This is a genomic window from Candidatus Magnetaquiglobus sp., assembly GCF_058402785.1.
Map to the genome: position 1 here is coordinate 100,783 of NZ_JBZVFG010000002.1, position 57,671 is coordinate 158,453.

At 63.1% G+C, this 57,671-nt stretch carries 48 protein-coding genes, 2 pseudogenes and 1 riboswitch (1 of these 51 running past the window's edge); of the genes and pseudogenes, 31 read left to right on the top strand and 19 right to left on the bottom strand.

Annotated features, from left to right (window positions below; genetic code table 11):
* Nucleotides 1-27: 27 nt before the first annotated feature.
* Nucleotides 28-1,593 carry a methyl-accepting chemotaxis protein gene (locus tag ACV4UY_RS01170; protein ID WP_491605839.1) on the bottom strand — a complete coding sequence of 522 codons (1,566 nt, stop codon included), beginning with the start codon at nt 1,591-1,593 and terminating at the stop codon, nt 28-30.
* A gap of 163 nt (nt 1,594-1,756) precedes the next feature.
* Entirely contained in the window at nt 1,757-2,437 is a 681-nt protein-coding gene (locus ACV4UY_RS01175; RefSeq protein ID WP_491605840.1) for an ABC transporter ATP-binding protein, read from the bottom strand.
* Between the two features lie 52 nt (nt 2,438-2,489).
* On the opposite strand from ACV4UY_RS01175, the gene ACV4UY_RS01180 reads away from it, so the two are divergent.
* Nucleotides 2,490-3,080 carry an arylesterase gene (locus ACV4UY_RS01180; RefSeq protein ID WP_491605841.1) on the top strand — a complete coding sequence of 197 codons (591 nt, stop codon included), beginning with the start codon at nt 2,490-2,492 and terminating at the stop codon, nt 3,078-3,080.
* Here the strand turns inward: ACV4UY_RS01180 and ACV4UY_RS01185 are convergent.
* A complete protein-coding gene (locus ACV4UY_RS01185) occupies nt 3,041-3,397 on the bottom strand; it encodes a hypothetical protein (protein WP_491605842.1) in 357 nt (118 codons plus the stop codon). The genes ACV4UY_RS01180 and ACV4UY_RS01185 overlap by 40 nt on opposite strands.
* A gap of 229 nt (nt 3,398-3,626) precedes the next feature.
* Between ACV4UY_RS01185 and ACV4UY_RS01190 the strand changes: the two genes are divergently transcribed.
* The 4 genes from ACV4UY_RS01190 to ACV4UY_RS01205 all read left to right on the top strand — a co-directional run bounded on the left by ACV4UY_RS01190 (nt 3,627) and on the right by ACV4UY_RS01205 (nt 9,760).
* A complete protein-coding gene (locus tag ACV4UY_RS01190) occupies nt 3,627-3,872 on the top strand; it encodes an acyl carrier protein (RefSeq protein ID WP_491605843.1) in 246 nt (81 codons plus the stop codon).
* 98 nt (nt 3,873-3,970) lie between these two features.
* Nucleotides 3,971-5,308: a hypothetical protein gene (locus ACV4UY_RS01195; RefSeq protein WP_491605844.1), complete on the top strand. Its 1,338-nt coding sequence runs from the start codon at nt 3,971-3,973 to the stop codon at nt 5,306-5,308.
* A gap of 32 nt (nt 5,309-5,340) precedes the next feature.
* The gene (locus ACV4UY_RS01200) at nt 5,341-6,957 is read left to right on the top strand and encodes an AMP-binding protein (RefSeq protein ID WP_491605845.1); all 1,617 of its coding nucleotides are present in this window, start codon (nt 5,341-5,343) and stop codon (nt 6,955-6,957) included.
* Nucleotides 6,958-7,438: 481 nt separating this feature from the next.
* A riboswitch (cobalamin riboswitch) is annotated at nt 7,439-7,666 on the top strand.
* A gap of 159 nt (nt 7,667-7,825) precedes the next feature.
* A complete protein-coding gene (locus ACV4UY_RS01205) occupies nt 7,826-9,760 on the top strand; it encodes a TonB-dependent receptor (protein ID WP_491605846.1) in 1,935 nt (644 codons plus the stop codon).
* Nucleotides 9,761-9,764: 4 nt separating this feature from the next.
* On the opposite strand, the gene ACV4UY_RS01210 is transcribed toward ACV4UY_RS01205, so the two are convergent.
* Nucleotides 9,765-10,637 carry a cobalamin-binding protein gene (locus ACV4UY_RS01210; protein WP_491605847.1) on the bottom strand — a complete coding sequence of 291 codons (873 nt, stop codon included), beginning with the start codon at nt 10,635-10,637 and terminating at the stop codon, nt 9,765-9,767.
* A complete protein-coding gene (locus ACV4UY_RS01215; protein WP_491605848.1) occupies nt 10,624-12,849 on the bottom strand; it encodes an ATP-binding protein in 2,226 nt (741 codons plus the stop codon). Before ACV4UY_RS01215 ends, ACV4UY_RS01210 begins: the two co-directional genes overlap by 14 nt.
* Before the next feature lie 167 nt (nt 12,850-13,016).
* Here ACV4UY_RS01215 and cobU point away from each other — a divergent pair, with 167 nt between their 5' ends.
* The 5 genes from cobU (at nt 13,017) to dcd (ending at nt 17,155) form a co-directional block, all read left to right on the top strand.
* Nucleotides 13,017-13,535 (top strand): bifunctional adenosylcobinamide kinase/adenosylcobinamide-phosphate guanylyltransferase, encoded by a 519-nt coding sequence (gene cobU / locus ACV4UY_RS01220; protein WP_491605920.1) that lies wholly within the window; start codon nt 13,017-13,019, stop codon nt 13,533-13,535.
* Nucleotides 13,532-14,584 carry a nicotinate-nucleotide--dimethylbenzimidazole phosphoribosyltransferase gene (gene cobT / locus ACV4UY_RS01225; protein WP_491605849.1) on the top strand — a complete coding sequence of 351 codons (1,053 nt, stop codon included), beginning with the start codon at nt 13,532-13,534 and terminating at the stop codon, nt 14,582-14,584. The genes cobU and cobT overlap by 4 nt, the downstream gene beginning before the upstream one ends.
* A 586-nt stretch (nt 14,585-15,170) precedes the next feature.
* Nucleotides 15,171-15,848, top strand: coding sequence for an HAD family hydrolase (locus ACV4UY_RS01230; protein WP_491605850.1), 678 nt, complete (start codon nt 15,171-15,173; stop codon nt 15,846-15,848).
* A gap of 47 nt (nt 15,849-15,895) precedes the next feature.
* Complete coding sequence (locus ACV4UY_RS01235; RefSeq protein ID WP_491605851.1) at nt 15,896-16,540, top strand: hypothetical protein; 645 nt, start codon at nt 15,896-15,898, stop codon at nt 16,538-16,540.
* A gap of 33 nt (nt 16,541-16,573) precedes the next feature.
* Nucleotides 16,574-17,155, top strand: a complete 582-nt coding sequence (dcd, locus tag ACV4UY_RS01240) for a dCTP deaminase (protein ID WP_491605852.1) — start codon at nt 16,574-16,576, stop codon at nt 17,153-17,155.
* A gap of 258 nt (nt 17,156-17,413) precedes the next feature.
* Here dcd and ACV4UY_RS01245 read toward each other — a convergent pair whose 3' ends face one another.
* Nucleotides 17,414-18,781 (bottom strand): tRNA nucleotidyltransferase/poly(A) polymerase family protein, encoded by a 1,368-nt coding sequence (locus tag ACV4UY_RS01245; protein ID WP_491605853.1) that lies wholly within the window; start codon nt 18,779-18,781, stop codon nt 17,414-17,416.
* Between the two features lie 73 nt (nt 18,782-18,854).
* Between ACV4UY_RS01245 and mtaB the strand changes: the two genes are divergently transcribed.
* The 4 genes from mtaB to ACV4UY_RS01265 all read left to right on the top strand — a co-directional run bounded on the left by mtaB (nt 18,855) and on the right by ACV4UY_RS01265 (nt 22,579).
* Nucleotides 18,855-20,216, top strand: coding sequence for a tRNA (N(6)-L-threonylcarbamoyladenosine(37)-C(2))-methylthiotransferase MtaB (gene mtaB, locus ACV4UY_RS01250; protein ID WP_491605854.1), 1,362 nt, complete (start codon nt 18,855-18,857; stop codon nt 20,214-20,216).
* A complete protein-coding gene (locus ACV4UY_RS01255) occupies nt 20,189-20,497 on the top strand; it encodes a hypothetical protein (RefSeq protein ID WP_491605855.1) in 309 nt (102 codons plus the stop codon). The genes mtaB and ACV4UY_RS01255 overlap by 28 nt, the downstream gene beginning before the upstream one ends.
* 215 nt (nt 20,498-20,712) lie before the next feature.
* A complete protein-coding gene (locus tag ACV4UY_RS01260) occupies nt 20,713-21,933 on the top strand; it encodes a DNA cytosine methyltransferase (protein ID WP_491605921.1) in 1,221 nt (406 codons plus the stop codon).
* 4 nt (nt 21,934-21,937) lie between these two features.
* Complete coding sequence (locus ACV4UY_RS01265; RefSeq protein WP_491605856.1) at nt 21,938-22,579, top strand: Eco29kI family restriction endonuclease; 642 nt, start codon at nt 21,938-21,940, stop codon at nt 22,577-22,579.
* Nucleotides 22,580-22,806: 227 nt separating this feature from the next.
* On the opposite strand, the gene ACV4UY_RS01270 is transcribed toward ACV4UY_RS01265, so the two are convergent.
* Nucleotides 22,807-23,313 (bottom strand): hypothetical protein, encoded by a 507-nt coding sequence (locus ACV4UY_RS01270; protein WP_491605857.1) that lies wholly within the window; start codon nt 23,311-23,313, stop codon nt 22,807-22,809.
* 256 nt (nt 23,314-23,569) lie between these two features.
* Nucleotides 23,570-24,496 carry a response regulator gene (locus tag ACV4UY_RS01275; protein WP_491605858.1) on the bottom strand — a complete coding sequence of 309 codons (927 nt, stop codon included), beginning with the start codon at nt 24,494-24,496 and terminating at the stop codon, nt 23,570-23,572.
* A 200-nt stretch (nt 24,497-24,696) separates the two neighbouring features.
* Here ACV4UY_RS01275 and ACV4UY_RS01280 point away from each other — a divergent pair, with 200 nt between their 5' ends.
* From ACV4UY_RS01280 to ACV4UY_RS01290, 3 genes are all read left to right on the top strand, one after another.
* Nucleotides 24,697-25,917 carry an aldo/keto reductase gene (locus tag ACV4UY_RS01280; RefSeq protein WP_491605859.1) on the top strand — a complete coding sequence of 407 codons (1,221 nt, stop codon included), beginning with the start codon at nt 24,697-24,699 and terminating at the stop codon, nt 25,915-25,917.
* A gap of 72 nt (nt 25,918-25,989) precedes the next feature.
* Entirely contained in the window at nt 25,990-26,718 is a 729-nt protein-coding gene (locus tag ACV4UY_RS01285) for an adenosylcobinamide-GDP ribazoletransferase (protein WP_491605860.1), read from the top strand.
* A 38-nt stretch (nt 26,719-26,756) separates the two neighbouring features.
* A complete protein-coding gene (locus ACV4UY_RS01290) occupies nt 26,757-28,391 on the top strand; it encodes a DUF8614 domain-containing protein (RefSeq protein ID WP_491605861.1) in 1,635 nt (544 codons plus the stop codon).
* A gap of 87 nt (nt 28,392-28,478) precedes the next feature.
* Here the strand turns inward: ACV4UY_RS01290 and ACV4UY_RS01295 are convergent, their stop codons facing one another.
* Nucleotides 28,479-29,288, bottom strand: a complete 810-nt coding sequence (locus ACV4UY_RS01295; RefSeq protein WP_491605862.1) for a hypothetical protein — start codon at nt 29,286-29,288, stop codon at nt 28,479-28,481.
* 204 nt (nt 29,289-29,492) lie between these two features.
* Here ACV4UY_RS01295 and ACV4UY_RS01300 point away from each other — a divergent pair, with 204 nt between their 5' ends.
* The 6 genes from ACV4UY_RS01300 (at nt 29,493) to ACV4UY_RS01325 (ending at nt 35,135) form a co-directional block, all read left to right on the top strand.
* On the top strand, nt 29,493-30,536 hold the full coding sequence (locus ACV4UY_RS01300) for an AAA family ATPase (protein ID WP_491605863.1): 1,044 nt from the start codon (nt 29,493-29,495) through the stop codon (nt 30,534-30,536).
* Entirely contained in the window at nt 30,533-31,495 is a 963-nt protein-coding gene (locus ACV4UY_RS01305) for a DUF58 domain-containing protein (RefSeq protein WP_491605864.1), read from the top strand. The genes ACV4UY_RS01300 and ACV4UY_RS01305 overlap by 4 nt, the downstream gene beginning before the upstream one ends.
* Complete coding sequence (locus ACV4UY_RS01310) at nt 31,492-32,001, top strand: DUF4381 domain-containing protein (RefSeq protein WP_491605865.1); 510 nt, start codon at nt 31,492-31,494, stop codon at nt 31,999-32,001. The genes ACV4UY_RS01305 and ACV4UY_RS01310 overlap by 4 nt, the downstream gene beginning before the upstream one ends.
* Nucleotides 31,998-32,648: an NUDIX hydrolase gene (locus ACV4UY_RS01315; protein WP_491605866.1), complete on the top strand. Its 651-nt coding sequence runs from the start codon at nt 31,998-32,000 to the stop codon at nt 32,646-32,648. Before ACV4UY_RS01310 ends, ACV4UY_RS01315 begins: the two co-directional genes overlap by 4 nt.
* 34 nt (nt 32,649-32,682) lie before the next feature.
* A complete protein-coding gene (locus ACV4UY_RS01320; RefSeq protein ID WP_491605867.1) occupies nt 32,683-33,162 on the top strand; it encodes a hypothetical protein in 480 nt (159 codons plus the stop codon).
* Between the two features lie 242 nt (nt 33,163-33,404).
* The gene (locus ACV4UY_RS01325; protein WP_491605868.1) at nt 33,405-35,135 is read left to right on the top strand and encodes a putative bifunctional diguanylate cyclase/phosphodiesterase; all 1,731 of its coding nucleotides are present in this window, start codon (nt 33,405-33,407) and stop codon (nt 35,133-35,135) included.
* Nucleotides 35,136-35,249: 114 nt separating this feature from the next.
* Here ACV4UY_RS01325 and ACV4UY_RS01330 read toward each other — a convergent pair whose 3' ends face one another.
* Nucleotides 35,250-35,888, bottom strand: coding sequence for a response regulator (locus tag ACV4UY_RS01330; protein WP_491605869.1), 639 nt, complete (start codon nt 35,886-35,888; stop codon nt 35,250-35,252).
* Between the two features lie 45 nt (nt 35,889-35,933).
* Between ACV4UY_RS01330 and ACV4UY_RS01335 the strand changes: the two genes are divergently transcribed.
* Entirely contained in the window at nt 35,934-36,110 is a 177-nt protein-coding gene (locus ACV4UY_RS01335; protein ID WP_491605870.1) for a hypothetical protein, read from the top strand.
* A gap of 198 nt (nt 36,111-36,308) precedes the next feature.
* Here ACV4UY_RS01335 and ACV4UY_RS01340 read toward each other — a convergent pair whose 3' ends face one another.
* The 5 genes and pseudogenes from ACV4UY_RS01340 to ACV4UY_RS01360 all read right to left on the bottom strand — a co-directional run.
* The gene (locus ACV4UY_RS01340; protein ID WP_491605871.1) at nt 36,309-37,397 is read right to left on the bottom strand and encodes a CmpA/NrtA family ABC transporter substrate-binding protein; all 1,089 of its coding nucleotides are present in this window, start codon (nt 37,395-37,397) and stop codon (nt 36,309-36,311) included.
* Nucleotides 37,398-37,420: 23 nt separating this feature from the next.
* Nucleotides 37,421-38,017 carry an ANTAR domain-containing response regulator gene (locus ACV4UY_RS01345; RefSeq protein ID WP_491605872.1) on the bottom strand — a complete coding sequence of 199 codons (597 nt, stop codon included), beginning with the start codon at nt 38,015-38,017 and terminating at the stop codon, nt 37,421-37,423.
* Nucleotides 38,014-39,681, bottom strand: a complete 1,668-nt coding sequence (locus ACV4UY_RS01350; RefSeq protein ID WP_491605873.1) for an ABC transporter ATP-binding protein — start codon at nt 39,679-39,681, stop codon at nt 38,014-38,016. Before ACV4UY_RS01350 ends, ACV4UY_RS01345 begins: the two co-directional genes overlap by 4 nt.
* Before the next feature lie 41 nt (nt 39,682-39,722).
* On the bottom strand, nt 39,723-40,727 hold the full coding sequence (locus ACV4UY_RS01355; RefSeq protein ID WP_491605922.1) for an ABC transporter permease: 1,005 nt from the start codon (nt 40,725-40,727) through the stop codon (nt 39,723-39,725).
* A 140-nt stretch (nt 40,728-40,867) separates the two neighbouring features.
* A pseudogene (locus ACV4UY_RS01360) lies at nt 40,868-41,371 on the bottom strand (nitrate ABC transporter substrate-binding protein); the annotation flags it as partial.
* A gap of 397 nt (nt 41,372-41,768) precedes the next feature.
* On the opposite strand from ACV4UY_RS01360, the gene ACV4UY_RS01365 reads away from it, so the two are divergent.
* Nucleotides 41,769-41,921, top strand: coding sequence for a (2Fe-2S)-binding protein (locus ACV4UY_RS01365; RefSeq protein ID WP_491605923.1), 153 nt, complete (start codon nt 41,769-41,771; stop codon nt 41,919-41,921).
* An 89-nt stretch (nt 41,922-42,010) separates the two neighbouring features.
* On the opposite strand, the gene ACV4UY_RS01370 is transcribed toward ACV4UY_RS01365, so the two are convergent.
* Nucleotides 42,011-42,715 carry a glutamine amidotransferase gene (locus ACV4UY_RS01370; protein WP_491605874.1) on the bottom strand — a complete coding sequence of 235 codons (705 nt, stop codon included), beginning with the start codon at nt 42,713-42,715 and terminating at the stop codon, nt 42,011-42,013.
* Nucleotides 42,716-43,280: 565 nt separating this feature from the next.
* Here ACV4UY_RS01370 and ACV4UY_RS01375 point away from each other — a divergent pair.
* The 4 genes and pseudogenes from ACV4UY_RS01375 to ACV4UY_RS01390 form a co-directional block, all read left to right on the top strand.
* Nucleotides 43,281-43,484, top strand: a pseudogene (locus ACV4UY_RS01375) (5'-nucleotidase); the annotation flags it as partial.
* Nucleotides 43,485-43,939: 455 nt separating this feature from the next.
* Complete coding sequence (locus ACV4UY_RS01380) at nt 43,940-44,845, top strand: 5'-nucleotidase (protein WP_491605875.1); 906 nt, start codon at nt 43,940-43,942, stop codon at nt 44,843-44,845.
* 16 nt (nt 44,846-44,861) lie between these two features.
* The gene (locus ACV4UY_RS01385) at nt 44,862-46,103 is read left to right on the top strand and encodes an exonuclease SbcCD subunit D C-terminal domain-containing protein (protein ID WP_491605876.1); all 1,242 of its coding nucleotides are present in this window, start codon (nt 44,862-44,864) and stop codon (nt 46,101-46,103) included.
* 7 nt (nt 46,104-46,110) lie between these two features.
* Complete coding sequence (locus ACV4UY_RS01390; RefSeq protein ID WP_491605877.1) at nt 46,111-49,782, top strand: AAA family ATPase; 3,672 nt, start codon at nt 46,111-46,113, stop codon at nt 49,780-49,782.
* A gap of 24 nt (nt 49,783-49,806) precedes the next feature.
* Here the strand turns inward: ACV4UY_RS01390 and ACV4UY_RS01395 are convergent, their stop codons facing one another.
* Complete coding sequence (locus ACV4UY_RS01395) at nt 49,807-54,027, bottom strand: DEAD/DEAH box helicase (RefSeq protein ID WP_491605878.1); 4,221 nt, start codon at nt 54,025-54,027, stop codon at nt 49,807-49,809.
* A gap of 5 nt (nt 54,028-54,032) precedes the next feature.
* Nucleotides 54,033-54,659, bottom strand: coding sequence for an endonuclease III (gene nth / locus ACV4UY_RS01400; protein WP_491605879.1), 627 nt, complete (start codon nt 54,657-54,659; stop codon nt 54,033-54,035).
* Nucleotides 54,660-54,706: 47 nt separating this feature from the next.
* Here nth and ACV4UY_RS01405 point away from each other — a divergent pair, with 47 nt between their 5' ends.
* Nucleotides 54,707-56,725, top strand: a complete 2,019-nt coding sequence (locus ACV4UY_RS01405) for a molybdopterin-dependent oxidoreductase (protein ID WP_491605880.1) — start codon at nt 54,707-54,709, stop codon at nt 56,723-56,725.
* A gap of 55 nt (nt 56,726-56,780) precedes the next feature.
* Here ACV4UY_RS01405 and ACV4UY_RS01410 read toward each other — a convergent pair whose 3' ends face one another.
* Complete coding sequence (locus ACV4UY_RS01410; RefSeq protein ID WP_491605881.1) at nt 56,781-57,233, bottom strand: VanZ family protein; 453 nt, start codon at nt 57,231-57,233, stop codon at nt 56,781-56,783.
* Between the two features lie 95 nt (nt 57,234-57,328).
* On the opposite strand from ACV4UY_RS01410, the gene nagZ reads away from it, so the two are divergent.
* On the top strand, nt 57,329-57,671 hold the 5' portion of the coding sequence (gene nagZ / locus ACV4UY_RS01415; protein WP_491605882.1) for a beta-N-acetylhexosaminidase. The gene runs 773 nt beyond the window's last position; only the first 343 of its 1,116 coding nucleotides appear in the window; it begins with the start codon at nt 57,329-57,331; its stop codon lies beyond the right edge, outside the window.

Consider the following 57,671-nt stretch of genomic DNA (forward strand, 5'->3'; position numbering starts at 1 on the left):
GTCAGGGCTGGCGGGCACTCCCCCGCATCATCCCGGAATTCCCTCTCCGCGCTCATCCATCCCATCCGCCTGTAGCTTGAACACCGCGATGGCCTGTTCCAGCTCCGAGGAGGCGGTCAGCAACTCGCCGGCGATGTCGCTCACCCGACCGGAGGTGATCACGCTGTCCCGCACCACCTGATCCAGCCGGCTCACCGCCTCGGAGATGTGTACCGCACCATCGTTCTGATGGCCGGAGAGCTGGTCGATGCGCTGGACCTCCTCGGCGGTGCGGATGATCGCCGGCACCAGTTGATCCAGCACCTCCCCGACCCGGCGCGCCACCGACAGGGTGCTGCCGGTGATCCGTCCGATCTCCTCGGAGGCGGCGCGGCTGCGTTCGGCCAGCTTGCGCACCTCGCCGGCCACCACCGCGAAGCCGCGGCCCACGTCACCCGCGCGTGCCGCCTCGATGGCGGCGTTCAACGCCAACAGATTGGTCTGCCGGGCGATCTCCTGGATGATTCCGGTCTTTTCGGCCACCTCGGTCATGGCCGCGATCGCCTCGCGCACCGTCTTGCCACCCTCGACCGCCCGTTCCGCCGCCTGACGGGCCACCTTCTCGGCCCCCTGGGAACGCTCGACGCTCTCCCAAATCCCCCCGATGATCACCCGCATGAAGCGGGCGACCTCCTCGGAGACCGAGGTGGTTTGACCGGTTCCGGTTTCCAACTGCTCGCGCACCCGCGAAAACGATCCGATCCCTTCGGCCAAGGTTCGCGACTGCCCGCGCACCGCGAGAATGGTCCCCTCCAGGCTGTCGGCCATGGTGTTGACATGACGTCCGATGCTCGACACCTCATCGCGGGCCTCGGCATCCACTTCCAGCCGCGTGCGCAGATCTCCGCTGGCGATCACTTCCAGAACCGCGCTCATGCGCGACAGGGGACGGGTCACCTGCCGCCGGAAGATCTCCCACAAGGCATACAGAAAAAGAGTCAGAAACACGATCAGGGCACCACCCAACTCCCATCCCACGCGTTGGATGCGGGACTCGGCCTCCCCGAGGGAGAGGGTCAGATGCAGCACCCCACGGACCTTGTGATCCCCCCCGTGGCAGGCATGGCACTCCGGTTTGTTCAGGAGCGGCACCCAGTAGCTCACCCTGGAAAAGCCATCGCCCCCCTGGCTCACACTGGAGACCGACTGACTGCTCTGCACGGCCTGCCCCATCTCCCGACCCACCTTGCCCGCGTCGAATTGGGAAAAGCCCACGAAACCGTTCTCACCCGGCGTGCCGCCGTTCTCGTCGCGAAACGCCTCCTTCCCGTCGAGCCGGAGCACCTGGAACCGTTCCACCCCGGCGACCCCCTTGAGACTTTCGGCGTACTTGCGGGCCACGTCCGAATTGCCGCCCAGCATGATCGCCTCGATCCCCTGTACCGCGGTCTCGGTCAATTGCCGGATGTTCTGCTCCGACTGCTCCACCATGCCGGCCTGCATGCGATACAGGGCGATTCCACCCATGCCGAGCAGGCTCAGGGATCCGGCTATTCCGGCCACCAGGAGCAGACGCAGGCCAATGGAGTCTCTCACCGCCGCAAACCGGATCATGTTCCCCCCTTGCCGACGCGCCTGATTGAAATTTATAAACATCTATAAATCAAACAAAAATCCATCACTCGTCTGGAAATCATTAGCATCAACCTTGACCAGGGTCAAGGTTGATTCACGCAATTCGAGAAAATTTAGCAGCTTTCCAATCATTGCGACATCATCAGGCCGGCGCAGACATCGGGAGTTCTTGCGGGGCGCCGCCATGCAGACGATAATGACGATGGGCACGGGCGGCCAACTCTGGATTGTGGGTCACCAGCAGCATCGCCGCATGCCAGCTTCTGGTAAGTTGAAACAACAGCTCCATGACCCGGCTTCCTGTCTCCAGGTCGAGGTTGCCGGTTGGTTCATCGGCCAGGATCAACGCCGGATGGGCCACGAAGGCACGGGCGATGGCCACGCGCTGCTGCTCGCCGCCGGACATCTCGAGGGGTCGATGATGCAGCCGTTCGCCGAGTCCCACCTGTTCGAGCAAACGTCGCGCCCGTTCACGGGCGTTGGCGGTGCGGGCCAACTCCAGGGGCAAGGCGACGTTTTCCAGGGCGGTCAAGGTGGTGATGAGATGAAAATCCTGAAACACGATCCCCATCCGTTCACGTCGCAGCCGTGCCAACTCCTCGTCGGAGAGTCCGGCCAGGGTCACCCCATCCACCCGGATCCGGCCTGCCGTGGGCCGTTCCAGCCCGGCGATCAGCGCCAGAAGGGTGCTCTTGCCGCTTCCCGAGGGGCCGGTCAAGGCAACGATTTCGCCCGGCGCCACCTCCAGATCCACACCGGAGAGGATCTCCAGATGCCTCCCGGCATGTTCCACCGCATACGCCACGGATTCCAGACGGATCATGTTCAAGCCTCGTAATCGATCTATTTATCTGTTTTTTCTTGGAGTCATACTCATGTTTTCCACCCCCGCGCGCGCCGACGAAAGGCCGGTGATCCTCTGTCTGGGCGACAGTCTGACCGCCGGATGGGGGGTGATGCCCGGAACCGATTATCCCTCCATGCTGCAACAGCGTCTGGCGCAACACGGCTATCCGCACCGCGTGATCAATGCCGGCCTGTCGGGAGACACCACGGCGGGGGCGTTGCGGCGTTTGGAGTGGTCGCTGCGCGCCAAGCCGACCCTGGCCATCGTGGTGTTGGGCGCCAACGACGGCCTGCGTGGTCTGGATCTGGACATCATGAAGGAGAACCTTTTGCAGATCAACGCCATGTTGAAAAGAACCGGGGTGGGGATCCTGCTTGGTGGCATGCGTCTGCCGCCCAATTACGGCGGCGGCTACGAGGAACGGTTCGCGGCGATCTACCCGGAGGTGGCCGAGGAGAGCGGCGCCGACCTGATCCCCTTTTTCCTGGAGGGAGTGGCCGGCAATCCGGTGATGAACCAACCCGATGGCATCCATCCCACCAGCGCCGGGTATCGGGTGATTCTCGAGACGGTGTGGCGTCATGTGCTCCCACGACTGGAACCCGCCCCCGAGCGTTGATCGGAAGCGACGGGCAGAAAACGCCGCATCCCCAACAGGGTCCCCGCGCCCAACTGCACCAGGATCAGCAGGACATAGATCACCACCGGCGTCCAAACCCCGTCCCGCATTCCGGAGGCGGCGTTGAAACGGAGAAAATCGGAAAAAAACAGCAGATGGAGCCCATTGATCCCCACTCCGGCCAAGGCAGGCATCAACCCGGCTCCCCGCGCCAGAAACGCCAGCACGCCAGGCACCAGGGTTCCATAACCGCCCACCAGGGGCACGAACACCAGCAACACCGACAACCCCAGAATCACATATCCGAGCATGCCCACGGATCACCCTCCCGAATGAGATCCAGCCCCATGTCACCCATCTGATCAACCCGAATATAGGTCATTCCCGGGCCGCGAGCGAGGGAAAACACGAAAAACCCTGTTTGGGAAAGGGCCAAGCCTTGAAATCGCGAGCCAAATGGCGCAATCTTAGAGAGACTTGTCTCACGGACCGCGCGCCCGAGCCAACCAGCCCCGACGCCTTTCTTCCAAACCAGGATGCACTGCCATGGCAAACCGGGAAAAACTCCTTCGGTTCCTCAACACCATCAAACGCCCCGACTCACGCATGGATCGGATCCATGATGACGACGGCCTGATCAAATCCGGACTCATCGACTCCCTGGCCATGCTGGAGATCATCGCCTTCCTGGAATCCGAATTCGGCATCGACTTCTCCGAAACCGGAGTCGATCCCGTGGAACTCGAATCGATTCACAAGATCCTGGATCTCATTGACAGACAAGCGAAATGACTTCCAGAGATCTTTACCAGAAAATCACCCAACTCCACGAGAACCAACGTCTTTGGGAGTTTTCCGTCACCCCGCACGGAAACATAACTCTTTGGGTCTTGGTTGTTTTGTTTTTAAGCGCCACCGAATACCTTTTTCTGGTTCCGGTGATGGTGGTGGCGCAACTCTTCCCCGCCAAGCGACTCTGGATCATGGGCATCGGCGGCGGCGGACTGTTTCTGCTTAAAAAACTCAATCAGCTCCAGGTGTTCCAGACCTTCTGGTTCGCTTTCGACGCCGCGATCATCGTTGGTCTGATCTATCTGTTCTACCGGGTCTCCCTGTCGTTTTCCAAGCTGCCGAAAATCGTCAGGAGCAATCCCCAGGTCGCCCTGCACCTTCTGTTGTGGCTGGCCATCATCGTGATTTTCTACCTGCCGGACGATTTCCGTCAGAATCCAGCCTGGGTTTTCACCGCCAACCTGAACGTCTGTCTGATCTTCTTTTCCTTTCTGGTCTGGCGTCTCGGCTTCATGCTCTATTCGGGCAAACGGGGGTCGATAAAGAAAACAAAATTCATCGATCATCTAACCTATTGTCTTCCCTACCTGGGCTCAAGCCAGGTACCATTCGGCAAGGGGTTGGAGTACCTCAACTCCAAAATGGCCGACGGGCGCCTGGATCTGGCCAAGGCCCAGCTGGCCGGTCTCAAGCTGCTTGTGCTTGCCTTCATCTGGGATCAGAGCCTGGATGTGCTCGACTGGCTCTTCTTCAGTTCGGATCCCAACCTTCCACCGTTGTTCAAGCTCTACCACATCACCGAACTGATCGCCATCAGCGCCACCACGATGCCGCATCTGGCCCTGGTCTGGAGCAGTCTGGTCATCGACATGGTTTACGAAACCACCCAGCTGGCCATTTACGGACATATGATCGTCGGCTGTCTGCGTCTGTTCGGTTTCCATGTCTTCCGCAACACCTACAAGCCTTTGCTGGCCAAGAGTCTGATCGATTTCTGGAACCGGTATTATTTTTATTTCAAGGAGCTTCTGGTCGATTTCTTCTTTTTTCCGATCTATCTCTCCTTTTTCCGCAACCATCCCAAGCTGCGCATCTTCGCGGCCACCATGGCCTCGGCCTGTTTCGGAAACTTTTACTATCATTTTCTGCAACATTTCGACCGACTGATGATCAGCGGCGAGCCCCTCGACTTCGCCAGATTCTCATCCTACCTGTTCTACACGGTCGTGCTCGGACTGGCGATCTTCCTGAGCATCCTGAAAGAACAAAGCCAACGAGGCAAGGAGCATGCCGCTACCCCGTCCCCCTGGACGACGGTGCGCAAGATTGCTGGCGTATGGCTCTTTTTCACCATTCTGCGTATCTGGGACCATGGCAACTCCTCGTTCATGACCGATACCACCTTCTTTTTTGCCATTTTCGGCATCCGTTTGTAATCCACCCTCTTTCATTGAACGCCCGGATGCGGATGAACAGCCCCAGCCCGATCAACATCGCCATTGGATTCCATCAAAGCGCCCTGCGTCAGGGCGACCATCCCGCCTTGTGCGTAGGGGGCACGACGTTCCGTTACGCCGCGATCCTGGAGCGGGTATTGGCGCTCGCCTCGGCCATCGAAGCGCATGCCCCCGACCCGGAGCAACCGACGGTGGGAATGTTCGGCTATCGCAGCGCGACTGCCTATGTCGCCGTATTGGCGATTCTGTATGCCGGCAAGGGATATGTACCGTTCAACCCGCATTTCCCGGTGGCGCGCAACCTGCGCATCGCCGATCTGTCCGGGATCGGGATGTTGATTCTGGATGGCCGGTGCGCGGAGGGTGCGCAAGAACTTCTGGAGCAGATGCCGCGTCCATTGACCGTACTCATGCCGGATCACGCCGTTCTGCCCGCGTGGACTGCGGACCAGTCGCGACATCGTTTCATCAGCCAAGCCGAGTTAGCCGTGGTTCCCAGGACCATTCGTGAACCCAAGTCTCCCACCCACGGCATCGCCTATCTGCTCTTCACGTCAGGCAGCACCGGGATTCCCAAGGGGGTGATGGTTTCCCAGGAGAATGTTCAGGCGTTCGTGGAGGGGATGCTGGAGCGGTATCGTCCCACTTCGGAGGATCGGTTTTCGCAGCACAGCGACATGACGTTTGATGCTTCGGTGTATGACCAGTTCGTTTGCTGGGCTGCGGGTGCGACGCTTTATCCGGTGCCTGAAGAGCAGCGCATGGCGCCGGCGAAGTTCATTCAGGAGCATGGGATCACCTTTTGGGAGTCGGTTCCGGCGGTGATCGATTTCATGCGGCGCATGCACCTGTTGCGTCCTGGTGTGTTTCCGTCGTTGCGTTGGACGGTGTTTGGTGGTGAACGACTCGGGCGCGAGGCGGCGCGACGCTGGCAGGTTGCCGCTCCAAACGCCGTGATCGACAACAGTTACGGTCCCACCGAGGGGACGATCTGCGTCACCGGTTACCTCTGGCGTCCGGAGGTTTCGGATGGGGAGTGTCTCAACGACATCGTGCCGATCGGTCTTCCCTATCCGGGTCAGATGGCGGCGTTGTTGGTCGATGATCGACTGGTCGCCAACGAGGATGGTGCGCGTGGGGAGTTATGTCTGGCGGGTTCGCAGGTGACGCCGGGCTATTGGCGCAATCCCGTCGAGACCGAAAAGAGCTATCGGGAGATGTCGGGACCGGACGGGGTGGTGCGGCGTTGGTACCGGACCGGGGATCTGGTGGCGTGGCGGGACGGGGTAGGTTACCACTATTTGGATCGTGTGGACCGGCAGTTGAAGATCCGCGGTTATCGGGTGGAGTTGTCTGAGATCGAGCATGTGTTGCGTCAGGTTGCCGGAAGCGAGCAGGTCGCGGTGATCGGCTGGCCGCCGCGCGGGGGGAATGTCACGAGTGTGGTTGGTTTTGTGAGTGGTTCGAAGGTAGCGGACGAGGAGATTCTGGCCGAGATGGCACGGCGTTTGCCGCCGTACATGGTGCCCAAGCAGTTGCAGAGATTATCCCAACTACCGCTCAATGCCAACAACAAGGTGGATTTGCCGAAGTTGGTCGAGTTGGTGGAGGGGATGACGGAGGGATGATGGGGGGGGATGATGCACGAACAAACGGGCGGGCGGGGTTCGGGGTGTAAAACTGGCGAGGTCCGGGGCGTAAAACTGGCGAGGTCCGGGGCGTAAAATTGGCGGGGTCCGGGGCGTAAAATTGGCGGGGTCCAGGGGCCAATGGCCCCTGGTGGGGTTCGGGGCGAAGCCCTGAGGTTTTGATCTTTCCTTTCCTTTCCTTTATATTCTTTCGATTTTTATATCTTTTTCCTTTCGTGCGCCTTTCGAACTAAAACGCACAGAAAGACTAAAGAGAAGCCTTCAAAATAAAAATCAAAGTGAAAACTTCTGAAGTTATGAATCCAAACCTCCGCCGGGGACCTTCGACCCCCGTTCCCCCGCAACCGTTTTGACTCCAAACCCTTTCGATAACATATATCATCAATCATCATAACCACTCCATCCACACCCTCTACAGCCATTTTTTCCCCTTGACAGCCCACACCCCACCTCTCTATCGTCTCCACCCATGCCGCAAGGTTCCCCACCCGCAAGGGAGGGGTGAAACGGGAAGTCCGGTGGAAGATCCCTCTTCAAATCCGGCGCTGCCCCCGCAACGGTGATCGAGTCAAAGCGAAAATGGATGGATGCCACTGCCCAAAAAGGGTGGGAAGGCGATTTTCGCTGACATGGGAATGCCCCCATGTCGCTCGTCAGCCCGGAGACCGGCCTTGAGGTGATTTTTTAAGTCGCGTCGCGCGGGGCGGCGGCTTGGAAAACCCTTGCGCTTGGCTTTCCGACGGTTTTTCCAGCAGTTTCCGTTCTTTCTCCCCTGATCCGCGTGGACGCACACCCCCCTTGTTCTCGATGCGGGAGAGCTCGAGAAACAGATCCGGAGGAACGCCCCATGCGTCGGATTTCCTGCCTGTCCTTGTTATGCCTTGGTTTCATTCCCCCCACTGACGGCCAAACCGCCGAAACCACCACCCTTGATGAAACGGTGGTCACCGCAACCCGCTTCCCAGCCAAACGCTCGACCATTCCAACCCAAATCACCACCATCAGCCGCGAAGAGATCGCCGAAAGCCACGCCACCTCGATCCCGGACCTGTTGCGCGGCAAGGCCGGACTCCATGTCGTCGATATCACCGGCAACAGTCGCTACTTCAACGTCGATCTGCGCGGCTTCGGCGAAACCTCGGGGTACAATACCCTGGTGCTGGTCGATGGACGACGCATCAATCAGGCCGATCTGAGCGGCGTGGACTGGTTGCAAATCCCTCTGGCACGCGTTGAAAAAATCGAAATCATCCGCGGCGGATCGGCTGGCGCACTCTACGGGGATAATGCCACGGGAGGGGTCGTGAACATCATCACCCGCTCCGGCGGTCAAGAGTCGGAGCGTGAGATCCAGGTCGAGGCCGGGAGTCATGGCCTGGCCACCACACGCCTGAACCTGGACGGAACACACAACGATCTCTCCTACGCCTTGAGTGCCGGGTTCAAGAATCTGGACGGATTTCGCGACAACAGCGATCTGGAAGCCCGCGATACCGGCCTGAAACTCCGCTATCAGGCCCATGATGCCCTGACACTGAACTTGAGCGCCGGCTATCAGACGGACACGTCACGCCTTCCCTCCGCGATCAAGGAGAGCGATCTGGCCAAGGGAATCAACAGAAAAGCCACCACCACGCCCAACCAGTCCGCGGAGGTGACCGACTATCATATCCAGATAACCCCGGAGTTGCGTCTTTCCGAACACGCGCAATTCACCATGGATCTTTCCAAACGAAATCGGGAGCAACTGTTCAATCCCTTCAATTTTCGTTCTAAAATGGACAGTTGGATGCTGGCACCCCGACTGAGGATCGATCGCGCCTGGGGCGGAATCAACGATCAGGTGACCGTGGGGCTGGATTATCAGGACGTCGAGGCACGCATCGGCGGCGACGATCTGGGAAAAGAGTCCCTGGGGATCTATGCGCATAACGAACTCCGGTTGTCGCCTCAATGGACATGGACGCAAGCGTTCCGCCACGATCGGGCAGAATTTCAATTCGCCGCCTATCAACCGGATCGGGTACGTCGGAATGAGCAGGCCTACTCCACGGGCATCGCCTATGAACCCGATGCCCACAATCGACTGCACGTCAATTTCTCCCGGAGCTTCCGCTTCCCGCTGCTCGATGAGTTCTTCGTGTTCGACACCACGACCTTCCTGGTCAACGTCAATACGGCGATTCGACCGCAACAGGCTCAAGAGTGGCAGACCGGTTGGCGGCACACCTGGAACCCCACGCTCAAGGGGGAGATCAATCTGTTTCGTGTCGTGACACGGGATGAGATCTACTACGACCTCATGGCTGGGGTGAATGCCAACCTGAATGGCACGGTAACCCGCGACGGTTTGGAGCTGCAATTGGAAAAACAGTTCGAATCCTGGTCCCTGACCGGTTACACGACCTGGACAAAAGCGGAAATCGACTCCGGCACCTATGCCGGCAAACGGATGCCCGGTGTCGCCGGCTTCAAGGGAGGCGGCACGCTCCGCTATTTCCCGTGGGAACAACAGACCTGGGAGCTGGATGGTCGTTACATCGGATCACGCCCTTACATCAGCGACTTCGCCAATGGCTACGGCGAACAGGCGGGATATTTGCTCCTGGATGCGAGCGTGCGTCATCACTGGTCCAACACGACGGGTTGGTTGAAGGTAAACAACCTGACCGGACGCGAATATGCGGAGTTCGGCGGCTTGAGCTTCGGATTTCCGCCCGAGCGGGGCTGGTTCGCCTCGCCGGGACGGACTTTTCTGGTGGGGGTCACGTCGCGCTTCTGACCGGTCACCGCCCGCGACGCTGGCGCGCCTGCGCCATCTGATCGCAAAGCAGCTCCGCGCCATCCAGGATGCGTGGGGTGTGACGCTGGAGCAGGTCCGGGGGAACGAAGAAAAGGTTCCCCCGGCGCACGGCCAGAAGCGGACTCCAACGCTGCCAGTGATCGAGCCACTCGGGTCGCGAGGCATCCATGCCGCTGGCCACGATCGCCTCCGGATCACGGGCCAACACCGCCTCCAGATCGATCACCGGAGCCAGTCCGGGCAGGTCGGCGAAGATGTTCTCGCCGCCGCACAGGCGGATCACGTCGCTGATCAGATGGTCGCCGTTGACGGTCATGAGCGGCTCGTGCCAAACCTGATAGAAGGCGCGAACCGGTTCACCCCGACGCAGACGCGACCGCAACCGCTCCAGCCGCTCCCGGAACGCGGCGGCCTGTCGGTCTCCCTGATCCTTGTGACCGGTCAGGGTGGCCAGGGTTTCGAGTGCCGCCGGGATGTCATCCAGACGGCGCGGATCCAACAGCCAAAGGGTCAAGCCGAACCGCTTGAGGCTCTCCAGCAGATGTTCCGGATTGCCTCCCGGCCAGCCGATCACCAGATCCGGACGGGCGGCGATCACCGCCTCGGGATCGAAACGGTCGTAACCGCCGATGCGGGGAATGGCACGGGCCTCCGGGGGGTGGTCGCTGTAATCGGCCACCGCCACCAGTTGCCCGCCGGCACCGACGGCAAAAAGCAGCTCGGTGAGGTTTGGGGCAAGGGCGACGATGCGCCTGGGAGAGGGCGGATCGGTCGGCGCGGCGACGACCGCCCCACACCCGCCCAACCACAAGATCAAAAGCAGCCGCGCCAACCAACCGGCATCACCCCTCCACATGACCGGTTCCCACATACCGTTCGATGGTGGTCAGCAGGGCCCGCTTGCGCACCGGCTTGGAGAGGTGGGTATCGCAACCGGCGTCGAGACTTTGGGCGATGTTTTCGGTCAAGGCATAGGCGGTGAGGGCCACGATCGGCAGATGCCGGTCGTGGGGCTCTTCGGCACGCCAGATGCGCGTGACGGTCAAACCATCCATGACCGGCATCTGCACATCCATGAGCACCAGATCGAACGGTTCAGCCCGCAGGCAGGCCAGGGCCTCGGCGCCATTCTCGACCATGACCACCTCATAGGGCGTTTTTTCCAGGTAGGCCCCAAAGAGCAGGCGGTTCTCCTCGGTATCATCGGCCAGCAGAATGCGGGGACGATGGGAGAGACGCGGCGCCTTGGGCATGGATTCGGCGGAGAGTCGATCCTGTTCCGCCTGTTCGCATTCGGCCCGGGAGGAGAGCACCAGGGGCAGCACGACACGAAAGGTGGAACCCGCGTTCGGTTGACTTTCGACCTCGATCGTCCCCCCCATCTTGATGACCAACTGCTTGACGATGGCCAATCCCAGACCCGTGCCGCCGAAGCGTCGGGTAATCGAGGTGTCGGCCTGGGCAAAGCTGTTGAAAATCCCCTCGAGACGATCCGGTGGAATGCCGATGCCGGTATCCCGCACCGCGAAGCTGATCCAGCTCCGCCCCTTGCCCGAAGACGCCCCCCCAGGCGGGTCGACGGGCCGGACCGTCAGGTAGACGGAACCGGTCTCGGTGAACTTGATGGCGTTGCCGAGCAGATTCAACAGAATCTGTCGCAAACGCATCGGATCGCCCCTCATGGCCTCGGGAACCGAAGGCGCGATGCCCAGATGGAGCGTCAGTCCCTTTTGGCGCGCGCGGGCGGATTGAATTTCGCGACACACCTCGAGCAGTTCCGGAAGCATGAATGGGACGTGATCGATGCAAAAACGCCCGGATTCGATCTTGGAGATATCCAGGATGTCGTTGATCACGCCGAGCAGATTCTCCCCCGCGGAACGAAAGATGCGCACGTAGCCGCGTTGCACGTCGTTCAACTCGCTCTCCCAAAGAATGTCCGCCATGCCGAGAATGGCGTTCAACGGGGTGCGAATCTCGTGGCTCATGTTGGAGAGGAATGCGCTTTTGGCTTGATTGGCCGTCTCGGCCAACTCCCTGGCCTGACGCAGACGGCGGTTCCAATGGAGAATCGCCCCCAAAACCAAAGCGATCAGAATCACACCGACCAGGATCCAATGCCACACCTCGCTCCAGTCGAGGCCGAACTCGTAGCGGATCGCCAGCCAGCGGTTCTTGATGGCCGCCTTGTCCGCGTGGGTCATGGCATCGAGTGCCCTGTCGAGGGCGGTGACCACCTCGGGCGGCAGATGTTGGCTCACCCCGATGGCCAGTGTGAAGCTGTAGGGCGTGGGGGCGGCGATCTTCAGATTCGTCAGGCCCATCTGATCGATGGTGTAGGTGATCGAGCCAAGGTTGTCGATAAAGGCGTCCAGATCTCCGGAGGAGAGATCCATCAAGCCCTTTTCGAGGCTCGAATAGAGGATGGGGGTCAGCTCCGGATGGTCCCGTTGCAGATGTTCGTGAATCACATACCCCTGCAACACCCCGAATTTCAACCCGATCAGGTCGCCGATCCCTCCGATGAAACGCCCATCCCCCTTATCCTGAAACTCCCGAAGGGAGGTCCAGGATAAGGGGGATGAGAGGGTTCTTCCCCCATCATGCACGTTGCGGGAGATGATCACCGCCGGAAACTGGATGTAGGGCTTGGTGAAGCGGATGTAACGGGCACGCTGTTCGGTGGGGGTGATGGCCGGGATCAGATCGATCTCTCCGGTGCGGATCTGCGCCAACACCTGAGGCCAGGCGAGCCCCTGAACGGGTTGCGCCGTGAATCCGAGGCGCTGGGCCAGATGACCGATGAAAGCAGAGGCGATGCCAGCGTATTGGCCCTGGGCATCGAGAAACTCGATCGGCGGCCAGGCTGGATCGATGCCCAACCGCAGGGTCTTGCCATGCAGGCTGGCCAACGTCTCCGGGTCGAGCAGATCGTGGGCATGCGGGAGGATGGATGGGTCGCGATCCCCGTCCGGGTCGTGGGCGCCGACTGGAATGGGCAAGGCAAGCCAAACGCCCAAGGCCAGGGTCAGGATCCGGAGCGCGACGAAAAGGGCGGGATGAAACATGTCGGGCGAGTTGTATCCAGAAATGGCGAATTGCCGAAATTGCATGATAATTCCGCCGTTCCCACTCTGTCAACGCTTGGACAAGCGTTCCAATTTCAAGTAAAACTGCCGCCAGTATCGACAAGGAACAAGGGAGGGGCAGTCGTGATGGGGATGAAAAAATGGCCATGCATCTGATTCTGGGCGGGGCCCGATCGGGGAAGAGCACGCTGGCCACCCGGTTGGCCGAGGCGAGTGGACGTCAGGTGGCGTTGATCGTGACGGCGCGGGCCGAGGATGCGGAGATGGCCGCGCGCATCGAACGGCACCGGGCGAGTCGCCCGACCGGCTGGCAGGTGATCGAGGAGCCGTTGGCCCTTGGAGAGACGCTGCTGCGCCGTGACGGAGCGGACCGGTTCCTGGTGGTGGATTGCCTGACCCTCTGGTTGACCAATCTGTTGCTGGATGCGGACCCGACCCGGTACCAGCGGGAGCGCCAGGCGTTGTTGGCGGCGTTGAACCGGGTATCCGGTGAGCTGGTGCTGGTAAGCAATGAAACCGGGCTCGGCGTGGTGCCCGTGGGCGCGCTCAGCCGTCAATTCGTCGATGAGAGCGGTTGGCTCCACCAGGAACTGGCCCGCCTGGCCGATCAAGTGACCCTGATGGTGGCCGGACTGCCAATAACCCTGAAAGGAAACACCCCATGAAACCTCTCTGGCTCAACGATCCCATCCCCTGCCCCTCCCTGGAACACGAAACCCGCGCCAAGGCACGACAGAATCAACTGACCAAGCCCCCCGGCTCCCTGGGAGAGCTGGAAGGGATCGCCATCCGGATCTGCGCCCTGCAAGGCCGGGATTCCCCCTGCCTCGACCGGGTACGCATCGTGGTGTTCGCCGGGGATCACGGCGTGGCGAAGGCCGGCGTCTCTGCCTATCCCCAGGAGGTGACACGGGAGATGGTGCGCAATTTCTCCCGAGGCGGGGCCGCGATCAACGTCCTCGCCCGCCAGCTCGGCGCCCCTCTCGAGGTGGTGGATGTGGGGGTCGTCGCGGACCCGGGACCGCTTCCCGGTGTGATCTCCCGTCGCGCCGGGGATGGAACGGCGGATTTCCGCACCCAACCGGCCATGACCGGGCAGTCTCTGCGCATCGCCTTCGAGGCCGGGGCCGAGGCGGTGGAGCGGGCACGGAAGGCGGGATGCGACCTCTTCATCGGCGGAGAGATGGGCATCGGCAACACCACCGCCGCCACCGCCCTGGCCTGCGCCCTGCTCGCCGAGACGCCGCGACATCTGGCCGGTCCGGGCACCGGCTTGGATTCAGCCGGGATGGCACGCAAGGTGACCGTGATTGAACAGGCGTTGACTGAACATGCCCGGACATCACATGACCCGTGGGAGACGCTGCGTCATCTGGGCGGTTTCGAGATCGCCGCCCTGACCGGATCCATGCTCGCGGCAGCCCGAAGTGGCATGCCCGTGCTGGTGGATGGCTTCATCGTGTCGGTGGCCGCGCTGCTGGCGGTACGGCTGCGACCCGAGACGCGACCCTGGCTCCTCTTCGCCCACGAATCCGCCGAACCGGGTCATCAAGCCGTGTTGACAGACCTTGATGCCGAGCCACTGTTGCGGTTGGGGATGCGTCTGGGCGAGGCAAGCGGAGCGGCTCTGGCCGTGCCGTTGTTGCGCTGCGCCTGCGCCCTGCACCAGGAGATGGCGACCTTTGCCGAGGCCGGCGTGTCGGGAGGCGCATGATCCCGGATCCGTTGCGAAGGAGTTCGCGCCACGCGCCAATCAGAGCCTGTTTGGTGCTTCCCTTCATGAAATCACCAAACAAACGCGAGTCGAAATCAATCGCTGCTCAACTTGCCGCGCAATCTGGCAGGCCAGGAAGGCCCGCGTCGTCTGCTTGGCCTTTGCCAGACAGACTCTCAAAGAGCGACTTTGCCAAATCCACCCGGACCATGATAGTGTGCTGGGTGGTGTCGCGAACTGGTTGGTATCGGGGGGCAGGGAGGCTCCCCCATCATCAATCTGCGCAACGATGCCGCGAACATGGCCCAAGAAACCAAAGCCGCAGGAGGCGACTTATGTGCTGACGTGCGATTCGCCCTGAGTCGTCACCCAGAATCGGCAACCACTCAGGGCACAGTTAAGATCGCGCGCTTGCGCGAATGTTCACAAAAAGCGCGCAAATTGGCCTATCGTGAAGAGCGCGCGAAAGACACAATCAAAAGCAACTTCCCAAGGGCTTCGCCCTTGGATCCCACCAGGGGCCACTGGCCCTGGACCCCGCCAACTTGGGGGTCCTGAATCGTTACCATCAAGGCGCATTCAACCCATGTTCGTCTTTCTGGATATCGGTTTCACGATGATCGGTGGCCCGGCGGTCGGTCCCGCCGGCTGGTTGATGCGCGAACTCGACTTGCCGCCAGAGGCCAGGGAGCCCCTGAAGGGGTGGCTGTTCCACACCCCCTTGACCGGACCCGACACCCTGGCCGATCGGTTGAGTCAGACCTTCGATCGGGATCCGGCGAGGACCCGCACGGTGGTGGCCGGCTTCTGGGAACAACAGATCCAGGATGCCTACGAACTCCCCGGCGCCCGCGCCTTGCTTTCCCGCCTGGAGGCGGAACGAATTCCCCACGCCTTCATCACCAACATCTGGACCCCGTTTCTGCTCGGTTTCGCTCGGGTGTTCCCCGAGGTGTACGAACGCGTGCCCGTTTATGCATCCTGTCGTTTGGGACTCTCCAAGCCGAACGAGGCGATCTATCAACACGCCCTCGATGCCATCGGCGTCTGGCCCGAAGAGGCGGTGATGATCGGCGACACCTTTGCCATGGACATCGAACCGGCACGACGACTGGGCATCAAAACCGTCTGGCTGCTGCACCGACCCGACAAGGAACGGGAGGATCTGGTGGCAGTGCTCAATGGTGAGAAGGAGCGACCGGATCTGACCCTGGCCGGAATCGACGCGCTGCGCGTGGAACATTTGCGCGCCTTGTTGGCTTGATAAATAAACCGGCTCATATAAACCGGCTCACGTATGGAGGGCTCATCTTGAAGATCACCCGCATTGAAACGATCGACGAAGGCGAACTGTTGGCCCGTTTCGCCACCACCCGCCTCAAAGGACACGGCCAACCGCTGATCTATGGCAACGCCCGCCTGGAACTGGTGCGCGGGGTCGATCCGGCCACGCTCTACCCCGCGCAACGCTACGTGCTCAAGCAGGATCACCAGCGGCTGCACGATCTCCACCACCTTTTCAGAATGCGCGGCCTCGACATCTTCAACCTCGATGGCGGACTCTTCTTCTGGCTCGCCGATCCCGAAGCGCCCCAGGGCGAGGAGGGACCGATCCCCCTGATGCCGCCGGTGGTGGAGATCTCCCACGAACCGGACGGACGGGTGCTGCCCCTGATCAACGACGGCATGCATCGGGTCTATACCGCCATGCGCCTGGGTGTGCCGATCAACATCGTCCTGGCGCATGACGTGCCGCGCGAATACCCTTATTATGCCTTCGCGCTGGAGAACGGTTGGAAGGACGTGGTGGAACTCGAGGCGTTGCCGGAAAACTTCGTCAAGAAGAGCTATCGGGATCCAGAGCAGTACAAAGCCCTGTTCCGCGACTTCAACGCGGTGTTCGAAGGGATCCAGAAGCAGCGCAAACAGACCAATCCGGCCTCGTTGCGCGCCTGACCCCCATCGTTACCCTGGAATTGGAGACCACCCATGCGCCTGTCGGACCAGGATATCCAAAAAGCCCTCGAGAGCGGACGGATCGTCATCGACCCCTTGCCGCTTGAATCATGCTTTGGATCTTTTTCCATCGATGTCAGTCTGGGAAACCGGTTTCGCACCTTCCGGCACGTCCGCATGCCCTACCTGGATCTGGCCGATTCGAAAAGCATCCATTCGGTCTCCGATGCCTGCATGGAGGAGATCGTTCTCGGCGATCAGGAGCGATTTTTTCTGCATCCGGGAGAGTTCGCCCTGGGCATGACCCGTGAGCGGGTCGGCATCGGCGAGGATCTGGTCGGGTGGCTGGATGGACGCAGCAGTCTGGCCCGACTGGGGTTGATGGTCCACATCACCGCCCACTCCATCGATCCGGGCTGGGATGGCCACATCACCTTCGAATTCTTCAACGCCGGACGTCTGCCTCTGGCCCTGCATCCGGGTTTGCGGATCGGTGCGATCTCGTTCGAGACCCTCTCCTCGCCCACCACCCGTCCGTATGGAAAAAAACATGGGGCCAAGTATCACGGTCAGCAGGGACCGCTGTCGAGCCGGTTGGGGCTGGATGAGACCTGAACCGCACCCATCACGGGATGCGTCGTTCCAGGATCACGAGGCCAGGGGGATTATCCCCCTGGTGGGATCCAAGGACAAAGCCCTTGGGACGTTGCTTTTAAGGTTAGCGCGCTCTTCTCAAAGACGCATTTTTCGCGTCTTTTGGGAAAAATGCGTCGCGCGCAGCCTTCGCGAGCTTCGTTTCCGCTTTTTGGGAACGAAGCTCGTATTTTGCACCGTGGCCCGGCGGGAAACGACGCCTCTCAAAATAGACGCGGTTTAAAACTCCCGCTGGCGGATGATCCACCGGGTGACGTGGGCGCGCAGCTCGGCCTTGTTGTTGCGATGGGGTTCACGGCTGACCAGTTCGACGAGATCGGCCTGCAAATCCCGCAGCCAGCGACCCGGCGGAAGGCGCACCATGTCGAGGATCTCGCCGCCGGAAAGAGGGAGATCCTCGGGACGGATGCGTTGTTCGGCACGCCGCACGGCGTGACAACGGTCGCGAATTTCCTGAAAATGAAGCTCCTCGTCGATGCGCTGACTCTCCGGAATGGCCGGATTGGCCGCAGTGAGCGCCTGCATCAATCGATAGACCCCCTCGAGAGGGATGTGGCTGGTGAGGTAACGCTTGAGCTGCCGGTCCGTGGGACTGGTGCTGGTGTTGAGGTTGCGCAGCAATCCGAGGATCCGTCGCGAACGACGCTTGGAGAACTCCAGGGATTCGAGACGGCGGTTGATCTGGGCCAGACTGTGTTCCATGTGGTCGTGGGAGGTGAGCCGGGAGAGACCATACCCACCCAACAGGATCGCCCAACGCAGATCCAGGAGCGAGATCTCTTCGCCGTCCGCCGGCGCGGAGATGGCCAGGGTGGCATCGATCACCTGTCTCCAGGGGGTGTCGCCGACCGAATGGTTCTCCTGATGTTTGAGCGAGGCCAGATGGGGCAGAACCTGATCGCCGAGGGGCGAGGCGAACAGCAGGCGCAATTGGTTCTGGCTCTCCTCGTCGGCGAGCGGCAGGGAGAGGATGCGATCCATCTCCTCGCGGATGAACTCCGGGATGATCGCCTCCAGGGAGGTTTCGGTGGCAAGGGTCAGATCGCGCGCATCCATCGGTTGGCCAAGCATCATGGCGAACCGGAAGAAGATCAAGGCTCGCAACGGATTCTCGCGCAGGGTATCCTGACCGTTGACCAGATGGATTGGACCGTTGAGCAGATCCTTGCGTCCTCCGAACGGATCGACCAGGGGGCCGTTCGGCCAAGTGTAGGCCATGGCGTTGACCGACACATCCCGGTGCAGCAGATCCTCCTCGAGGGTGGCGGGATGACCGGGACGGCTGCGGAAACAGGCGATGTCGATCAGTTTCGGGTGGGACCAATCCTTGAGGGGTACGATCAGGCTGTTGTGTTTGTGCCCCATGACCGCCTCGTGGTGATCACCGCGATGGAGACGCTTGCGGCATTCGGTCAAGGGGCGTGCCACCAGGAGTTCCAGGGTGTTCGGGAGCGGTTTGCCGAGAATGCCGCACAGAGGTGCGTCGCCGACAAGGTAAATCGGTCCGATCAGGCGCTGGATGTCGTCCAGGAGGGAGCGGATGAAGGGTGCGAAAGCGTTGGGAAAGGATGGGATCATGGTGTCCATGGTGATTGTTCCGAAAGATACATTAGACCCTCTCACCGTCCACGTCAATGGCGAACCGGGGCCGGGGCGACCGATGACGGTGTTGACCATGGGATGCCGGGTGAATCAGTTCGAAAGCGCCCTGTTGGAACAGGGTGGAACCGCGCGGGGATTTCGTCCGGCGTGCGCGGGGGAACGGGCCGAACTGGTGGTGATCAACACCTGCTCGGTCACCGCGGAGAGCGACCGGCAGGCGCGACAGCTGATCCGGCGGGCCCATCGCGACCATCCGGGGGCGCGCATCGTGGTGACCGGCTGCTATGCCCAGAACGCCCCGGAGCGGGTGGCGGAACTGGGCGGGGTGGATCTGGTGCTCGGCAATGGGGAGAAGGAGCGCTTCTGGGAGATTTTCGACCGCTCCGGGCCAGAGGAACCGCAAGAAAAGATCCAGGTTGGCGCTGTGGCCGAGCTGACCCGCGTGCCGGAACGGGAGACGGTGGAACGGTTCGGCGAGCGGGCCAGGGCTTTTTTGCAGGTTCAGGATGGATGCGATCGCGCCTGCGCCTACTGCGTGATCCCGCGTCTGCGCGGCCCGAGCCGCTCGATCGCGCCACGCCAGGTGTTCGAGCAGGCGCAACGCTTCCTGGCCTCCGGCTATCGGGAGCTGGTGTTGACCGGCGTGAATCTCGGCGCCTATGGCCGCGATCTGGAGGGACGCCCCACTTTGGCGGAGCTGGCCGGTCTGCTGCTGGCCGACCTGCCGGACGGGGCGAGACCGGGGAACTCCCGTGCGTCGCGCTCCGCTGATCCCGGCGCCTGGCGACTGCGCATCTCCTCCATCGATCCGTTGGACATCGATGCCGGTCTGTGTGACCTGCTGGCGCGCGAGACGCGGTTGTGCGGCCATCTGCACCTGTCGATCCAGTCCGGGGACGATCAGATCCGCCGGCGCATGGGACGCGGGCGCGGACGCGACGAGGTTTTGTCCCGCATCGCCGGGGTACGCGCCGCCCGACCCGACCTGGTGCTGGGCGCGGACTTCATCGTCGGCTTTCCCGGCGAATCGGAGGAGGCGTTCGAACAGACGCTGGCCCTGGTACACGAAGCCGATCTGACCCTGTTGCACGTCTTCCCCTACTCGTCCCGCCCGGACACCCCGGCAGCCGCCCTCCCCGCCGCGCTGCTGGTGCCCGGCGAGCGGATCCAGTCCCGCGCCAAACGACTGCGCCAGGCCGGCGAAACGCGGCTGACCCAACTCCTCCACGGTCGAACCGGTGCCCGCGAGGTGATGCTGATCGAGAATCTGGAGAACGAAACCGCCACCGGCAAGAGCGGAGGATTCTTATCCATGCGGGTGCCAAAGGCACATGAGTCCTGGCGCGGTTCTCTGATGCCCGTGATGGTCGAAGGGGTGGATGAGGAAAGCGGATGCCTGATCGGTCGAGTGACGGAGTAGCCGGTTTCAAGGCTTCGTCCACCGGTCATCCACAGGGTTATCCACAGGATGTGTGGATTAATGAAGGGTTGAATAGGCCGGTGGATACGCTTACCCTCAAGGAGAGAAGCGTGCGCATGGGTTTGGTGCGTTCCAAAACCACCAAACCAGAAATGATCGTTAGACGAATGATTCATGGAATGGGCTTTCGGTATCGACTGCATGATGGTAGATTACCTGGAACCCCGGATTTGGTCTTTCGAACTCGAAAACGGGTCATTTTCGTGTATGGCTATTTCTAGCATCGTCACGATGGTTGCGCGCTGACACGTTGGCCAAAATCCAAAATCGCGTTCTGGAAGGAAAAGCTAAAGGCCAATCGTGTGCGTGATCACCAGGTTCTCACTCGGCTCGCGGAAATGAATTGGCGGGTATTGGTGGTCTGGGAGTGTGCATTGCAAGACCAAGAGCGTCTAAGGGAAATACCATGTCGGTTCTTGACCAACCAGTAAACCTATTGAAAGCGTTGGAGCTATTTGCCGGCGCGGGCGGATTGGGCCTGGGAGTCCATTTGGCGGGCTTCACACCTTTGGCCGTGGTCGAATGGGATAAATGGGCCTGCGAGACGATTCGCGAGAATCAACGTCTGGGTTTCCCGCTTGTCATAGATTGGCCAGTGATCGAGGGAGATGTCCGACAATTAGATTTGCGGCCATTCCCGGTCGGATTGGATCTCGTGGTTGGTGGCCCCCCCTGTCAGCCCTTTTCCATCGGGGGTAAGCACGGGGCAAACGATGACTCGAGGGATATGTTTCCCGCCATGATCGAGGTCATCCGGCAACTTCGCCCCAGAGCCTTCATCATCGAAAACGTCAAGGGACTTCTAAGAGCATCGTTTATTAATTACTTTCAATACATTCTCCTACAGCTCGAATTTCCAGAGGCCCGCCGGGAACCCGATGAATCCTGGAGCGACCATCTCAAGCGGCTGCAAGTCGAACGCACCTCTGGTCGCATGCACGCCAATGGATACCTCACCTATAACATTGTGACAACCCTCGTCAACGCGGCCAATCATGGCATTCCCCAAAAACGCGAAAGGGTGTTCATGGTGGGTTTTCGTGGCGATTTAGGGGTGGAATGGTGCTTCCCAAAACCCACCCACGATCACGAATCCCTGCTCAGGGATCAGTGGATCACCGGGCATTATTGGGAACGTCATGGATTGCGACGCCCCAAGGAGAAGCCCGCCCAACTCCTCGGCAAGCTGGAGAGATTGAGGCAACCCGCCATGGAGCCATTCACGCGCCTGCCCTGGCAAACCGTGCGTGATGCCCTGGTGGGACTACCAAACCCGGAAAGGGAAATGGATTCGATTCACGCGCAACACCGATTTCAACCCGGCGCCAAAAGCTATCCCGGTCACACTGGAAGCGAACTGGATATGCCGGCCAAAACCCTGAAGGCCGGAGATCACGGCGTGCCCGGTGGGGAGAACATGATCATCAAGCCGGATGGTGGGGTACGGTATCTCACCGTTCGGGAGTCGGCACGCTTGCAAACCTTTCCCGATGGTTATCATTTCCACGGTTCCTGGACGGAGTGCATGCGTCAGATCGGCAACGCGGTGCCCGTGTCACTGGCGCGGATCATCGCGGCAAGCGTGGCAAACACCCTGCTCGGATTGGACCTGTCCCACCTCGCGAAAACCCACCAACGAACGCGCGGAGCGGCATGAACGGATGGTCACCCCGTACAATCCACTCGACAAAATCAATCTGGGCGCAAATGTCGCGGAAGCCTTGTTGGCTCGGAAGCCCATCCCACTTGGTGACCTGAACGAATTTTCCGGTGCCGGCATCTACGTCCTGTATTACATGGGATCCTTTCCAGCCTATGCCCAACTCGCCAAGGAGAACCAAAACGGTAGCTGCGCGTGGCCGATCTATATTGGCAAGGCGGTTCCCTCCGGATCACGCAAGGGAGGGGGCTTGACCCCGGAACCGGGGCATGCGCTGCATGCCCGTTTGCGGGAACATGCCAGGAGCATCGATTCAGCTTCCAATCTATCCTTGGCGGACTTTCACTGTCGCCATCTGGTGGTGGATGACATCTGGATCCCCTTGGGGGAGGCGTTGTTGATCGCGTGGTACTCCCCGGTTTGGAATGCGTTGGTGGACGGTTTCGGCAACCATGATCCTGGTCGCGGACGTCATTTGGGAATGCGACCACGGTGGGACGTATTGCATCCGGGCCGGTCCTGGGCAGAGAAATGCCAAGATCGACCGGAGTCCGCAGAACAAATCATGGTCGATGTCGAAAGCTATTTGCGCGCCCACCCCATCCCCTCTCTTCTCGCGAGGGGATGGCGGTCCGAAGGCTGACCAAAGACCATCAACCCGGAACAATACATGAAAGTCGATGGTGCCTTGGCATTATCCCAGATCCGGCAGTTGCGGGTGATTGCATGAGCTAACATATTGGTTCATATGGTGAATTGTAAGAAACCGAAGTTACCTTATTGGTAATGAGGCTTTCTTCCGATTTGCCTGATGGATCAAGAGGTTGCCTCAGGTGATTGCCTGCGACTGCCGGATCTAGGATTATATAATCACGCGTTCGGCAGGGTTTCGAACAGCCGGAAGCGGTTTTCCAGAAACCAGTTGTTCACCTCCTCGGCGCGGGCGGCGTATTGCAGGCGGATCTCCTCGATGGCCGCCTGACGGCGCAAGAATTCCGTCTCGGAGATGCGACCCGAGGCCCGATCGGCCCGATCCGCCAGGGTCATCACGCTCAACCGCATGAAAACCGCGCTTTTCGAGCCCGGCATGGACCACACCTCGTGCAGCGCGTCGAAAATGGTCCAATAGGCCTCGCGGGGCACGTCCGGCGACGGCGGCGCGGGTTTCAACCGGTCGATGTAGGCCTCGTCGTTGGCCACCTCGCGCACCTTGCGCACCCCATTCAGCGCATGATCCTCCAGCGCCACCCACCGCTCCGGGATTTCGGCTGGATTCTTGTCCAGTTCATGGACCTCCCGGTTCCTCGTCTGTCGCACCCCGCCGATGATGTAATCCTCGAGCGGGATCCAGGCATCCAGATCATCGTCTCTCTTCATGGTTTTCAAGGCTCCTCGGCACGGTTGGGAACATCGGGTGCATGTAGCCTTTTCGTCCGCGGGAGTCGAACACATGAGCGATTCTTGGTCTCTAAAGAAGATGCGCGTGTCGCGCGCGGGAAGGTCTTCGGGAGGAATCCGCCCTCCGGGGAGCGGGAATGGCGCCCAGAGGCATCCAGATCAGGCGGGAAGGCGGAAAATTTCAGTCGCGCGGGTCAGTCGCTCGGACGGGAGACCGGGTTGACTGGACAGGGGGTCAGGAGAAATCGAACGGCAACTTCTCACCGCCCAGACGGACCACGCCGACCACCTCGTTGCCGCACCCCTTGAACTCCACGGCGTGAAAACTGAACATCATCGCCATGGCAATGCCGCGACCGTGGTTGTCAAAGGCCCGTTCCGGCTTCAGGGTGAGGTAATCCTGCCAGTCAAAGCCGTGTCCCTGGTCGATGATGCGGAAACGAATCTCCTCCGGGTTCCGTTCGATGCGCACCCGCACGAACTTGGGAGCGTTCTCCGACAACTCCAGACGCTCCTCGATCAACATGTCCCATCCGTCCAGAGTGGTCATGGCGCGAGACTTGTCCTCGTAGGTGATCCCGAGGTTGCCGTGTTCCACGGCATTGATCAGAAGTTCCGACAACCCCATCACCACCTGATTGGGATCCGGACAGATGTTGGCCAGCGCGGCGGCCAGATCCTTGGCCTCGTTCAGGGTACGAAAATGGAACTCCCCTTCCCAGATCATCCCCAGAACACCTTGCGTTTGACGCACCGCCGCGCGCAACGACTGATGACGCACGAAATCGGCCACCGCCGCGTGCATGATCGAAATCAGCGTGCGACGGTCGAACGGTTTGGTCAGATAGTAGAACGCACCGGCCTGGGTGCCGGCGAAGATGTCATCCTCCGTGGACATCGAGGTCTGCATGATCACCGGAACCCCATGCAGGGTGGGGTGTTCCATGATCCGTTTCAACACCTCCATGCCATCCATGTTGGGCATGATGCGATCCAGAAGGATCGCGGAGAAGAGTTCGGGTTGCTGCCGCAGCTTGTTCCAGGCATCCACGCCGTCGGTGGCGGTCAGGGTGTCGTAGCCTGCATCCTGAAGATTGGAAACAAGGATCTGGCGATTGATGAAATCATCATCCACCACGAGGATGGTCGGTTGAACGGACATGCGGGTTCCTGCCATGCCTGAGCTTGGGTCTTGAGAGTTTCAAACGAATATCGCAAATCTGGCAACTCCTATACCACATCCCGGAGGATATTGCCAGGAGCATGAATCCGTTGTGGACAAACTCACCCTGAATGGTGGAAACTGTGCGATATAAAGTGTGGGATGAACCATGCGGCTGGATCTTTGGAGGAGAATTGCCGATGAAACGCAGGGCATTCATGCAGTCCGCCGCGTTGCTGGCGGCCAGTGGTCTTTCGGGCACGGCCCTGGCCGCGACCGGTGAAGGGGAGCCCGGCAAGGAGAAGGCGCGCGTCAAGCGTTACGGCGAGTTGGGCAAAACCGGCATCCGCATGAGCGACATCTCCTTTGGCGCGGGACGACTCACCTCGAGCGCCCTGGTGTTGCGTGCCATCGATCGCGGCATGAACTACTTCGACACCGCCCCGGACTACGGCCAGAGCGAGGATTACATCGGCGAGGCGCTGGCCAAGGCCAAGGGGCGCGACAAGATTCACATCGCCTCCAAATACTGCCAACCCATGGCCTACACCGCCGGCAAAAGCCATCTCCAGGTCGGCACCACCAAGGCCGAATACATCGCCGCCGTGGAAAACAGTCTCAAGCGGCTCAAGACCGATCATCTGGATTCGGTCTTCGTGCATGCCCTCGGCGAGACCCCGGATTTCGAAAAAGAGAAGGCCCGCCTGCTCGATCCGGAGATGCTCGCCGCCACCGAGGAGCTGAAAAAAGCTGGAAAAATCCGCTTCCTGGCCGCATCCTCCCACGGTCCCAACCACATGGAAGCCCTGATGACCGAAGCGGTCCGTTCCGGTCACTTCGACTATATCATGCCGGCCTTCAACTTCATGAAGTTCCCCAAGGTGCCCGAGGTGCTCAAGGAGGCCAAGAGCCGCGGCGTCGGGGTGGTGGCCATGAAGGTGCTGGCCGGGGCCAAGGAGGGCCACATGAAGTTCGATGCCGGCCAGTTCGAGCAGGCCGCCTTCAAATGGGCCCTCTCCCATCCGGAGGTGAACGGACTGGTGATCACCATCCAGTCGGCCCAGGATCTGGATCTCTATCTGCCCGCCTCGGGCCAACCCCTGACCGCCGCCGACCAGCGGGTGCTCGATCACTATGCCGCCCTGTACGACACCGAATACTGTCGCACCGGCTGCGGGGATTGTCTGGGGGCCTGCGAACGGGGTGTGGATGTGGCCTCGATCCTGCGCTATCAAATGTATTTCGCCGATTACGGCGATGAAAAACGGGCCATGCAATCCTATGCCGCCCTCGACAAAAACGTGGATGCCTGCGCCGGATGCGCGGATGCCGCCTGCGAACGGGCCTGTCCCCATCGTCTGCCGGTGCGCTCCAGGCTCGAGGCGGCCCATCGTTCCCTAAGCCTGTCGTTCGCGGCCTGACACCATGGTCGTACGCGCGGCCAGGCGCGGTCAAACCACCGCCTTCCCGCGCCATACCATGAGTTCCCAACCGTGTGGCGTCCCTTCCTGATCGCCCTGGGGCTTCTGACCCGCATCCCGGCCCCCTGGCGCGGAGCGTTGGCCACGCCGCGTGAACTCGGGCATTCGGTTCTTTTCTATCCGCTGGTGGGCGCGCTCATCGGCGCGCTGTTGACGTTGTTCGTCATCGTGTTGCCAACCGGACTCGATGCCGGGGTCCAGGCCGCCCTCGTGGGGATCGTCTGGGTGTGGTTGACCGGCGGGTTGCATCTGGAAGGGTTGGCGGATAGCGCCGATGGCTGGGTGGGCGGTCTGGGGGATGCATCGCGCGGCCTGGAGATCATGCGCGATCCGCGCAGCGGACCGGCGGCGATCATGGCCGTGGTCCTGCTTGTGCTGCTCAAGTGGAATCTGGCTCGGGTGGCGATCGCATCCGGAGATCCGGCCATCTGGCTGATCGCCCCGACCCTGGGACGCCTGGGGATCGTGCTGCTGTTCGCCACCACCCCGTATGTCCGCACCGGCGGCATGGGCGAGACCGCCGCCAGGGAGATGCCGCGCGGGGGTGCCTTCGTGCTCGCCGTCGGGATCCTGCTCGGGGCGGGGTGGTTCGGGTCGGGTTGGGTGGTGCTGGTGGCCGGCGCGGTGTGGTTGACCGTGCGACGGGCCTGGATGCGTCGTTTTGGCGGGGTGACCGGCGATCTGTCCGGTGCGACCTGCGAACTGGTGGAAACCTCGGTGATGCTGGCCTGGGTGTGGTGATGACGATTCAAGAACGGTCCTGGAAGGGAGTTGTCGGGATGCGCGCGAGGGTCTTGACCGGCCTGATCGGCATGTGGCTGATCGGCGGAATCTGTCCGGCGCACGCGGAAGTCACCGACGCGGAGACCAATCTGCGTCGCTACGTCACGGTGCCGTTGCCGGTCGATCTCTCCGCGCTCGACGAGACCGAAAAGAGAATGCTCCCGCTTCTGGCCGACGCGGCGCGCGCCATGGACGCGGTTTTCTGGCGTCAGTCGGTCGGGGATCCGGAGTCGCTCTTCGCCGTGCCGTGGAACGCCACGCTGCGCGAACTGCTGACGATCCACTACGGCCCGTGGGACCGCATGGAGAACCATCGCCCCCTGATTCCCGGCATCGCCCCGAAACCCGACGGCGCGCGTTTCTATCCCCCCGATCTGACCCGCGAGGCGTTCGAGACCGCCGCCAGGGAGCAGCCGGAGTTGAAGGATCCGTTTGCCCTGGTGCGCGCTCAGGCCGATGGCCAACTGGTGTCCGTGCCCTACCATCAGGCCTTCGCCGGATTCCACGCCCTGGCCGCCGACCGGTTGCGCCAGGTCGCCGACCTGACCACCGACGCCGCGCAGAAGCGCTATCTCAACGCCCGTGCCGATGCCCTGCTGACCGATCGCTACCGCGAGAGCGACATGGCCTGGATGGCGATGAAGGAGAACCGTCTGGACATCATCATCGGTCCCATCGAGACCTACGAGGATGGTCTGATGGGGCTCAAGACCGCCCACGAGGCGTTGATCCTGATCCGCGATGAGCAGGCCGCCCGACGTCTGGACAACCAAAACAAACGGTTGCCGCTCTATCAAACCCGTTTGCCGGTCCCGGATCCCTATCGGGCCGAAAAACCGGGCGCCGAGTCGGATCTGGGGGTTTACGACGCGCTCATGATGACCGGCGATGCCGCCGCCACCCGTCCCATCGCCATCAACCTCCCCAACGACGAGCAGGTCCAGCTGGAGAAGGGGGCACGCCGCCTCCAGTTGCGCAATGCCATGCAGGCCAAGTTCGACAAAATCCTTCTGCCCATGGCCAGGATCCTCCTGGAACCCGACCATCTTCCCCAGGTGACCTTCGAGGCCCTGTTCGCCAACACCTTGTTCCACGAGATCGCTCATGGATTGGGGGTGAAGAAGCTGGTGAACGGCAGTGGGGAGACGGTCAACGACGCCCTGCGCGAGGATGCCTGGATGATGGAGGAGGGCAAGGCCGATGCCTTGGCGTTGTGGCTCGGGGATCTGGATGCGGAGCTGGCGCGGGCCGAGTCGGGTCGGGAGGATGACAACGCGGTGTCCGTTGAGACCCGGTGCGTGACCGAATTCGCCTCGTTGTTCCGGTCGATCCGTTTCGGACCGGCCAGTGCCCATGCCCGGGCCAATCTGATTCGTTTCAACTTTCTGGCCGAGCAGGGCGCCTTCACGCGCAGCGACGCAGGGCGGTATCGGGTCGATACCGCACGGATGCGCGCCGCCTCCCGCGAGTTGGCCGGATTGATTCTGCGTTTGCAGGGGGATGGCGATCTGGAGGGGGTGCGCAGGCTCGAGAAGCGCCACGGCACCTTGTCGGCCACATTGATCGCCGATTTGCAGCGTGTCGAGGCCGCCGCGATCCCGATCGATGTGGTGTTCAAGTCCGCGTTGTGAAACAGGGGGCTCCCTGGGCGACGGCGGGAGCGACAGAACGCGAAAAAGGGGGGCAGCGCGCGCCGTCTCTTCCCCTCGTCATGCCCGTCAGGGCATGACGAGGGGGTGAAGCGCCGCATCCCCGGTTGCCACCCCGGCCTTGCCGACTCGATCCGCCACGGTCTTGAGTTTACCCGTGGCCGGATCGAGCGTGACGATCAGACGCCGGGGCTTCCCTTCTGGGGAACACTTGAAATAGACCGCCACGTCAACCTGGCCGTCCGAACTCCAGGCCAGACTCTCCAGATCGAGCGCAAAAGGGATCTCCTCGCCACGGCACCCCACGGAGCGGGCCGCCTCGAGCACCAGCAACTCAAAATGGATATCCACGGCAGTGCGCTTCTCGATATCCACCGCCACCAGCCATAACTCCCCCTCGCCACTGGTCGGAATCACCACGTATCGCTCGCCGGCGTGCCAGTAAAGCGGCACCGGTTGCGGATATTTGGCCCAGGCCAGGTCGAGGAGCCGCTTTTTGTCGAGATCGAGCAGATACTGAAACCAGCACAACGGCTCGCCGGAGGTCACCGGTTCGCAGGCGGTCATGAAGGACCAGCGTCCCGAGGGACTCGGCGGCGCGATGCGCACCTCGTCCACATCCGAACGGGTGGCTCCCTGTTCGTCGGTGACCTCCACTTTCGGCGTGAACGGCTGGCCCGCGCGCGACAGTTGACCATCCTTGGAAAGGACGAATCCAGAGCGCTCCCGGTCACCGGGTCGCACCACCACCCATTCGACCTCCAGCTTGCGCGTGTTGACCGCCTCCACCTCGTCCAGGCTCTGCCACCCCGAGGCATGCCCCGGACCGACCAGAACAAACATCGCGGCCACCAGCAGCAATCCAGCGATTCTCATCATGGCGTCGCCTCTCCCGTGATCACCGGAAAATCGTTGCAAACATTCATGCATTTTAACGATCCTATTCATGCAAAACAAGAGCGCCACCCGGAAGAGACCGTTGAAAACAATTGCCTCGGCCACGCAAAGAGTCGTATATAAGGGAGCCTGAGTTGCGTTCATGCCGCCTCCAATCCACCCCCTTTTGCCGTCGTGCGAGCCGCCATGTCCACCCAAGCCGTTCTCAAGCAACTCGAAGAGGCCGTCAGCCGCAAGATTCTCGGTCAGGAGACCCTGGTCAACCGGATGTTGATCGCGCTGCTGGCCGATGGCCATCTGTTGGTCGAGGGCGCGCCGGGACTGGCCAAGACACGGGCGATCAAATGCCTGGCCGAACACCTGGAAGGGGCGTTCCAACGCATCCAGTTCACCCCGGATCTGCTGCCCGCCGATTTGACCGGCACAGAGATCTTTCGACCCCAGGAGGGGAGTTTCCAGTTCCAACCCGGTCCGCTGTTCCACAACCTGATCCTGGCCGACGAGATCAACCGCGCGCCGGCCAAGGTACAATCCGCGCTGCTCGAGGCCATGGGCGAGCGGCAGATCACCGTGGGACCGAAAAGCCATCCCCTGCCGGAACTCTTTCTGGTGATGGCCACCCAGAACCCCATCGAACACGAGGGAACCCATCCCCTGCCCGAGGCGCAACTGGACCGTTTTCTGATGCTGGTGCGCCTCGGATATCCCACCCCCGAGACCGAACGGGATATCCTCCGCCTGGTGCGCGCCGAGGCGCTCCAGGAACAACGGCAGAACCAGGACGGACCGGCACGGACGAACTTGCATGCCCAGGACGAACCTCCCTCGTCTCCCGCCCATGGATCCCCTTTCGGGAGTTCCACGGTCAAAATCCCCGCCGGGACCATCCTGGCCGCGCGGCGCGAGGTGCTCGGAATGCACATGGCCGAGGCGGTGGAGGGGTATCTCGTGCAACTGGTGTTGGCGACGCGCCAACCGGAGCGATACGACCCCGCCTGGACCGGCTGGATCCACTACGGGGCCAGTCCTCGGGCGACGATCGCCCTGGATCGCTGCGCGCGGGCCCATGCCTGGCTGGCCGGACGGACGTTCGTGATTCCCGAGGATGTGCGCGCGCTGGCCCCGGAGATTCTGCGCCACCGGATCGGACTGACCTTCGAGGCCGAAGCGCGCGGCGCCACCCCGGAGCGTCTGATCGGCATGCTGCTCGACCGGGTGCCCGTGCCATGATGCCACCGGTCATCGACATCGATGAACTCCTCGCCCTGCGCCACGCCGCCCACGCCGTCCCGTCCGCCGCCCGACGGCACGATGCATCCGCCGAGGGGGAGCATCGCGTCCCGCTCAAGGGACGCGGCATGGAGTTCGCCGAAACCCGCCTCTATCAGGCCGGTGACGAGGTGCGTCACATGGAGTGGCGGGTTACGGCGCGTACCGGCAAACCGCATGTGAAACTCTTTCGCGAGGAGCGCGAACGGGCGCTGCTGCTCTGGATCGACTGTCGCCGACCGATGTTCCACGCCACGCGCGGACGCGAGAAGATCGTTCAGGCCGCGCGCGCCGCCACGCATGCCGCCTGGAGCGCCGTGGGCCACGGCGATCGGATCGGCGCCCTGCTCTTCTCCGAACGAAACCACGCCGAACTGCGTCCCGCGCGCGGCGACCGGGCGGTGATCGGGCTGATCCGTGCCCTGCACCGCTTCGGCCAACCGGAAACCACCCCCCACGACACGAGCGCCCCGCACCGCTTCGGTCACCCGGAAACCACCACCCCGCCCGACACCAGCACCCTGGCCTTGCCCCTGGCACGGCTGGAGCGGGTGGCGTTGCCGGGGAGTCTGGTGCTGTTGTGCAGCGATTTTCGCGGTCTGCGCGATTCGGATCACGCCCGGCTCGCGCAACTGGCCCGACGTCACGACGTGACCCTCTTCTTTCCCCACGACCCCCTGGAGCGGACCCTGCCCCCCGCCGGCGGTCGCTATCCGATCGCCGCGTCGAACCACGCCAGCCAGCGTTTTCTCATGGTCGATGATCCGGAAATCCGCCAGGCCCACGCGGTCCGCTTCGCCGCCCGCCACGACGGTCTGCGTGACCTTTGCCAACGCATCGGCGCCGGATTCCTCTCCGTCTCCACCGAAGAGGAGGCAACCTCCGGATTGATGGCGCGCCTCCACGGCAGGGCGGCATGAACGCACCCCCCCTGCCGCTGCGCGACATCCACCTCCCGGAACCGATCTCCTGGTGGCCGCCGGCCCTGGGATGGTGGCTGCTGGCCGGGACGCTGCTGGGGATCGGGATCGCCATTCAGGCCTGGCGGATGTGGCGGGCACGCTTTCGCCTCCGTGACGCGGCCCTGGCGGAGATCGCCCAGATCCGCGCCCGACACGCCCGGCATGCCGACCCGGCTCTGCTGGCCGCCGATCTCTCCGCACTGCTGCGCCGCGTCTGCCTGCGCCTCCATCCGCCCCACCAGGTCGCGAGCCTCACCGGACCGGCCTGGCTGGAACTTCTGGAGCGCACCACGCCCAACTTCTCTTTTTCCAATGCCGGGGGAGCGCCCCTGATCAGCGCGCCATTCGAACCCGACCCGATCTTCGATCCCGAAGCGTTGTTGAACGCCTGCCAAGGGTGGATCCTGGCGCTTCCACCGGTTCCGCCTTCCAGAACGACACCGAGCATGGAGAACATGAAATGAGCGAATGGCTGCATGCCACGGACCGGCATGGCCGGTTCGTCAAGACCGAAGAGCGGATGGCCCTGCTGGCCGAAATCCGCGCCCACGCCCGCGCCCATGGGGATGCCCATCTGGCCGTGCCGGTGGTCCACATCATCCTGTTGACCAGCGGCGGACAAATCCGCATGGTGCAACGCGGCAACCGCCCGGAAAACCCCTTCATGTGGGACAAGGCGGTCGGCGGCCATGTGGTCACCGAGGATCGCTCGCTCGGTCGCGCCGCCTTCGATGCCAATGCCATCAAGGAAATGGGCGAGGAGGTGGGCATCGAAAACGTGGTGATCGCCGACGATGCGCTGCATTATCATCGCCTGCTGCAAGCCGAAGATCACGATCCAACCACCCGGGCGATCATCCGGATGGTGGATCACGACCCCTGGCAAGGCTCCTTCTGCCGGTCGCGGGAGGGGGAACCGTGGGTGAAACGACACAACGTCTGCGTCTACATCGGGGTGTACGACGGGGCCTTCGTGTTCGCCGACGGCGAGGCGATCAACCACGACCTGATCACCCGCGCCGATCTGATGGACGATCTGTTGGCCTCGCCCTGGAAATACGCCGATGGGGCGCGTATCTTCATGCAACGCTATTACCATCTGTTGCGGTGATCGCCTGCATCCAAACCAATCAGGAGAGTATTCCATGAAAATCGAGGAACTGTGCCGGGCACTCGGCCAGTGGTTCATGCGTCACAAGGATGAAACCCCCTTTGCCTTCGGCGAAATCCACCTGAGCACCGAGGATCCGGAGGCAGACATCTCCCTGATCATCGGCAAGCCGGAAGAGGCGTTCGTCGATCTGGAGAGTCACGACAAACAGTGGGAAGGCACCCTCTACGACGCGCCGGTCACCTGGATCTGGGAGCGGCTGGCCCACGAGGAGGCGGACGACTGGTTGCGTCACATCTACGAACAGGAGGCCCGGCAGATGAAGGAGAATATGCTCGTCGCCCTTCTGGAGTTGGCCCGATTGATCGAGGGGAACGGTTATTCATTCGATTGGCAGGCCGAAGCCGACGAATCGGAACGGACCCGCCTCTACATCGATCAGGTGGAGGAGAAGGTCAGCGTGGAGACCGAGCGTTGGAGTCGCCTGCTGGCCAGCCATCGCGCCGGCTCATGACCAGCCGCCGCGCACCACCCGCATCGCACCGTGCAACGACCAGCCACCGCGCTCGCCTCCGACGCATGGCCTCCGCAGTCATTCATGCGTGTGGTGCGCCGGCGACCGAGCACCCTTCTTGACTTTATGCGCCAAATCCCGTATTCATCACCATTCTCGATGCGCATGCCCAGGTCGCACGGCCCTGTTCGCCCGGCCTGTCCGCGCTCGAACCTCGCGCGTCACACTTTTCCGGTGCACCCATGACGATCTCAGAGACTTCAGATCATCCTCTGCTCAAGGATCCTGCGGGAGCGGCCACCCTCGAGGATTGCCGGAGACTGCTCGAAAATCTCCCGGAAGGGGTGCTTGTCCATCGCGATGGCGAGATCCTGCTGGCCAACCGCGTCGCGGCGCAAATCCTGAGCCTGAAGCGTTCCGAAGAGCTGATTGGCGCCTCGATTCTGAGCTTTTTCAACAACGACGCCTGGAAACGGCTGCTGCAGACCATCGCCGATCAGCCCAGCATGACCCCGCAATTCTGGAGCGCCGAGCTGGAACTGACGCGTCACGACGACCGCGCCGCCACCATCGACACCGCCACCGGCTGGAGTCTGTTCCACGACGAACCGGTGCTGGTCACCACCCTGCGCGACATCACCCAACTCAAGCGCGGCGAAGAGGAGATGCGGCGTCAGGCCAACTACGACACCCTGACCGGGCTGCCGAACCGTTCGCTGTTCCTGGATCGCCTGCATCGCGAACTGATCCGTGCCCGACGCGCCAACAGCCGCGTGGCGCTGATGTTCATCGATCTGGACCGTTTCAAATGGGTCAACGACACCCTGGGCCACGCCGCCGGCGACGAACTGTTGCGCGAAACCTCCAAGCGTCTGCTCGCGTGCGTGCGCAAGTCCGATACCGTGGCCCGCCTCGGGGGCGACGAATTCACCGTGATCCTGCCGGACATGGCGCGTGGGCCCTATGCCGAACGGGTGGCCGCGGAGATCCTCTCCCAGCTCGTTCTCCCCTACTCCCTGATGGGGCAGGAGGCTTTCATCTCCGGCTCGGTGGGGGTCACCGTCTATCCGGACGACGCCCATGACCTGGACAGTCTGCTCAAGAACGCCGATACCGCCATGTACCGCGCCAAGAGCGATGGCCGCAACGCCTATCGCTTCTACACCCCGGACATGCACGCCGAGGCCGAGGAGCGGGTCGCCCTGGAAAAAGATCTCCACCACGCCCTGGAACGCAACGAACTGGTGATCCACTACCAACCCATCGTCGATCTGGCGACCGGACGCTTGGTGGGCGCGGAGAGTTTTCTGCGCTGGGAGCATCCCACCCGCGGCAGCGTCTCGCCGGGCACCTTCGTGCGGCTGGCCGAAGAGACCGGCCTGATCGCCCGGATCACCGCCTGGACCATCCAGACCGCCTGCGCCCAGGCCCAGGCCTGGCGCCAGCGTCCGGACAGCGCGGATTTCGTCATCTCGGTCAACATCTCCTGCACCCGCTGCCGGGAACTCTCCACCGACGACCGCATCCCCGAGATCCTGCAAATCACCGGTCTGCCCCCCTCGGCCCTGATCCTGGAGATCACCGAGAACATCCTCTCCGAGGATGAGTCCAAGGCCATGAACATGCTGCAACACCTGAGCCGCCTGGGGGTCAACCTCTGGCTCGACGACTTCGGCACCGGCTACTCGTCGTTGAGCGTGCTCAAACGGCTGCCGGTCAACGGCATCAAGATCGACCGCACCTTCATCCCGGACATCACCGCCGACTCCGAATCCGGGGTTCTGGTCCAGGCGATCCTCTCCCTGGCCAAGGCCCTGAACCGCAAGGTGATCGGCGAGGGGATCGAATCGCTCCAACAGGCCGACTTCCTGCGCTCGCGCGGCTGCCACATGGGTCAGGGATATCTGTTCCACAAGCCGGTCCCGGCAGAGGCCTTCACCGCCCTGCTCGGCACGGTTTATCCGTTGAACTGACTCGTCATCGACGGTTCGCGCCCGGATACGCCTTGCCAGCCGCTGATGGTTCCGGTTTGGATCCATCGTTTTTTCGGCCACGCCACCCCGTGACCACCCCGCCACCACCCGCGACTACATCAGCAGGGCGTGCTCCATGGCATAGCGCACCAGATCGGCGGTGGAGCCCTGAATGCCGAGTTTGTCCTTGATGCGCCGGCGGTAGGTGGTGACCGTGCTGGGACTCACCCGCAGATCATCGGCGATGCGCGAGACGGTCATGCCACGGGCGATCCGGATCAGAATGGTATACTCCTGGGCGGAGAGCCGATCGTGCGGATGCTCCTTGACCTCGGGTTGGCCGGTATTCGTCGCCAGGCGGTCCCGCAGCTCGTCGGTCAAATAGAGTCCCCCCTGGGAGACGAGCCGGATCGCCCGCAACAACTCCTCGCCCAGACAGGTCTTGTCGATGAAGCCGTTGGCCCCGCTCTGCAACAGCCGACGGGCCAGATGGAAATCCTGGATCTGGGTGACGACCAGCACCGGTCGCAGACATCCGCTGGCGCGGACCCGGCGCAACACCTCCAAACCGCTCATGTCCGGCAGTCTGACATCCAGCAACGCCAGATCCCAACCATCCCCCGCCATGAGGGTGAGGGCATCGACGGCATTGCCAGCCTCGCCGGTGATGGCCAGATCGCCATTCTTCGCGATCAGGGAGCTGAGGCCATCCCGAAACAGCCCATGGTCATCGATAATGATTATTCTGATCATGCAAGCCATTCCCCCAATTTATTCTAGACGCAGAGGAATGATAACATGTCAAGTCTGATCGCGCACGGAGTTTCAAACAACAAATATGAAAATTTTGCAATCCTTTTGCCAGACAAACAGACAACAACACCCTCAACAACCCCAAAACTCTTGAAGCAGACCCGAAACTCCCCACAGAAACCAGACAAAAATCAGGATATTTGGATTGATATTCCTGTTTGACACCTTCACGCCCGGCTTTACCGTCAACCCCCTTCCAGGGAGAGCCCTGGTCGGGGTGCGGGGACTCCCCCCATCATGCAGGTCGGATGGATCCTCTCTCGACACCAGACAATCCGAGGCGAATGCACGGCACGCCCATTCTGATTCAGAGACGATGACATTTCAAAGCATCAGGTGGTCGGATTTCAACCGCTCGCATCAATCCTGTTCCGGCAGGGGGTCCCCCAGGGCCACGGCGGCCTGACGGTAAAGGCGGGTGTCGTACACCTGGGAGATGACCGGATCCAGGGGAGTCCCGGCAGCGAGCTGCCCCCAGCGCACCATCCGTTCGAGCAGCCAACGGGCCTGGGCATGGGCCGGGAACTGGGCCATGCCGGCATGAAACCGGTGGTAACCCGGAATGGCGACGCGCTGGTTCATGTCCAACCAGGGACGCTCCTCCAGACAGGCGAGGATCAGGTTCTCGTCCACGTTGACATATTCGGGACGGGCCAGCAGCCGGGCCAACTCCGGACGATGACGCGGTTCGTCGGCCCAGCGTCCGGCCATGATCAGGGCGCGGGTCAAGGCCAATGCCACCTCGGCATGCTCCTGGCGCCAGTCGTCGCGCAGCGCCAGCACCTTCTCCGGTCCGGTGGGCCAGAGATCGCACTTGGTCACCACGATCTCCCCCACCCCGCGCGCCACGGCCAGCTGATTCCACGGCTCGCCGACGCAAAAACCGTCGATCTCCCCGGCGCCCAGACTCTCCACCATGCGCGCCGGCGGAATGAACACCAACTCCACATCCTCGTCCGGATCGATGCCGCCATCGGCCAACCATTCCCGCAACTCGTAGTGATGGCTCGAAAACGGATGCACGCTCGCCAGCCGCAACCGATCCCCACCAGTCTCCCGCGCCGCGCGGGCCAGACGTTCGAGCGCCCGATGCCGCCCCGGCCTGGGACCGTGCATCGACTCCGGATCCAGATCCTCCATGGCGCGGACCACCCGTCCGGCCAGGGTGATGGCATTGCCCCCCTGTCCCAGGCTCAACGCCGCCACCATCGGCTGTCCCACGCCCCGCAACCCCAAATGCAAGGCCAGCGTCAACCCGGCCAGCAGATGGGCGCCGTCCAGATCGCCGATCGCCAGCCAGTCGCGCAGGGTGGCCCACGATGGCGCGCGCCGCAGGTGCAGATCGATCCCCTGGGAGGCGGCGAACCCCTTTTCATGGGCCACCACCAGGGCCGCGCAATCCACCAGCGCCACGAATCCGGCCCGCACGATGCGTTTGTTTCGGGTCACGCCCATTCCAGCCTCTCGCATGTTCAAATCTCCAGGCGCAGCGCGGTGATGACGCTCGCGGCAATCTCCGCCAAACGCCGGTTCTCGCGCATCGCCGCCTTGCGCATGGCATGATAGGCCTGCTCCTCGCTGATGCGCTTGCTGGCCATCAGCAACCCCTTGGCCTGTTCGATCACCTTGCGTTCCGCCAGCTGGCTCAACGCGTCGTCCCGCTCGCGACAGAGCCGCTCGAACACCCGGAACCGGGAGATGGCCACCTCGACGATCGGACTCACCCGCTCGCGCCGAAGACCATCCACCACATAGGCCGACACGCCCGCCTCCATGGCGGCGCGGGTCATCTCCTCGTCGCTGCGATCCACGAACACCGCGATCGGACGCCGCAACTGTCGGGTCACCCGATACATGCTCTCCAGGGTGTCCCGATCCGGAGATTCCATGTCGATCAGGATCACATCCGGATCCAGCAACGCCACCCGTTCGGCCAGGTTGGCGAAACTGTGCATCACCACCACGCGCGCGTACCCCTCGGCCACCAACCCCTCCTCGAGAATGGCGGCGCGCCGGGCATTGGCATCGATCACGAGAACCCGCAATTCGCGGCGATCGAGGTGGCTCATGCGGCCTGTTTCTCCTGGGCGTGACCGCGCTCGTACTCTTCGAGGAAGGTCACCAGCTCATCGCGATAGCGGTAGTAATCCGGATGGGTAAGCAGCGCGTTGCGCGTGCGCGGCCTGGGGAGTTTCACCGGCATGATCTTGCCGATGCGCGCGTGGGGACCATTGGTCATCATCACCACCCGATCGGCCAGCAGGATCGCCTCGTCCACGTCGTGAGTGACGCAGATGGCGGTCACCTGGGTACGGGTCCACACCTCCATGAGCACCTCCTGCAACTCCCAGCGGGTGAGGCTGTCGAGCATGCCGAAGGGCTCGTCGAGCAGCAACAGTTTGGGCGACAGGGCAAAGGCACGGGCGATGCCGACCCTCTGGCGCATGCCGTTGGACATCTCTGCCGCGGAGCGGTCCATGGCGTCCCCCAGCCCCACCTTGGCCAGATAGTACGCCACCACGTCGCGCTGTTCGGCGCGGCTGGCATGGGGATAGACCCGTTCCACCCCCAGGGCGACGTTTTCGCGGGCGGTCAGCCAGGGAAAAAGCGACGGGGATTGGAACACCACCGCCCGATCCGGCCCGGCGGAGGAGACCTCGCGACCGCTGAGCACGATCCCACCGTTGGTGACATCGGCCAGGCCGGCAGCCATGGCCAGCACCGTGGATTTGCCGCATCCCGAGTGGCCGATCAGGGAGATGAACTCCCCTTTCCGGATCTTCAGATCGAATCCGTCCACCACGGTGAGCGGACCCTTGGGCGTGGGAAAGCTCTTGACCACCCCGTCGAACTCGACATAGCGCTCGGTGATCGGGCTTTTGGCCGCCTCGACATAGACCTTGGGCGGACCGGCGCCGGGAATGCGCGGTTTGATGTCCGGCAGTACGACGCGCGTCTCTCGGGAGGCGGACCGTTTCTCGCCTGCGGCGAGCATGAAGCGGGTGATCTCGGCGCGCAGGATCTTGTAATCCGCGTCGTGCTCGATCACCTTGCGATCGCGTGGGCGGGTGAAATCGACCTCGAAACCGCTTCCCAGGGTCGCGCCGCGTTCGCCGGGCATCAGCGGTACAACCCGATCGGCCAGCAGCAACGCCTCGTCCACGTCGTTGGTGATCAGGAGCACCGTCTTGCCGTCGCGACCGCGAATCGCCTCGAATTCATCCTGCAACCGGGCACGGGTCAAGGCATCGAGGGCGGAGAGGGGCTCGTCGAGCAGCAGCACCTCGGGATTCATCGCCAGGGCGCGGGCCACGGAGACCCTCTGACGCATCCCTCCGGAGAGTTCCGAGGGTTTGCGGTCCGCGGCGTGGGCCAGACCCACCAGGGTGACGTACTCCTGGACGCGAGCGGCGCGCGCCTCCCTGGAGAGACCGGAGTTCTCCACCGCCAGGGCCACGTTCTCGCGCACGCTCATCCACGGCATCAGGGCATAGTTCTGGAACACCAGGCCGCGATCCGGACCCGGCCCGCGCACCGGTTGCCCCTTGAGCAGCACTTCGCCCGCATCCGGGGTGACCAGCCCGGCGACAAGCGAAAGCAGGGTGCTCTTGCCGGTGCCGGAAAAGCCGAGGATGGCCACGAACTCCCCCTCTTCCACCGTCAGATTGACATCGCGCAGCACGCGGGTGGAACCATGCGATTTGCCGATGCCGCGCATTTCCAGGAATGCCATGGAACGAACTCCCCGAATAGAAGTTTCACACGTTTCAACGATCAACGCCCGGTATCGTACGAAAAGAGGGTCTGCAACGCCTGCATCAGCCGGTCGAGCAGGAAACCGATGGCCCCGATGGTCAACACCGCGACCATGATCTTGGCCAGGGACTCGGAGGAGCCGTTCTGGAACTCATCCCAGACGAATTTTCCCAGGCCCGGATTCTGGGCGAGCATCTCGGCGGCGATGAGCACCATCCAGCCCACCCCCAAAGAGAGGCGCAATCCGGTGAACATGTAGGGCAAGGCCGAGGGGATCACCAGACGCCGAACCTTGGTTCCCCAGGAGAGGCGCAGCACCCGCACCACGTTCATCAGGTCGCGGTCGATGGAGGCCACCCCCACGGCGGTGTTGATCAGGGTGGGCCAGAGGGAGCAGAGGGTGACGGTGATGGCCGAGTTCAGAAAGGATTTCTCGAACATCGGCTGATCGGTGACGTAGGCCGCGCTCACCACCATGGTGACCAGGGGCAGCCAGGCGAGCGGCGAGACCGGTTTGAAAAGCTGCACCAAAGGATTGATGGCCGACTGGATGCTGCGCGACAGGCCGCTCAACACCCCGAGGGGCACGGCGAACAGGGCGCCGAGCAGAAATCCGGCGAACACGGTCTTGAGGCTGGTCATGATCTGATCGAGAAAGGTGGGCGCGCCGGTGTAGGGGACCTTGCGGCTCGCCTCGCCGCGGGCGACCCGTTCGGCGTTGAGCTTCTCCTGACGGGCCTGGAAGACGACGCGGCGTTCCCGTTCGGCCAGATGGTCCTTGTAGAGGTTGGAGAACTGCTGGCCGACCATGGCCGGTCCGGGGATCTCGCCGAGGCTGGTCTTGACCTGCGGTGCCAGGCCGGCCCACAATCCCAGAAAGATCAGGATGCTGGCCACCGGCACCACCAGACCCAGCCACAATTCGCGGAACTGGGCGCGGGGATCCTCGCCGCGCACCAGTCTGATCAGAGGGATGATCCATCCCAGGGCCAGAAGGTTCAGCACCGGCGCGAGGCGCGCCAGGGGGATCACGGGAAACTTGAACCGGCTGGTGCCGGAGAGGGTGTTCATGGGAGTCGCGATGGCCTCGGTGTTCATGGTCTTTTTGCTTCCTTGATAGCCGTTGTCACGGGGGCGTCAATCGGTGGGGTCACGCCGGTTCGTCACACCTTCTCCTGACCCTTGAGGCCGATGGGGAGGGAGGCGAGATAGTCGTTGGGCTTGCGGCCATCGAAGACGATGCCGTCGATGACCCCCCCTTGCGGTTCGCGATAGCCGTCGCTCTTCCAGGGGACATCGGCCTCCTTGATCTTGCCCTCGTCCAAAAGCATCCTGGCCGCCTCGATGTAGATGTCCGGACGGTAGACCTTGCGGGCGGCATCCCGATACCAGTCGTCGGACTTGCCTTCCGGGATCTGGCCCCAGCGGCGCATCTGGGTGAGATACCACACCGCGTCCGACTGGTAGGGGAAGTTGGCGAAGTAGCGGAAGAAGACGTTGAAATCCGGGGCCGGACGGCGATCCCCCTTTTCGTATTCGAAGATGCCGGTCATGGAGTTGGCGATCACCTGGGCATCGGCGCCCACATACTTGGCCTGGGAGAGGATCCTGACCGCCTCGGGCCGGTTGGCGTTCTGGCGTTCGTCGAGCCACATGGCGGCGCGAATCTCCATCGCGCCGGTGATGCGTCACTGGCGCGGGGTGCTGCTCTCCCGCAAACCGGTCGAGCCCGAGGGGAGTTGGTGGTGTCGGCGCGCTTTGGGCAACGGCATCTGGCGTTATGATCTGGAGGGATTGACCGCGCTTTCCGACTGGAAATCCCAGAGCGCCGCCTGGCTCGAGGCCGAAGAAGGGGCGGAATGGATCGATTATGCCGATCCGGCCCATGGCCGGTTCCGGCGCGCCTGGCGTGTGCGGGATCGGTTGATGGGGTGCCTGTTCATCGAGCCGGGGGATGCCCTGCCCGATCCATCCCGGCTGCTGCCCTTCTTCGACGATCCCCACTGGTCGGCACAAGCGCTTCTGTCCGGAGCGGCGCAAGCGGGCAAGCGGGCGACGGAACGGATGATCTGCGCCTGTCACGGGGTGAGCGAAGAGGCGATCCGCACCGCGATCCAGGCCGGCGAGACCACGGTGGAAGGGATGGGACAGCGGCTCAAGGCCGGCACCGGCTGCGGATCGTGCGTGGCGGAGATTCGGGGATTGCTGGCCGCGTGAGATGGATCCATAGCGGGGCGCTGCCCCGCCCCGACCGGGGACCAAGCCGGACCCCGGCGGGACGATGCCATGATCGCTCTGCCTTCACCTCACCCCACCACCCCATCCAGCCACGCGCCCAAACAAGCCCGTCCGGCGTTCTCCAGGGCCGGACCGAGCCGACGCGACGCCTCGCGCAAGGCGGGCACGGAGATGCGACTCTGCCCCAACTCGGCGGCATGGCCGATCAGCCACGTCTCGATGCGCCCGGCGCGCACCTCGGGGTGACACTGAAAAGCCAATCCCCGCGCGCCCCAGCGAAACGCCTGATGGGGATAGAGCGGGGTGGAAGCGAGCAACTCCGCGCCATCGGGAAGCTCGAAGGTGTCCCCGTGCCAGTGCAGCATGGAACGCCCCTCTCCGACCAGATGCCGCAACGGCGAACGCTCCCCCGCCCCGGTGAGGGTCAAGGGGGTCCAGCCGATCTCCTTCTTGCCACCCGAATAGACCCGCGCTCCCAGGGCGGTGGCCATCATCTGCGCCCCCAGACAGATCCCCAGGGTGGGCCGGTCCGCCGCCAGACGCACCCGCAGCAGGGCCAACTCGTCGTCGATGAACGGATAAACATCCGCCTCGTAGACGCTGATCGGTCCGCCCAACACCACCAGCAGATCATCGCCCAGGGGATCGACCCCGGCCAGATCGTCCACGCCCGCCTCCAGATAACGAATCGCGAATCCCCGCTCCAGCGCCAGGGGCTCCAGGCTCCCCAGATCCTCGAATGCCACATGCCGAATGGCCAACAATTTTTTCATGCACCCGCTCCCGTGTCCGTCGGTTTGCCATCACGATCCGAAGATCATGTCAATGAACGCTCCATCTTATCATCACCCAACCCGCTCGGCAATCGTCCACGTCATCCCTACCGGGGATCCACCCCCGACACCATGGTAAACCGCGTCTATTTTGAGATGCGTCGTTTCCCGCAAGACCACCGTGCAAAATACGAGCTTCGTTTCCAAACTTGCATGCTGGGGGGAGCCCCCCTCACCCCCGACCGTGGACCTCTGTTACGGGAGTTCCACGGTAAAAGGCGGAAACGAAGCTCGCGAAGAGTGCGCGCGACGCGTTTTTCGCAAAAGACGCGAAAAATGCTTCTTTGAGAAGAGCGCGCTAAAGTCAAAAATTAAAGTCACAAGGACTTTGCCCTTGGATCCCACCAGGGGGATAATCCTCCTGGACCCTTGATCCTGGAACGACGCATCCCGTGATGGGCGAGGTTTAACACTGGCGTCATCACGCGCAACGTGTACACTGATATCCAACCAACGACCCCAAGGCCGATCCCGCCAACCACTCCACACCAACGGGCAAACGCCGATGCCCCACCCTGCCGTCTCCCCGCTGATCGTGGCGATCTCCTCCCGCGCCCTGTTCGATCTCGAACAGAGCCACGCCGTCTTCGAACAACAAGGGGTCGAGGCCTATGCCCTTTGGCAGATCGCCCGCGAGGATCAACCGTTGCAACCCGGTCCAGCCTTCCCCCTGGTGAAAAAACTGCTCGCCTTGAACCAGGCCGCCCTACCGGGGATCCACCCCCGACACCATGGTAAACCGCGTCTATTTTGAGATGCGTCGTTTCCCGCAAGACCACCGTGCAAAATACGAGCTTCGTTTCCAAACTTGCATGCTGGGGGGAGCCCCCCTCACCCCCGACCGTGGACCTCTGTTACGGGAGTTCCACGGTAAAAGGCGGAAACGAAGCTCGCGAAGAGTGCGCGCGACGCGTTTTTCGCAAAAGACGCGAAAAATGCTTCTTTGAGAAGAGCGCGCTAAAGTCAAAAATTAAAGTCACAAGGACTTTGCCCTTGGATCCCACCAGGGGGATAATCCTCCTGGACCCTTGATCCTGGAACGACGCATCCCGTGATGGGCGAGGTTTAACACTGGCGTCATCACGCGCAACGTGTACACTGATATCCAACCAACGACCCCAAGGCCGATCCCGCCAACCACTCCACACCAACGGGCAAACGCCGATGCCCCACCCTGCCGTCTCCCCGCTGATCGTGGCGATCTCCTCCCGCGCCCTGTTCGATCTCGAACAGAGCCACGCCGTCTTCGAACAACAAGGGGTCGAGGCCTATGCCCTTTGGCAGATCGCCCGCGAGGATCAACCGTTGCAACCCGGTCCAGCCTTCCCCCTGGTGAAAAAACTGCTCGCCTTGAACCAGGCCGACCCCTCCGCGCCCACGGTGGAGGTGATCCTGTTGTCGCGCAACAGCGCGGATACCGGATTGCGGGTCTTCAACGCCATTCGCCACCACGGACTCGACATCAGCCGCGCGGTCTTCACCTCCGGGGGGAACCTGTGGCCCTACGCGGCGGCGTTCCAGGCTCATCTGTTCCTCTCGCTCGACCCCGAGGATGCCCGCATGGCCCTGCAAGCCGGACTGGCCGCCGCGGTGATCCTGCCTCCCGGCGACACCACACCGTCGCCGGAGACGGCTTGCGGTCCGCTGCGACTGGCCTTCGACGGCGACGCGGTGCTCTTCTCCGACGCCTCGGAACGGATCTACGAAGAGCGCGGTCTGGCCGCCTTCCACGAACACGAAAGCTTGAGCGCCCACGAACCGCTCCCGGATGGCCCGTTCCGCCCGCTGCTCGAAGCCCTGCAACGGATCCAGCAGCGCCATGCGCCGAATCTCTGCCCGATCCGCACCGCGCTGGTCACCTCGCGCGGAGCCCCGGCCCACGAACGGGTGATCCGCACCCTGCGCGCCTGGAACATCCGCGTGGATGAACTGCTCTTTCTGGGCGGACTGGACAAGGCGGAGTTCCTGGTGGCCTTCGGGGCCGACATCTTCTTCGACGACCACACCGGCCATTGCGAGTCGGCGCGCCGCTTCGTGCCCGCCGGCCATGTGCCGCGCGCCAAGGGTTGACCAAACGGGAGAGTCCATGCGCATCTGTCACACCTCGGACTGGCACCTGGGCCACCTGCTGCGCGGGCAGAAACGCGATGGCGAGTTCGCCGCCTTTCTCGACTGGCTGATCGCCACGCTGCGCCAGGAACGGGTCGAGACGCTGCTGATCGCCGGCGATCTCTTCGATGGCACCACCCCGTCCCATCGCGCCCAGGAACTTTATTACCGGTTTCTGGCCCAGGTCTCCGGCACCGGCTGTCGCCATGTGGTGGTGATCGGCGGCAACCACGACTCCCCATCCCTGCTCGAAGCGCCGAAAACCCTGCTGGCGGCGCTGAACGTGCGGGTGATCGGCGCCATCGGCGACGACCCGGCGGATGAGGTTGTGGTGCTGAAGGATCCGACGGGCCGTCCCGAGCTGATCGTCTGCGCCGTGCCCCATCTGAGAGATCGGGACCTCCGCCTCGCCGAGGCCGGGGAGAGCGGCGCGGACAAGGATCGCAAGTGGCTCGAAGGGATCTTCGCCCATTACGCGGCGGTGATCGATCTGGCGCGCGCGCAGCGTGACGACCTGGGGGGAGCGGCGCCCGTGGTGGCGATGGGCCATCTGTTCGTAGCCGGTGGACGGGTCCGCGAGGGCGACGGGGTGCGGGAACTTTACGTGGGATCGCTGGCGCGGGTACCGGTGGATCTCTTTCCCGAAGATGTGGACTACGTGGCCCTGGGCCATCTGCATCAGGCGCAAAAAATCGGCCCGTCGGAGAGCCGCCGCTACAGCGGCGCACCGCTGCCGTTGGGCTTCGGCGAGGCCGGAGTGACCAAAAGCCTCTGTCTGGTCGATCTCGCACCCGATCAGCGCCCGCGCATCCAGCTCGCGCCCGTGCCGACCTTCCAAAAAATGGCGCGCCTCCAGGGGGATCGCGCATCGCTCCTGGATCAACTCCAGGCACACGTCGCCACGAACGAAAGCATCTGGATCGAACTCCTGTACACCGGATCCGAGCCGATCGGCGATCTGCGCGACCAGCTCAACCAGCGGGTGGAACGTTCCCAGGTGGTGATCCTGGCCCTGCGCGACGCACGCCTCACCGCTTCCCTGGCCCTGGGGGGCGCCGACGAGGAGGGCCTCCATCTGGAGGCGTTGACCCCCGACGAGGTGTTCCTGCGCTGTCTGGAACTGCGCCGCATCCCGGATGAGGAGCGACCGGCCCTGATCGCGGCCCACGACGAGATCCTGGCCGCGCTCCTCCACGACGATCCATCCTCCCGAGGTTGAAGCGGCGATGCGCATTCTCGAGATCCGTCTGAAAAATCTCAACTCCCTGACCGACGCCTGGCGCATCGATCTCACCCATCCGGCCTTCACGCAAGATGGCCTCTTCGTGATCACCGGTCCGACCGGAGCAGGCAAAAGCACCCTGTTCGACGCCATCTGTCTGGCCCTCTACGGCGCCACCCCCCGGTTGGGGCGGATCACCGACTCGGACAACGAAATTCTCAGCCGGCGGCGCGGGGAGTGTTTCGCCGAAGTGACCTTCGCGGCCCGGGGCGGCACCTACCGTTGCCACTGGCGCCAGCGCCGCGCGCGCGGCAAGCCCGACGGCACGTTGCAACCCCCGGCTCATGAACTCGTCGAGGCCGACACCGGGAAGATCCTGGCCGAAAAACGCACCACGGTCCCCAAACGGGTGGAAGAGCTGACCGGCCTGGATTTCGACCGCTTCACCCGCGCCATGCTGCTGGCCCAGGGTCGGTTCGCTGCCTTCCTGCAAGCCGAACAGAGCGAACGGGCGGAAATTCTCGAACAGATCACCGGCACCGCGATCTACAGCGACATCTCCCGACGGGTTCACGAACGGCGCGCCGAGGAGCGTCGCGAACGGGAGCGGCTGGCGCGCGAGGTCGAGGCGTTGCCCATGCTTTCAGAGGAGGAAGAGGCGGGGCTGGCCCTCGAACGGGCAGTCGGATTGCTCGCCGAAGAGGCGCTCGGCAACCGGCTGGCGGAGATCGATCGCGCCATCGGCTGGCGGGCCGGGCTGGTGGCGCTTGAGGGGGCGCTGTCGGAACTGGCGCGACGCCATACCGACTGGGAAGGGGCCTGGCGGCAATTCGCGCCCGAACTGGCGCACCTGCATGCCGCCGAACGGGCGCTCAACCTCGCCCCCGCCCATGCCCGGCTCGAACTGCTGCGCGCGGCCCAGACCCACGAGCAGACCATCCTGGAGGGGCTGCTCGTGGAGCTTCCCGCCATGCAGACGACGCTCGCCGAGGCCGAGGCAGGCCGCGCACGGGCGCTTTCCCATCTGGAGGCGCGTCGGACGGCGCAAAAAGAGGCACTCCCTCGACTCAACGAAGTTCGGTCGCTCGACATCCGCCTGACCGAACAGACCGGACCCATCCGCACGCTCGACGACGAACTGGTCCGTCTCGCCCAGGATCAAGCGCGGGAGAACGCCGCGCTGCGGCAAGCCCAAACCGCGCTGGAGCAGGTGGAACGAGACGCGGCCACCCTGCGCGCCGAATCGGATGCCAACCGCGCCGATGGAAACCTGGTGGAGCATCTGAGCGGGATCCTGACGCGGATCGAGCTGTGGGAGGGACGACAACACCAGCATCAGACGTGGCTCAAGGCCCGCGAAGAGGCGCGAGAGCGGCTGAAAATCGCCAGCGCGGCCACCAACCAGGCGGATGCGGCCCTGGGTGAGGCCCGCGCGCATCTCGATGCGCTCGCGACCCGCCAGAACGAACGGCAAAGCCATCGCGACGATCTGCTGGAAGGACGCGCCATCCCGCTCTGGCGCGAAGAGCAAACCCGCTGTCGCGAGCATCTTTTCCATCTCGAAACGCTCGTCACCACGCTGCGCAACCTGGAGACCTCCCGCGCCGATCACCAAACCCGGCTGGAACGTCGGGCGTCGATGCAGCGAAACAAACCCCTCCTCGCGGCGCGACTGGTCGATCAGCAAACCCGTTTGCGGGATCTGGAAGCCGAGCGCGACCGTCTGGATGCCGAGCGGCTCGCCAGGCAGGCGATTCTCAGCTTCGCCGAAGCGCGGAAACAGTTGATCGCCGATCACCCCTGTCCGCTGTGCGGAGCCACGGAACACCCCTTCACCCACGCGCCACACCCGGAAGCGGCGCCCACGCACGATTCATCCACGCTTCGCGCCACCCTGCGGACGTTGCAGGACGAAATCCTGGAGAGCCAGCGCGCCTTGCTGCGCGAAGAGAGCGCCCTGGAAGAGCTGGAGACGCGGCTGGCGATCGACGCCAGGGGACTCGAGAATCTCGAAGCCGATGTTCAGCGTCTGGTGGGGATGCTGGAGTTGGATCCCTCCGCGCCCTTATCGGCCCACGATGGGCATCAACTGCTGGAGGAGACCCGGAACCGACTGAAGCGGTTGAACGCACGGCTCGAAGCCCTCGACACCCTCGAGGGGACGTTGCACGGGCTGCGGACCGAACTGGAGACGGCACGGGAGGGGGTTGCCGGACGCGAGCGGGAGCAGTGGCGGGCGATCACCGATCACACCAGCGCGCGGGAGTCCCTGGAGCGGTGTCAAACGGAGTTGACCGCGCTCGCGGCCACGGTCGGCGCGGCGCGCGAGGAGCTGGCGCGCACCTTGACCGGATTGGGGATCGTGGTATCCGACGACGGGAACCCCGCAACGCTGCGTCGCGCGTTGAGCGACCGCAAGGCGGCCTGGCTGGGGTGCGTGGCGCGACGCGCGGCCAACGAGGCCCAACGCCTGGAGCTGATCGGCGCTCGCGAACGGCACGGGCTGGAGATCGAACGGTCGCGGCTGGCCATCCTCGAACGGGAGAGCCGGCGCCAGGCCTTGCGGACGACCCTGGAGGGGTTGCGCGTCACCCGCCGGGAGCTTCTGGGGGAGCGAAACCCGGACGAGGAGGCACGTTCCCTGGCCGCGTCCGTCGAGGAGGCCGAGGCGGATCTGCGCGCCCATGACGGCACGCTGGAACAGGCACGGAGCCAGCTGACCGAACGACTGCGACGCCAGGCCGCCCTGGTGGGATCCCTGGGCGAACGGGCGACGACGCTTGCCGGCGAGGAGACCTCCTTTCTCGCCGAACTGGAGCGTCTGGGTTTCGCGGATGAGGGGGAGTTCCGGCGCGCCTCGGCTTCCGAGGCGGAGCGGTCGGCATGGCGTGAGCGGTTCGAGACGCTGCAACGGCTCCAGGCCGAGATCGAATCGTTGACCGCCGAAAAGCGGCGGCATCTCGAGGTCGAACGGGCGCTTCGGGTCACCGATCTTTCCGCCCTCCAGCTCCAGACAGCCAGACAGCGGCAAGAGGAGCGGCAACGGCTGATTCGGGGTGCGTTGGGCGGTCTGGAGCGGATCTGGCTCGAAAATGCCGCCAAAAAGGAGGAGCTGGAGAGGCGGCGACAAGCGCTGACACATCAAGAGGGGCTGTCGCGACGTTGGGAGCTGTTGCACGGCTTGATCGGCTCGGAGGATGGCAAGCGCTATCGGGATTTCGTGCAAGGTCTCACCCTGGAGCGGGTGTTGACGAGCGCCAACCGGCAGTTGCGCGGCATGAGCGACCGGTATGCGTTGATTCAGGATCTCGAACAACCGTTGGCGATGCGCATTCAGGATCTCTATCAGGCCGGCGAAATCCGGTCGGCGCGCAATCTGTCGGGTGGCGAGAGTTTTCTGGTCAGTCTGGCGCTGGCGCTCGGATTGTCGAGTCTCTCCAGTCAGAACGCGCGGGTGGATTCGTTGTTTCTGGACGAGGGGTTCGGCACGTTGGACGAGGAGTCGTTGGGGATCGCATTGGAGACCTTGGCCGGTTTGCGGCGCGAGGGGAAGGTGATCGGGGTGATCTCCCACGTTCCGGCATTGCAAGAACGGATCCGCGCCCGCATCCGGGTGGCGCCGCGCGCGGGGGGGCGGAGCGTGATCGAGGGGCCGGGCGTGCGGCTGGAGGCGTGAGCGCGTGGATCGCGCGAATACCCCCTACCCCTCGACCAGCAACCGCATCAACTCCTCGGGGGAGATGTTGGCCGCGGTCTGCCCGCCATCGAGCAACCCGTCGGCCAGATCGCGCTTGTGGCGATGCAGATCGACGATCTTCTCCTCGATGGAGTCGCGAATCACCAGGCGATAGACCGTCACCGGACGCTGTTGCCCGAAACGGTGGGCACGGTCCGAGGCCTGATCCTCCACCGCCGGATTCCACCAGGGATCCATGTGGATCACATAATCCGCAGCGGTCAGGTTCAACCCCAATCCGCCCGCCTTCAGGCTGATCAGAAACAGATCCCCCACCCCGGACTGGAACGCCTCCACCGCCTCGCGCCGCGCGGCGGGCGGGGTGGCGCCATCCAGATACTGGTAGACGACCTTCTCCCGATCCAGCAACTCCCGAATGATGGCCAGATAGCTGGTGAACTGACTGAACACCAGCACCTTGTGACCATTGGCCAACAACTCCTCGAGCACCTCCGCGAACAACGCCACCTTGGCACCCGGCAGACCGCACTCGGGCACCACCAGCGCCGGATGACAACAGGCGCGCCGCAATCGGGTGATCTCGGCGAGGATCTGGAAGCGCCGATCCTCCTCCGGCCCCTGGATGGCGCTCAACCGCTCCACCGCGTTGCGGCGCAACGCCTCGTAAAAAGCCCGCTCCTGGTCGTCCAGCTCCACCCGCAGGGTGATCTCGGTGCGCGGCGGCAACTCCTCGAGCACCTGACTCTTCAAACGCCGCAACACGAACGGACGGATCAGGCTCTTCAAACGCAGACGCGCCTCGTCGTTGCCATCCCGCTCGATCGGCCCGGCGAAACGCTTGTTGAACCGCTCCAGGGAACCCAACAGGCCGGAATTGAGGAAACGAAAGATGTTCCACAGCTCGCCCAGATGGTTCTCCACCGGCGTGCCGGTGGTCACCATGCGGAAGGCGGCGGTCAACTCCATCACCGCCTTGGAACGTTTGGTCATGCGGTTCTTGATCGCCTGGGCCTCGTCGAGCACCAGGGAGTTCCATTGGATGGCCGCGAACCGCTCCGACTCGTTCTGCATCAGGCCATAGCTGCACACCAGAACGTCGAACGGTCCCAACCCCTCCAACTGCTCCTGACGGTCCGCGCCGCCAAACATCCGCACGTTCAGGGTGGGAGCCCAGCGTCGGGACTCATCCAGCCAGTTCATGCACACCGAGGTCGGCGCCACCACCAGCGCCGGACCGCCCGGCGCCCGCGCCACCAGGAGCGCCAGAGCCTGCAAGGTCTTGCCCAATCCCATGTCGTCGGCCAGACAGGCCCCGGCTCCCCAGGAGGCCAGCCGCAGCAACCAGCGCACCCCCTCCTTCTGGTATTCGCGCAGCTCGGCGGTAAAGGTGGAAGGGATCTCCGGCACCCAGTCGTTGACCCGCCGCAACCGTTCGATCTGTTCGGCCCAGGCCGGATCGATCCACCCCTCCCCGACCTCGCGCATCATCGGCTCCAAGGCGGAGATGGCCAACGGATGGACCTGGCGTTTGGCCCCCGCGCTCTGGGAAAAGGCCTCGAGCTGGGCCAGCCGCTTGCGAAACTCCTCGGTCAAGGCCAGATAGCGTCCCTCGCCCAACGGCACGAAACGCCCCTCGTTCCCCTCCATGATTTTCAACAACTCTTGAAGACCGATGACCCGCGTCTCATCGACCCGCAACCCTCCATCCACCGCGAACCAATCCTTCTGCCGCTCGAAGGAGAGGCGCATCGCCCCGAACGACAACGGACGACTCACCCGCAACCGTTCGCCCTCGGGCCACTCCGGCTCCACGCCGTCCTCCAGATCATGCAGCTCGGACAACAGCTGCAAACAGGACTCCGGCTCGTCGAAGCTCCACTCCCACTCCCGATTGCGACTGGCATTCAGGATCGGCGAGGTCTTGAGCACCCGTTCGGCGCGCTTGCGTTCCTCCTTCAGATCCCGATGGGTCTGGGCTCGACGTCCCCCCACCTCGGCGATCAGGGTGGACGCCCCCTCTCCGGGCGGCAACCATGGTCCGTCGTCGCCAAACGGACGGGTCATGATCTTGATCCGCAACCCTTGATTATAGGGCAACACCTGCACCCGCGGTTTGGATGAGGCCTCGACCTCCGGCAGATGTTCGCCCACGCCGCCGATCCCGGATTGCAGGGTCGCCAGGGTGGAGAGTCCAGGCAGGATGCGCAGCACCCGTTCCCTCTCCCCCGCCGGGATCTCCAACCCCTTGCCGAGGATGTCGGCCACCTCCTTGTGACGGGGCAGGATCTCCACCACCCGACAGCGGGTCGGGGTTTCGCGAAGCGCGTAGGCACCGATGCGGGTGGCATCCTCGGAGAAGTGGATCAACAGCCTCCCCTTCTCCTCGCGTACGCACAACTCCGGCTCCCCGGCCACCACCTCCACGTTCACCGTCGGCTCCTCCTCCCAGAAGACCAGCGGATGGCCCACCAGAAGCGGCAGCAACCGATGCCCCTCCATACGACTTTCGCGCGCGCCGTAGCGGTTGAAATCGACCTCCACCGCCGAGCAAAGCTTGGCATCCTGGGGCGACAGGCGACCCGGCATCAGGGTCAGACCGCGCAGGGTGCGCTGGGTCAACACGCGACCACGGGTCCACTCTCCCTTGACGGTGGTCTTCTGTTCGCGGGCCGTGACGAAGCACTGGCCACTCTTGGGAACGCTGATCAACCAGATCAGACGACTCGCCTCGCGGGGTTCGCCCTCACTGGCGCCGCCCTGGCTGTCGCGCAACTCGCCGGCCACATCCTCGAGGGCCTCCAAGGCCCACTCCCAGGTCTCCTTGGGACGGAGCATCGCGACCACGCAGCGCCGTTCGCTCACCTCCCGTCCCTCCAGGACGGCCAGCAACCCCCCGACCTCGCGCGCCATCCAGCGGTGACCGTTCATCTCGGCCTGTTCGATCAACTCTGCCAGTTCGGACTGTTGCGTGCGCGCCTTGTCGGGCTCGACCCAATACTGGGCCAGCACCTGGAAGAAACGACCCGCCGGGGGCATGGATCGAAGGGTTCGGTTCGTCGGACCGCTCACCAGCTGGCGATGGATCGTCTGGATGAACACCTCTTCATCCATGGGGAGGTTCTCGTCGCGATCCAACCAGCTTTTGGCGGCGCGCACCCGGTTGTCCATCACCAGGGCCAGCGCGAACAGCCCCTCGTAGGCCACCCGGAGCGGATCGTCCCCGGCGCGGAACAACCGATCCATATATTCCATGGCGGTGCGCCGATGGAGCCGGTTGCCGGTCTTGAGCAGGGCCAGGATGAAATAAAGGGCGCCCGGGTGACGCAGGAAGGGCTTTTTCCCCTTACTCTTGTTGCTTTTCTCGAAGGTGCGCTGACTCTCCTCGAAGACCGGGAGTGCCCGTTCGTACTCCCCTCGCAGGGCGTGCCACCACCCTTTCAGGCACAACGCGGCATCGACGGGCAACGGGCCGCGCAGAATCTCGCCGGCCTCCTCCAACCGGTCGGAAAGAAGCAGCAGCACCACCAGCACATGCCGGAACAACGGTCCGTGCGCCTCCTCGGACAGCTCGCGCCTGGCCTCCAGCACCGGGATGATTCCCTCGAACGGCAGACAACCACGGGTCACCTCGGCGATCAGACCGCCAAGCACCTCGGCTTGCAGCGCCGGCTCGCGCGCGGCGAACCAGTCGGGACGGAACGGTTGCAAACAGAGACGCACCAGCAGCGAGGGACGATCGAAATCGGGAAAGGCCCGTTCCGCCAGATTCAGGAAATAGCGCACCGGGTTGAGATCGTTCATGAACAGTCCGATGCGGATCTCGCGCACGCACAAATCCAGCGATACCGCGCGCGCCATGCCCCAGCTGTACTGGATCACGGCGGGCGTGGTCTCCTGCACGGCGGCCACCAGGGGCGCGAAGCTCTCCTCATCCTCCGCGAGCCGCTCCATCACCTCCCAGGAGATGGCCGCCGGCATGCGCACGCCATTCACGCCTCGGGAGATTTTCTCATCCACGAGCATGCCCTCGCCCTTCAAGACGACCAGGGCCAGGTCAAGCTGATGGCTCAACCCGGTGCCGCGGGCGCCGGCAATGGCGGGCGCGCACTTTTGCAGCGCCTTGAAAAGCTCCGTGCGGGTCACCGGCAGATAAAAGATGGCGATCAGCCGCGCGACGCACAGTTCCAAAGGAGAGAGGGAGTCAAAGCGCAATCTGGCATCCATGGCGTTCACCCCTCGACCGTGGGACACCAGGGCCGCGCCAGGCAGCGGTCGCAGGCCGGTTTTCGGGCCATGCAGACATGACGACCGTGCAGGATCAACCAGTGGTGGGCATGGAGAAGGAAGTCGTCCGGGATACGGGCGAGCAGATCGCGTTCGACCGCCTCCGGAGTTTTGCCGGCGGACAGACCCAGCCGATGGGCGACGCGAAACACATGGGTATCCACCGCCAGGGTGGGTTGGCCGAAGGCGATGTTCAAGACCACGTTGGCGCTCTTGCGTCCCACGCCGGGGAGGGCTTCGAGCGCGGCCCGTTCCGAAGGGACCTGACCGTTGTGCCGCTCGACGAGCAGTCGGCTGAGGGCCAGGATGTTTTTCGCCTTGGTGTTGAAAAGTCCCAGGGAACGGATGTGCTCGCGAATCGCCTCCTCGCCCAGGGCGACCATGGCCGCGGGATCGCCCGCCGCGGCGAACAAGGCCGGCGTCGCCCGGTTCACCCCCTGGTCGGTGGACTGGGCGGAGAGCACCACCGCCACCAGGAGTTCGAAGGGCGTGCGAAAATGCAAGGCGCCACGGGGATGCGGATTGGCTTCCCGAAAGGCCTCGAAAAGTGCGACAATGCGTGAGGTATCCATAACCGGATGATTATCCCCGAATCCCAGCCGATAGGCAAAGGAGTTCCATGACCACGATCCTCGATAGCGTCTGTCCCCTCGACTGTCCGGGCGCCTGCGCCCTGAAGGTCACGCTTGACCAGGGCCGTCTGGTGGCCATCGACGGCCACCCGGACCATCCGCTCACCCGTGGGGTGATCTGCGGCAAGGTGGCCCGCTATCAGGAAATCCAGCACGGACCGCGCATCACCGAACCTCTGCTCCGGCGCGGTCCGAAAGGGCTTGGGGATTTCCGCCCCATCTCCTGGGACGAGGCACTCGACCGCATCGCCACCCGCTTCAACGAACTGCGCCGCGATCCAGGGCCGGAATCGATCCTGACCGTCTACTACGGCGGCACCATGGGGATCGTCCAGCGACGTACCCACGACCGTCTCACCGCGCGGGCCGGCTTTTCCAGACTCGACGGCAACATCTGTTACGCCATCGGTTGGGCTGGCTGGCGAGCCGGCGTGGGTCTCGCCATCGGACCCGATCCCGTCGAAATCGCACAAAGCGATCTGCCGATCCTCTGGGGCATCAACGCGGCGGCCACCCACATCACCCTGATGGGGCATGTCAAGCAGGCGCGGCGCAACGGCGCCAAACTGGTGGTGGTCGATCCCTACCGCAACCAGACCGCCAGGCTTGCCGATCTGCATCTCCCCTTGCGACCCGGAACCGATGCGGCCCTGGCCGCGGCGATGATGAACGTGCTCTTGCACGAAGGGCTGGCCGATCGGGCCTATCTGGCCGAAAGAACCGATTTCGATGCCAAGATCGAAAAACACCTCGCGACCCGCACCCCGGAGTGGGCCGCGCCGATCACCGGCCTGGATGCGGCAACCATCCGCGCCTTCGCCCGGATGTACGGTCAGGCGCGGGCTCCGTTCATCCGCCTGGGCCTGGGCATGAGCCGCCAGAACAACGGCGCCGTGAACGTGCATGCGGTATCGTGTCTGCCGGCCCTCACCGGAGCCTGGAAAAAACCAGGCGGTGGCGCGCTCTTTGCGACCGGCGGCGCCTTCAACATCGCCACCGGTCCCATGCCCGCCCCCCACGCGCCACACCCGACACGCCTGATCGACATGAGCCGCCTCGGGGAGTCGCTCACCAATCCCGAACTCGACCCGCCCATTCAGGGACTGATGATCTCCCACGCCAATCCGGCGACCACCTGCCCGGATCTGCAACGGCTCTACGTGGGATTGAGCCGGGAGGATCTCTTCAGCGTGGTCCACGAACAGGTGATGACCGATACCGCCAGATTTGCCGATATCCTGCTCCCCGCGACCACTTTCCTGGAACACGCGGATCTCTACAAATCCTACGGTCACTACGCCCTGCAACACACCAAACCGCTGCTGCCGGCCACCGGCCAGGCGAGAAGCAACCACGATTTCGTCAACGCCCTGGCCCAAAGGATGGGCTTCGGGGATGCCTGTTTTCAACTCGACACCGCCGCGACCATAACCCGGATTCTGGCGGACTCCGGGCTGCCGCCGCTCGAGAGCTGGGAGCGCCCCTGGATCGACTGCGCCCCTTCCTGGGAGGGGGCGCACTTTGGCGACGGTTTCCCGCAACCGGACCGGCGGTTTCATTTCCGGCCCGACTGGACCGACCCGGCCATGCCCCGCCTGCCGGACCACTGGCCGGTCAACCATCGGGACGATCCGGCGGAAGCCGCAGCCTATCCACTGGATTTCATGACCCCACCCGCCCTGGAGGTGCTCAACTCCACCTTTTCCGGCACCGCGCGCGCGCAAAGGCATCCCCCGTTGTTGTGGATCAACCCGGCGGACGCAAAGAAGCGAGGCATCGAGGATGGGGATCGGGTGGCGGTCTACAACGGCGTGGGGCGGTTGACCATGCGGGCGCGGATCACCACGGAGGTGCGTCCGGGTTTGACGTTGTGCGAATCGAATCAGTCGGCAACGGCTTTTCCGGAGGGGATCGGATTGAACGCCCTCTCCCACGCCACGCGGGTCGCGCCGGACGGAGGACCGGCCCTGCACGACAACCGCGTGGAGGTGGTGCGGCTGCCTTGACGAAAGAGCGGCGTCACGGGCACCGGCTCCCGTGACGCCGAGCATGCGGAAGAATTCAGAAAACCGAATAACGAACCGGCTGGGTCAACACCGGGATGGGCCGGGCGGCCCGTCTGGAGCGATGGTACTCGAGGATGAGAATCGCCAGGGCGGCGCCGGTGGCATCGGCCAGAAGATCGAGCAGATCCGCATAGCGACCAGGCACGAAGAGTTGATGCCACTCATCGGTGACGCCGTAACCGACCGCATAGACCCAGGCCCACAGCCAGGGGTGACGCCAGGAGGTCAACTGCCGCATGGCGATCCAGGCGACGAAGGCCATGAAACCATAGGCCATGAGGTGTTCAAGCTTGTCCTGGTTCTCGAAAAGGGCCCCCGGCAACTCCTGTCCGGTGATGGTGGAGAGCAGGAAGAGCACGATCGAGTAACCGACCAACAGTCCGATATAAAGCGCCTTTTTCTTCCAATCCATGGGGAGTTCCGGTTTATTGATCGCTTCGTGTTGCATTTTTTCCGACCATATCCTAGTGTTGAAGCGGAAGCCATCCTGAAGGCGCATGACCTTTGGCCACTCAAGCGGTAGCGAGTCGAGATTATAGCAGAATGAAACCACAAATCCACCTAATTATCGCACTCCAGGGACCGGAACTTTCAGAATCCGAAACAACCTTCTTGAATCGGGTTCGTCCAGCGGGTGTGATCCTGTTCGGACGCAATCTGAGTGCCGGTCTGAAACAGACCTCGGCCCTGATCAAGGCGATCGGCAAGACCGCCGGGGCGCCGACGATCTGGATCGATCAGGAGGGGGGACGGGTGCAACGTTTGCGCGACCCCCTGACCCGCCATCCCAGTCCCTATCAGTTCGCCTTGTTGGCGCGCACGGATCCGATCCGTGCCGAACGGCTGCTGTTCACCGCCGGAAGGCTGTGCGGCGAGGAACTTCGCG

What these genes read in the sequence shown, in the direction of transcription:
- ACV4UY_RS01255 (WP_491605855.1), top strand. Translation starts at nt 20,189, where the DNA reads ATGCCTGATCGGTCGAGTGACGGAGTAGCCGGTTTCAAGGCTTCGTCC.
- ACV4UY_RS01345 (WP_491605872.1), bottom strand. Translation starts at nt 38,017, where the DNA reads ATGAGCCACCTCGATCGCCGCGAATTGCGGGTTCTCGTGATCGATGCC.
- ACV4UY_RS01390 (WP_491605877.1), top strand. Translation starts at nt 46,111, where the DNA reads ATGCGCATTCTCGAGATCCGTCTGAAAAATCTCAACTCCCTGACCGAC.
- ACV4UY_RS01370 (WP_491605874.1), bottom strand. Translation starts at nt 42,715, where the DNA reads ATGAAAAAATTGTTGGCCATTCGGCATGTGGCATTCGAGGATCTGGGG.
- dcd (WP_491605852.1), top strand. Translation starts at nt 16,574, where the DNA reads ATGCGCCTGTCGGACCAGGATATCCAAAAAGCCCTCGAGAGCGGACGG.
- ACV4UY_RS01270 (WP_491605857.1), bottom strand. Translation starts at nt 23,313, where the DNA reads ATGAAGAGAGACGATGATCTGGATGCCTGGATCCCGCTCGAGGATTAC.
- ACV4UY_RS01275 (WP_491605858.1), bottom strand. Translation starts at nt 24,496, where the DNA reads ATGTCCGTTCAACCGACCATCCTCGTGGTGGATGATGATTTCATCAAT.
- ACV4UY_RS01385 (WP_491605876.1), top strand. Translation starts at nt 44,862, where the DNA reads ATGCGCATCTGTCACACCTCGGACTGGCACCTGGGCCACCTGCTGCGC.
- ACV4UY_RS01330 (WP_491605869.1), bottom strand. Translation starts at nt 35,888, where the DNA reads ATGATCAGAATAATCATTATCGATGACCATGGGCTGTTTCGGGATGGC.
- ACV4UY_RS01280 (WP_491605859.1), top strand. Translation starts at nt 24,697, where the DNA reads ATGAAACGCAGGGCATTCATGCAGTCCGCCGCGTTGCTGGCGGCCAGT.
- ACV4UY_RS01200 (WP_491605845.1), top strand. Translation starts at nt 5,341, where the DNA reads ATGAACAGCCCCAGCCCGATCAACATCGCCATTGGATTCCATCAAAGC.
- ACV4UY_RS01305 (WP_491605864.1), top strand. Translation starts at nt 30,533, where the DNA reads ATGATGCCACCGGTCATCGACATCGATGAACTCCTCGCCCTGCGCCAC.
- mtaB (WP_491605854.1), top strand. Translation starts at nt 18,855, where the DNA reads ATGACGGTGTTGACCATGGGATGCCGGGTGAATCAGTTCGAAAGCGCC.
- ACV4UY_RS01395 (WP_491605878.1), bottom strand. Translation starts at nt 54,027, where the DNA reads ATGGATGCCAGATTGCGCTTTGACTCCCTCTCTCCTTTGGAACTGTGC.
- ACV4UY_RS01335 (WP_491605870.1), top strand. Translation starts at nt 35,934, where the DNA reads ATGTCAAGTCTGATCGCGCACGGAGTTTCAAACAACAAATATGAAAAT.
- ACV4UY_RS01175 (WP_491605840.1), bottom strand. Translation starts at nt 2,437, where the DNA reads ATGATCCGTCTGGAATCCGTGGCGTATGCGGTGGAACATGCCGGGAGG.
- cobU (WP_491605920.1), top strand. Translation starts at nt 13,017, where the DNA reads ATGCATCTGATTCTGGGCGGGGCCCGATCGGGGAAGAGCACGCTGGCC.
- ACV4UY_RS01380 (WP_491605875.1), top strand. Translation starts at nt 43,940, where the DNA reads ATGCCCCACCCTGCCGTCTCCCCGCTGATCGTGGCGATCTCCTCCCGC.
- ACV4UY_RS01320 (WP_491605867.1), top strand. Translation starts at nt 32,683, where the DNA reads ATGAAAATCGAGGAACTGTGCCGGGCACTCGGCCAGTGGTTCATGCGT.
- ACV4UY_RS01290 (WP_491605861.1), top strand. Translation starts at nt 26,757, where the DNA reads ATGCGCGCGAGGGTCTTGACCGGCCTGATCGGCATGTGGCTGATCGGC.
- ACV4UY_RS01315 (WP_491605866.1), top strand. Translation starts at nt 31,998, where the DNA reads ATGAGCGAATGGCTGCATGCCACGGACCGGCATGGCCGGTTCGTCAAG.
- ACV4UY_RS01215 (WP_491605848.1), bottom strand. Translation starts at nt 12,849, where the DNA reads ATGTTTCATCCCGCCCTTTTCGTCGCGCTCCGGATCCTGACCCTGGCC.
- ACV4UY_RS01300 (WP_491605863.1), top strand. Translation starts at nt 29,493, where the DNA reads ATGTCCACCCAAGCCGTTCTCAAGCAACTCGAAGAGGCCGTCAGCCGC.
- ACV4UY_RS01190 (WP_491605843.1), top strand. Translation starts at nt 3,627, where the DNA reads ATGGCAAACCGGGAAAAACTCCTTCGGTTCCTCAACACCATCAAACGC.
- ACV4UY_RS01365 (WP_491605923.1), top strand. Translation starts at nt 41,769, where the DNA reads ATGATCTGCGCCTGTCACGGGGTGAGCGAAGAGGCGATCCGCACCGCG.
- cobT (WP_491605849.1), top strand. Translation starts at nt 13,532, where the DNA reads ATGAAACCTCTCTGGCTCAACGATCCCATCCCCTGCCCCTCCCTGGAA.
- ACV4UY_RS01350 (WP_491605873.1), bottom strand. Translation starts at nt 39,681, where the DNA reads ATGGCATTCCTGGAAATGCGCGGCATCGGCAAATCGCATGGTTCCACC.
- ACV4UY_RS01295 (WP_491605862.1), bottom strand. Translation starts at nt 29,288, where the DNA reads ATGATGAGAATCGCTGGATTGCTGCTGGTGGCCGCGATGTTTGTTCTG.
- ACV4UY_RS01245 (WP_491605853.1), bottom strand. Translation starts at nt 18,781, where the DNA reads ATGGACACCATGATCCCATCCTTTCCCAACGCTTTCGCACCCTTCATC.
- ACV4UY_RS01205 (WP_491605846.1), top strand. Translation starts at nt 7,826, where the DNA reads ATGCGTCGGATTTCCTGCCTGTCCTTGTTATGCCTTGGTTTCATTCCC.
- ACV4UY_RS01170 (WP_491605839.1), bottom strand. Translation starts at nt 1,593, where the DNA reads ATGATCCGGTTTGCGGCGGTGAGAGACTCCATTGGCCTGCGTCTGCTC.
- ACV4UY_RS01310 (WP_491605865.1), top strand. Translation starts at nt 31,492, where the DNA reads ATGAACGCACCCCCCCTGCCGCTGCGCGACATCCACCTCCCGGAACCG.
- ACV4UY_RS01405 (WP_491605880.1), top strand. Translation starts at nt 54,707, where the DNA reads ATGACCACGATCCTCGATAGCGTCTGTCCCCTCGACTGTCCGGGCGCC.
- ACV4UY_RS01410 (WP_491605881.1), bottom strand. Translation starts at nt 57,233, where the DNA reads ATGCAACACGAAGCGATCAATAAACCGGAACTCCCCATGGATTGGAAG.
- ACV4UY_RS01210 (WP_491605847.1), bottom strand. Translation starts at nt 10,637, where the DNA reads ATGTGGAGGGGTGATGCCGGTTGGTTGGCGCGGCTGCTTTTGATCTTG.
- ACV4UY_RS01325 (WP_491605868.1), top strand. Translation starts at nt 33,405, where the DNA reads ATGACGATCTCAGAGACTTCAGATCATCCTCTGCTCAAGGATCCTGCG.
- nth (WP_491605879.1), bottom strand. Translation starts at nt 54,659, where the DNA reads ATGGATACCTCACGCATTGTCGCACTTTTCGAGGCCTTTCGGGAAGCC.
- ACV4UY_RS01265 (WP_491605856.1), top strand. Translation starts at nt 21,938, where the DNA reads ATGGTCACCCCGTACAATCCACTCGACAAAATCAATCTGGGCGCAAAT.
- ACV4UY_RS01180 (WP_491605841.1), top strand. Translation starts at nt 2,490, where the DNA reads ATGTTTTCCACCCCCGCGCGCGCCGACGAAAGGCCGGTGATCCTCTGT.
- ACV4UY_RS01230 (WP_491605850.1), top strand. Translation starts at nt 15,171, where the DNA reads ATGTTCGTCTTTCTGGATATCGGTTTCACGATGATCGGTGGCCCGGCG.